Origin of the sequence: Viridibacillus sp. NPDC096237 (genome assembly GCF_050278625.1) — a bacterium.
Lineage (GTDB): Bacteria > Bacillota > Bacilli > Bacillales_A > Planococcaceae > Viridibacillus.
In genome coordinates, this window is record NZ_JBNNTI010000010.1 from 1 (window position 1) to 57,472 (window position 57,472).

Annotated in this window: 58 protein-coding genes, 7 pseudogenes and 2 riboswitches (1 of these 67 cut by a window edge); of the genes and pseudogenes, 46 read left to right on the forward strand and 19 right to left on the reverse strand. The window is 33.8% G+C overall.

What is annotated here, in order from left to right:
- The first annotated feature begins 293 nt into the window (after positions 1 to 293).
- The 4 genes and pseudogenes from ACQKMD_RS07940 to ACQKMD_RS07955 all read left to right on the forward strand — a co-directional run.
- Positions 294 to 912 (forward strand): annotated as a pseudogene (locus ACQKMD_RS07940) (DUF2441 domain-containing protein).
- Positions 913 to 1,380: 468 nt separating this feature from the next.
- Entirely contained in the window at positions 1,381 to 2,289 is a 909-nt protein-coding gene (locus tag ACQKMD_RS07945) for a PhzF family isomerase (RefSeq protein ID WP_427750957.1), read from the forward strand.
- Positions 2,290 to 2,519: 230 nt separating this feature from the next.
- Positions 2,520 to 3,110 (forward strand): annotated as a pseudogene (locus ACQKMD_RS07950) (MerR family transcriptional regulator); the annotation flags it as partial.
- Positions 3,108 to 3,460 (forward strand): annotated as a pseudogene (locus tag ACQKMD_RS07955) (CPBP family glutamic-type intramembrane protease); the annotation flags it as partial. The pseudogenes ACQKMD_RS07950 and ACQKMD_RS07955, both read left to right, overlap by 3 nt.
- A gap of 783 nt (positions 3,461 to 4,243) precedes the next feature.
- Here ACQKMD_RS07955 and ACQKMD_RS07960 read toward each other — a convergent pair.
- From ACQKMD_RS07960 to ACQKMD_RS07970, 3 genes are all read right to left on the reverse strand, one after another.
- Positions 4,244 to 5,116, reverse strand: coding sequence for an ATP-binding cassette domain-containing protein (locus ACQKMD_RS07960; protein WP_427750958.1), 873 nt, complete (start codon positions 5,114 to 5,116; stop codon positions 4,244 to 4,246).
- A gap of 14 nt (positions 5,117 to 5,130) precedes the next feature.
- Positions 5,131 to 6,270 (reverse strand): hypothetical protein, encoded by a 1,140-nt coding sequence (locus ACQKMD_RS07965; protein ID WP_427750960.1) that lies wholly within the window; start codon positions 6,268 to 6,270, stop codon positions 5,131 to 5,133.
- Between the two features lie 553 nt (positions 6,271 to 6,823).
- Entirely contained in the window at positions 6,824 to 7,201 is a 378-nt protein-coding gene (locus ACQKMD_RS07970; protein WP_427750962.1) for a hypothetical protein, read from the reverse strand.
- Positions 7,202 to 7,430: 229 nt separating this feature from the next.
- Between ACQKMD_RS07970 and ACQKMD_RS07975 the strand changes: the two genes are divergently transcribed.
- The 4 genes from ACQKMD_RS07975 (at position 7,431) to ACQKMD_RS07990 (ending at position 10,861) form a co-directional block, all read left to right on the forward strand.
- Positions 7,431 to 8,696 carry a helix-turn-helix domain-containing protein gene (locus ACQKMD_RS07975; protein ID WP_427750963.1) on the forward strand — a complete coding sequence of 422 codons (1,266 nt, stop codon included), beginning with the start codon at positions 7,431 to 7,433 and terminating at the stop codon, positions 8,694 to 8,696.
- Between the two features lie 14 nt (positions 8,697 to 8,710).
- Positions 8,711 to 8,890 carry a hypothetical protein gene (locus ACQKMD_RS07980; protein ID WP_427750965.1) on the forward strand — a complete coding sequence of 60 codons (180 nt, stop codon included), beginning with the start codon at positions 8,711 to 8,713 and terminating at the stop codon, positions 8,888 to 8,890.
- Positions 8,891 to 9,659: 769 nt separating this feature from the next.
- Positions 9,660 to 10,208 carry a GNAT family N-acetyltransferase gene (locus ACQKMD_RS07985; protein WP_427750967.1) on the forward strand — a complete coding sequence of 183 codons (549 nt, stop codon included), beginning with the start codon at positions 9,660 to 9,662 and terminating at the stop codon, positions 10,206 to 10,208.
- A 254-nt stretch (positions 10,209 to 10,462) separates the two neighbouring features.
- Positions 10,463 to 10,861, forward strand: coding sequence for a RidA family protein (locus ACQKMD_RS07990; protein WP_427750969.1), 399 nt, complete (start codon positions 10,463 to 10,465; stop codon positions 10,859 to 10,861).
- A gap of 354 nt (positions 10,862 to 11,215) precedes the next feature.
- Here the strand turns inward: ACQKMD_RS07990 and ACQKMD_RS07995 are convergent, their stop codons facing one another.
- Entirely contained in the window at positions 11,216 to 12,382 is a 1,167-nt protein-coding gene (locus ACQKMD_RS07995) for an MFS transporter (protein WP_427750971.1), read from the reverse strand.
- A 194-nt stretch (positions 12,383 to 12,576) separates the two neighbouring features.
- A riboswitch (purine riboswitch) is annotated at positions 12,577 to 12,676 on the reverse strand.
- 80 nt (positions 12,677 to 12,756) lie between these two features.
- Here ACQKMD_RS07995 and ACQKMD_RS08000 point away from each other — a divergent pair.
- Positions 12,757 to 12,852, forward strand: a pseudogene (locus ACQKMD_RS08000) (ArsR family transcriptional regulator); the annotation flags it as partial.
- 131 nt (positions 12,853 to 12,983) lie between these two features.
- Here ACQKMD_RS08000 and ACQKMD_RS08005 read toward each other — a convergent pair.
- Positions 12,984 to 13,148: pseudogene (locus tag ACQKMD_RS08005) on the reverse strand (ArsR family transcriptional regulator); the annotation flags it as partial.
- 24 nt (positions 13,149 to 13,172) lie between these two features.
- Between ACQKMD_RS08005 and ACQKMD_RS08010 the strand changes: the two are divergent.
- A pseudogene (locus tag ACQKMD_RS08010) lies at positions 13,173 to 13,517 on the forward strand (IS3 family transposase); the annotation flags it as partial.
- Positions 13,518 to 13,651: 134 nt separating this feature from the next.
- Here ACQKMD_RS08010 and ACQKMD_RS08015 read toward each other — a convergent pair.
- Together ACQKMD_RS08015 and guaD are read right to left on the reverse strand one after the other, a co-directional pair.
- On the reverse strand, positions 13,652 to 15,004 hold the full coding sequence (locus ACQKMD_RS08015; RefSeq protein WP_427750973.1) for a uracil-xanthine permease family protein: 1,353 nt from the start codon (positions 15,002 to 15,004) through the stop codon (positions 13,652 to 13,654).
- An 86-nt stretch (positions 15,005 to 15,090) separates the two neighbouring features.
- The gene (gene guaD, locus ACQKMD_RS08020; RefSeq protein ID WP_427750975.1) at positions 15,091 to 16,461 is read right to left on the reverse strand and encodes a guanine deaminase; all 1,371 of its coding nucleotides are present in this window, start codon (positions 16,459 to 16,461) and stop codon (positions 15,091 to 15,093) included.
- 492 nt (positions 16,462 to 16,953) lie between these two features.
- On the opposite strand from guaD, the gene ACQKMD_RS08025 reads away from it, so the two are divergent.
- The 6 genes from ACQKMD_RS08025 to ACQKMD_RS08050 all read left to right on the forward strand — a co-directional run bounded on the left by ACQKMD_RS08025 (position 16,954) and on the right by ACQKMD_RS08050 (position 22,941).
- Entirely contained in the window at positions 16,954 to 17,427 is a 474-nt protein-coding gene (locus ACQKMD_RS08025; RefSeq protein WP_427750977.1) for a DinB family protein, read from the forward strand.
- A 489-nt stretch (positions 17,428 to 17,916) separates the two neighbouring features.
- Positions 17,917 to 19,539, forward strand: a complete 1,623-nt coding sequence (locus ACQKMD_RS08030) for an ABC transporter substrate-binding protein (protein WP_427750978.1) — start codon at positions 17,917 to 17,919, stop codon at positions 19,537 to 19,539.
- Positions 19,540 to 19,583: 44 nt separating this feature from the next.
- The gene (locus ACQKMD_RS08035; RefSeq protein ID WP_427751130.1) at positions 19,584 to 20,543 is read left to right on the forward strand and encodes an ABC transporter permease; all 960 of its coding nucleotides are present in this window, start codon (positions 19,584 to 19,586) and stop codon (positions 20,541 to 20,543) included.
- Positions 20,540 to 21,394 carry an ABC transporter permease gene (locus tag ACQKMD_RS08040; RefSeq protein ID WP_427750980.1) on the forward strand — a complete coding sequence of 285 codons (855 nt, stop codon included), beginning with the start codon at positions 20,540 to 20,542 and terminating at the stop codon, positions 21,392 to 21,394. Before ACQKMD_RS08035 ends, ACQKMD_RS08040 begins: the two co-directional genes overlap by 4 nt.
- A 31-nt stretch (positions 21,395 to 21,425) precedes the next feature.
- Positions 21,426 to 22,349 (forward strand): ABC transporter ATP-binding protein, encoded by a 924-nt coding sequence (locus tag ACQKMD_RS08045; RefSeq protein WP_427750982.1) that lies wholly within the window; start codon positions 21,426 to 21,428, stop codon positions 22,347 to 22,349.
- The gene (locus tag ACQKMD_RS08050) at positions 22,339 to 22,941 is read left to right on the forward strand and encodes an ABC transporter ATP-binding protein (RefSeq protein ID WP_427750983.1); all 603 of its coding nucleotides are present in this window, start codon (positions 22,339 to 22,341) and stop codon (positions 22,939 to 22,941) included. Before ACQKMD_RS08045 ends, ACQKMD_RS08050 begins: the two co-directional genes overlap by 11 nt.
- A 149-nt stretch (positions 22,942 to 23,090) precedes the next feature.
- On the opposite strand, the gene ACQKMD_RS08055 is transcribed toward ACQKMD_RS08050, so the two are convergent.
- The 7 genes from ACQKMD_RS08055 to ACQKMD_RS08085 are packed head-to-tail and all read right to left on the reverse strand — an operon-like array spanning position 23,091 to position 28,061.
- A complete protein-coding gene (locus tag ACQKMD_RS08055) occupies positions 23,091 to 23,915 on the reverse strand; it encodes an urease accessory protein UreD (RefSeq protein WP_427750984.1) in 825 nt (274 codons plus the stop codon).
- A 1-nt stretch (position 23,916) separates the two neighbouring features.
- Positions 23,917 to 24,528: an urease accessory protein UreG gene (gene ureG / locus ACQKMD_RS08060; RefSeq protein WP_427750986.1), complete on the reverse strand. Its 612-nt coding sequence runs from the start codon at positions 24,526 to 24,528 to the stop codon at positions 23,917 to 23,919.
- Between the two features lie 35 nt (positions 24,529 to 24,563).
- The gene (locus ACQKMD_RS08065; protein WP_427750988.1) at positions 24,564 to 25,250 is read right to left on the reverse strand and encodes an urease accessory protein UreF; all 687 of its coding nucleotides are present in this window, start codon (positions 25,248 to 25,250) and stop codon (positions 24,564 to 24,566) included.
- On the reverse strand, positions 25,243 to 25,698 hold the full coding sequence (gene ureE / locus ACQKMD_RS08070) for an urease accessory protein UreE (protein WP_427750989.1): 456 nt from the start codon (positions 25,696 to 25,698) through the stop codon (positions 25,243 to 25,245). The genes ACQKMD_RS08065 and ureE overlap by 8 nt, the downstream gene beginning before the upstream one ends.
- Before the next feature lie 11 nt (positions 25,699 to 25,709).
- Positions 25,710 to 27,422 (reverse strand): urease subunit alpha, encoded by a 1,713-nt coding sequence (ureC, locus tag ACQKMD_RS08075; protein ID WP_427750991.1) that lies wholly within the window; start codon positions 27,420 to 27,422, stop codon positions 25,710 to 25,712.
- Entirely contained in the window at positions 27,419 to 27,742 is a 324-nt protein-coding gene (ureB, locus tag ACQKMD_RS08080) for an urease subunit beta (RefSeq protein WP_427750993.1), read from the reverse strand. The genes ureC and ureB overlap by 4 nt, the downstream gene beginning before the upstream one ends.
- A 16-nt stretch (positions 27,743 to 27,758) precedes the next feature.
- Positions 27,759 to 28,061 (reverse strand): urease subunit gamma, encoded by a 303-nt coding sequence (locus ACQKMD_RS08085; protein ID WP_427750995.1) that lies wholly within the window; start codon positions 28,059 to 28,061, stop codon positions 27,759 to 27,761.
- A gap of 650 nt (positions 28,062 to 28,711) precedes the next feature.
- Between ACQKMD_RS08085 and ACQKMD_RS08090 the strand changes: the two genes are divergently transcribed.
- From ACQKMD_RS08090 to ACQKMD_RS08125, 8 genes are all read left to right on the forward strand, one after another.
- Entirely contained in the window at positions 28,712 to 29,074 is a 363-nt protein-coding gene (locus ACQKMD_RS08090) for a YnfA family protein (protein WP_427750996.1), read from the forward strand.
- 324 nt (positions 29,075 to 29,398) lie between these two features.
- Positions 29,399 to 29,956, forward strand: coding sequence for an isochorismatase family protein (locus tag ACQKMD_RS08095; RefSeq protein WP_427750998.1), 558 nt, complete (start codon positions 29,399 to 29,401; stop codon positions 29,954 to 29,956).
- Between the two features lie 238 nt (positions 29,957 to 30,194).
- Complete coding sequence (locus tag ACQKMD_RS08100) at positions 30,195 to 30,767, forward strand: sigma-70 family RNA polymerase sigma factor (RefSeq protein ID WP_427751000.1); 573 nt, start codon at positions 30,195 to 30,197, stop codon at positions 30,765 to 30,767.
- Complete coding sequence (locus ACQKMD_RS08105) at positions 30,764 to 31,795, forward strand: DUF4179 domain-containing protein (protein ID WP_427751002.1); 1,032 nt, start codon at positions 30,764 to 30,766, stop codon at positions 31,793 to 31,795. Before ACQKMD_RS08100 ends, ACQKMD_RS08105 begins: the two co-directional genes overlap by 4 nt.
- A gap of 187 nt (positions 31,796 to 31,982) precedes the next feature.
- Complete coding sequence (locus ACQKMD_RS08110) at positions 31,983 to 32,687, forward strand: MBL fold metallo-hydrolase (protein ID WP_427751004.1); 705 nt, start codon at positions 31,983 to 31,985, stop codon at positions 32,685 to 32,687.
- A gap of 26 nt (positions 32,688 to 32,713) precedes the next feature.
- A complete protein-coding gene (locus ACQKMD_RS08115; protein WP_427751005.1) occupies positions 32,714 to 33,310 on the forward strand; it encodes a WHG domain-containing protein in 597 nt (198 codons plus the stop codon).
- Between the two features lie 292 nt (positions 33,311 to 33,602).
- Positions 33,603 to 34,691 (forward strand): DUF418 domain-containing protein, encoded by a 1,089-nt coding sequence (locus tag ACQKMD_RS08120; RefSeq protein WP_427751007.1) that lies wholly within the window; start codon positions 33,603 to 33,605, stop codon positions 34,689 to 34,691.
- A gap of 32 nt (positions 34,692 to 34,723) precedes the next feature.
- Positions 34,724 to 34,864: a hypothetical protein gene (locus ACQKMD_RS08125; protein WP_427751008.1), complete on the forward strand. Its 141-nt coding sequence runs from the start codon at positions 34,724 to 34,726 to the stop codon at positions 34,862 to 34,864.
- 79 nt (positions 34,865 to 34,943) lie between these two features.
- On the opposite strand, the gene ACQKMD_RS08130 is transcribed toward ACQKMD_RS08125, so the two are convergent.
- Positions 34,944 to 36,683 (reverse strand): methyl-accepting chemotaxis protein, encoded by a 1,740-nt coding sequence (locus ACQKMD_RS08130; protein ID WP_427751010.1) that lies wholly within the window; start codon positions 36,681 to 36,683, stop codon positions 34,944 to 34,946.
- A 317-nt stretch (positions 36,684 to 37,000) separates the two neighbouring features.
- On the opposite strand from ACQKMD_RS08130, the gene ACQKMD_RS08135 reads away from it, so the two are divergent.
- The 9 genes from ACQKMD_RS08135 to ACQKMD_RS08175 all read left to right on the forward strand — a co-directional run bounded on the left by ACQKMD_RS08135 (position 37,001) and on the right by ACQKMD_RS08175 (position 44,563).
- On the forward strand, positions 37,001 to 37,504 hold the full coding sequence (locus ACQKMD_RS08135; protein WP_427751012.1) for a YhcN/YlaJ family sporulation lipoprotein: 504 nt from the start codon (positions 37,001 to 37,003) through the stop codon (positions 37,502 to 37,504).
- 321 nt (positions 37,505 to 37,825) lie between these two features.
- The gene (locus tag ACQKMD_RS08140; RefSeq protein WP_427751014.1) at positions 37,826 to 38,803 is read left to right on the forward strand and encodes a ring-cleaving dioxygenase; all 978 of its coding nucleotides are present in this window, start codon (positions 37,826 to 37,828) and stop codon (positions 38,801 to 38,803) included.
- A gap of 96 nt (positions 38,804 to 38,899) precedes the next feature.
- Complete coding sequence (locus ACQKMD_RS08145; RefSeq protein ID WP_427751016.1) at positions 38,900 to 39,439, forward strand: NADPH-dependent FMN reductase; 540 nt, start codon at positions 38,900 to 38,902, stop codon at positions 39,437 to 39,439.
- Between the two features lie 493 nt (positions 39,440 to 39,932).
- Complete coding sequence (locus ACQKMD_RS08150; RefSeq protein WP_427751017.1) at positions 39,933 to 41,096, forward strand: iron-containing alcohol dehydrogenase; 1,164 nt, start codon at positions 39,933 to 39,935, stop codon at positions 41,094 to 41,096.
- Positions 41,097 to 41,600: 504 nt separating this feature from the next.
- Entirely contained in the window at positions 41,601 to 42,026 is a 426-nt protein-coding gene (locus ACQKMD_RS08155; protein ID WP_427751019.1) for a DMT family transporter, read from the forward strand.
- Positions 42,027 to 42,075: 49 nt separating this feature from the next.
- Positions 42,076 to 42,774 carry a Crp/Fnr family transcriptional regulator gene (locus ACQKMD_RS08160; protein WP_427751021.1) on the forward strand — a complete coding sequence of 233 codons (699 nt, stop codon included), beginning with the start codon at positions 42,076 to 42,078 and terminating at the stop codon, positions 42,772 to 42,774.
- 26 nt (positions 42,775 to 42,800) lie between these two features.
- A complete protein-coding gene (locus ACQKMD_RS08165; RefSeq protein ID WP_427751131.1) occupies positions 42,801 to 43,262 on the forward strand; it encodes a DMT family transporter in 462 nt (153 codons plus the stop codon).
- On the forward strand, positions 43,259 to 43,951 hold the full coding sequence (locus ACQKMD_RS08170; RefSeq protein ID WP_427751023.1) for a YjjG family noncanonical pyrimidine nucleotidase: 693 nt from the start codon (positions 43,259 to 43,261) through the stop codon (positions 43,949 to 43,951). Before ACQKMD_RS08165 ends, ACQKMD_RS08170 begins: the two co-directional genes overlap by 4 nt.
- 276 nt (positions 43,952 to 44,227) lie before the next feature.
- The gene (locus tag ACQKMD_RS08175; RefSeq protein ID WP_076034731.1) at positions 44,228 to 44,563 is read left to right on the forward strand and encodes a zinc ribbon domain-containing protein YjdM; all 336 of its coding nucleotides are present in this window, start codon (positions 44,228 to 44,230) and stop codon (positions 44,561 to 44,563) included.
- Between the two features lie 360 nt (positions 44,564 to 44,923).
- Here ACQKMD_RS08175 and ACQKMD_RS08180 read toward each other — a convergent pair whose 3' ends face one another.
- The 4 genes from ACQKMD_RS08180 to ACQKMD_RS08195 all read right to left on the reverse strand — a co-directional run bounded on the left by ACQKMD_RS08180 (position 44,924) and on the right by ACQKMD_RS08195 (position 47,363).
- Positions 44,924 to 45,142 carry a helix-turn-helix domain-containing protein gene (locus ACQKMD_RS08180; protein WP_427751025.1) on the reverse strand — a complete coding sequence of 73 codons (219 nt, stop codon included), beginning with the start codon at positions 45,140 to 45,142 and terminating at the stop codon, positions 44,924 to 44,926.
- A gap of 91 nt (positions 45,143 to 45,233) precedes the next feature.
- Positions 45,234 to 45,827, reverse strand: coding sequence for a sigma factor-like helix-turn-helix DNA-binding protein (locus ACQKMD_RS08185; protein WP_427751027.1), 594 nt, complete (start codon positions 45,825 to 45,827; stop codon positions 45,234 to 45,236).
- Positions 45,828 to 46,275: 448 nt separating this feature from the next.
- Entirely contained in the window at positions 46,276 to 46,434 is a 159-nt protein-coding gene (locus ACQKMD_RS08190) for a YvrJ family protein (protein WP_427751029.1), read from the reverse strand.
- Between the two features lie 11 nt (positions 46,435 to 46,445).
- Positions 46,446 to 47,363: a S8 family peptidase gene (locus ACQKMD_RS08195; protein ID WP_427751031.1), complete on the reverse strand. Its 918-nt coding sequence runs from the start codon at positions 47,361 to 47,363 to the stop codon at positions 46,446 to 46,448.
- Positions 47,364 to 47,843: 480 nt separating this feature from the next.
- Between ACQKMD_RS08195 and ACQKMD_RS08200 the strand changes: the two genes are divergently transcribed.
- The 13 genes and pseudogenes from ACQKMD_RS08200 to ACQKMD_RS08260 all read left to right on the forward strand — a co-directional run.
- The gene (locus tag ACQKMD_RS08200) at positions 47,844 to 48,296 is read left to right on the forward strand and encodes a LytTR family DNA-binding domain-containing protein (RefSeq protein WP_427751033.1); all 453 of its coding nucleotides are present in this window, start codon (positions 47,844 to 47,846) and stop codon (positions 48,294 to 48,296) included.
- Positions 48,293 to 48,751, forward strand: a complete 459-nt coding sequence (locus ACQKMD_RS08205) for a DUF3021 domain-containing protein (protein ID WP_427751035.1) — start codon at positions 48,293 to 48,295, stop codon at positions 48,749 to 48,751. Before ACQKMD_RS08200 ends, ACQKMD_RS08205 begins: the two co-directional genes overlap by 4 nt.
- A gap of 66 nt (positions 48,752 to 48,817) precedes the next feature.
- On the forward strand, positions 48,818 to 49,750 hold the full coding sequence (locus ACQKMD_RS08210) for an ATP-binding cassette domain-containing protein (RefSeq protein WP_427751037.1): 933 nt from the start codon (positions 48,818 to 48,820) through the stop codon (positions 49,748 to 49,750).
- Positions 49,750 to 50,625, forward strand: coding sequence for an ABC transporter permease (locus ACQKMD_RS08215; RefSeq protein WP_427751132.1), 876 nt, complete (start codon positions 49,750 to 49,752; stop codon positions 50,623 to 50,625). Before ACQKMD_RS08210 ends, ACQKMD_RS08215 begins: the two co-directional genes overlap by 1 nt.
- A 174-nt stretch (positions 50,626 to 50,799) precedes the next feature.
- On the forward strand, positions 50,800 to 51,417 hold the full coding sequence (locus tag ACQKMD_RS08220; protein WP_427751039.1) for an NUDIX hydrolase: 618 nt from the start codon (positions 50,800 to 50,802) through the stop codon (positions 51,415 to 51,417).
- Positions 51,418 to 51,533: 116 nt separating this feature from the next.
- Positions 51,534 to 52,028 carry an N-acetyltransferase family protein gene (locus ACQKMD_RS08225; protein WP_427751041.1) on the forward strand — a complete coding sequence of 165 codons (495 nt, stop codon included), beginning with the start codon at positions 51,534 to 51,536 and terminating at the stop codon, positions 52,026 to 52,028.
- A 28-nt stretch (positions 52,029 to 52,056) separates the two neighbouring features.
- Positions 52,057 to 52,533, forward strand: coding sequence for a GNAT family N-acetyltransferase (locus ACQKMD_RS08230; protein ID WP_427751043.1), 477 nt, complete (start codon positions 52,057 to 52,059; stop codon positions 52,531 to 52,533).
- 89 nt (positions 52,534 to 52,622) lie between these two features.
- Positions 52,623 to 52,951: pseudogene (locus ACQKMD_RS08235) on the forward strand (MmcQ/YjbR family DNA-binding protein).
- A gap of 173 nt (positions 52,952 to 53,124) precedes the next feature.
- A riboswitch (cyclic di-AMP (ydaO/yuaA leader) is annotated at positions 53,125 to 53,269 on the forward strand.
- A 109-nt stretch (positions 53,270 to 53,378) separates the two neighbouring features.
- Positions 53,379 to 55,205, forward strand: coding sequence for an APC family permease (locus ACQKMD_RS08240; RefSeq protein ID WP_427751045.1), 1,827 nt, complete (start codon positions 53,379 to 53,381; stop codon positions 55,203 to 55,205).
- Between the two features lie 104 nt (positions 55,206 to 55,309).
- Complete coding sequence (locus ACQKMD_RS08245; protein WP_427751047.1) at positions 55,310 to 55,864, forward strand: P-loop NTPase fold protein; 555 nt, start codon at positions 55,310 to 55,312, stop codon at positions 55,862 to 55,864.
- Positions 55,865 to 55,903: 39 nt separating this feature from the next.
- Positions 55,904 to 56,323, forward strand: a complete 420-nt coding sequence (gene fosM, locus ACQKMD_RS08250; protein WP_427751048.1) for a FosM family fosfomycin resistance protein — start codon at positions 55,904 to 55,906, stop codon at positions 56,321 to 56,323.
- On the forward strand, positions 56,323 to 56,874 hold the full coding sequence (locus ACQKMD_RS08255) for a histidine phosphatase family protein (protein ID WP_427751050.1): 552 nt from the start codon (positions 56,323 to 56,325) through the stop codon (positions 56,872 to 56,874). Before fosM ends, ACQKMD_RS08255 begins: the two co-directional genes overlap by 1 nt.
- 57 nt (positions 56,875 to 56,931) lie before the next feature.
- A protein-coding gene (locus ACQKMD_RS08260; protein WP_427751051.1) for a hypothetical protein crosses the window boundary here: on the forward strand, positions 56,932 to 57,472 show its 5' portion. 302 nt of this gene lie beyond the right edge of the window; 541 of the gene's 843 nt are visible here — the first part of the coding sequence; it begins with the start codon at positions 56,932 to 56,934; the stop codon falls past the right edge of the window.

Genomic DNA, 57,472 nt, shown 5'->3' on the forward strand with positions numbered 1-57,472 from the left:
CTTTTTCAAAGCTTCTCTAACAAAGGTGTTTACTCAGTACAAATATCCCTCCACACGAAAAATCTCATGAAAATCTTAAAACTTTAAAACACTATGAATAATTCAGGATAAAGTTTGTTCTTTTTAATAAAGTTTGGTTAAAATCATCTCACCTCTATAGATTTCTTAGAGGTGAGATGATTTTTTTATTGGATATTGATGTTAATATCATTATGAAGATTGTGAATAAATGTATTTAAACTAACGAATGAGGTTAGTTTAATAACATGGTATTTTGGAAAGGTAGGTAGACTATGGAAAAGAACGAATTGTATGTTTATCATATCGTTACTAGGAAAAAAATGAGTCAAGGACAGATAATTTACTTCAACAAGAACCAAAAGAACACCTTATATCAATTCTTTTTTGAGACAGAACAATTGAATTCTAAAGGCGATGACTTCATTCAAATTTTACAGGGTCATTATACAAATGAAGGCTTGAACTTGAGTAAAGAAAATGCCCAAGTAACTTTAAATAGTGTTGAGCAAACAATCAGAGCTATTAGAGAAGCTATAGTAGAAATGGTTAGACTTCAAGAATATCCTGAATATCCTTCAAGATTGTCTTGCTTATACGCTACGAAAAGCTATGAAGACGCTTTGAAATGGAAAGCGTTATTTGAATCTTATAATCGGAAAGTTTTGCAGATTGTTAAACTTCGAGTTATTGGAAATTCTTGAGGGAGATGCAAACCTTTTACCAAAGGCGGATGGGGTCCCTTTTTCTCGGAAAATTGAACAATCTATAGAATATTGGAAGGGTAATGTGAAAAATGAACTACCTGAGCTTTTGGTTAACGGAATCATTGAAGTGGTAGAAGTTATTGATGATTTTTCATCATTATCGAGTGCTTTAGTTGAAGATTATTGAGCTGTTTGTACGGCTCTTTTTTTATTCAACTAACGAGCAGTTTAGTGTAATAACTTTATTTCGAATCTGTGTTAAAATTTGGTTGTTTATCAATGGAAGGTGTTGGAATTATTGAGTCGAGTTACCTCAAAAACAAAGAAATACTTTGGACTATCTGTTATCCTTTTGCTATATGGGATTTTTTCTTGGATTCCTTATTTGGTCTTTAACATTATTTCTTAACCCAATTGGATTGTTTTTAGGTTATTTATCAAACAACAGATTCATAGTTTTAAGCAATTTAATTATGGTCTTCATTTTTATTCCTATTTTGATATTTGTTTATCTAACAAAAGGGTACATTCCGATGTAATTGTTGCTACATTTTTATATGAACCCCACCAAGCTCCTTATAGAAGCAACGGGGGAACTTTAATAAAATATAGTATAAAGGACCAGAAATTCAATATATAAAAGGTGGAAAATGACATGGCAAGAAAGTACCGATTATATCAAATTGATTCATTTACGAAAGAAAAATTATCAGGTAATCCGGCTGGTGTAATATCAAATGCAGATGGTTTATCTTCGGGTGAGATGCAGAGGATTGCTAGAGAGCTTAACAATTCGGAAACGGCATTTATCTTTAAATCAGACAATAGCAAATCTGATGTACATATTCGTTTTTTTACGCCTACTCATGAGGTTCCTATCTGTGGACATGCGACGATCGCTGCCCACTATGCTCGTGCAGTTGAAAATAGTTTAAATACAGTTAAAGTTTATCATAAAACTGGTGCAGGCATTTTACCAGTCGATGTGATTAATGAAGATAATGATTACAAAATTATTATGACGCAGGGGAGTATAAGTTTTGAAACTGTGATTGAAGGTGTAGCTTTAGAGAACATATTTACAGCTTTCAATATTAGTGAAAATGATTTACTAGAAGATTGTCCAGTACAAATCGTTTCTACCGGGCATTCTAAGGTGATGATTGGAATTAAAAATTCGGAACTTCTCAACCAATTAAACCCTAATATGGATTTACTCACAAAAGTCAGTGGATTGATTAATTGCAATGGTTTCTATGTTTTTACGATGAATGCTCCCGACTCTGATATTTTAATTCATGGAAGAATGTTTGCTCCTGCAATTGGTATTAACGAAGACCCTGTTACAGGTAATGCGAACGGTCCTTTAGGCGCTTACTTGATACATCATAGACTTGTCAAACATGATAATACTTTATTTAGTTTTAAAGCAGTGCAGGGCGAAGCTATAAAACGGGCGGGTATTATTGATGTTCAAGTGAAAATTTATAATCAGGAACCAGAGGAAGTAAGAATTGCAGGAAATGCTGTAATCGTATTTAAGTCCGAGTTATTACTTAATTAGCAATTCACATGTAAAAATTTGAATCGTAAATGGAGGTCTTTATTAATACGAATTTCAGTCATATAAACTGTAAATCATAATAAAGTTATTTCTATGACGGTGAATTTTGTATTATTTTTTATGGGGAAATTTGTGAAATAATACACTCAAACTACCGTTTTCTTTATTGAACTAACACCGCAGAATAGTTAAATAACGAATCATAAAAAGTTTAAAACGTTGGAACAAGCAAAAAGAGGAATCATTTTGATATATATGATATAACAACAGTAAATTTCTATAGAGAAATTGATATTGAAATTAAAAAAATTCAGGAATTAAGAAAAAGTAAGAGTATAGATGGAATAAAATCATTATTAGAAGAGAAAGAACAAGATGTTTTAGAGGAAATAGAATATAAAAAGCTTCTTTTAAAAAAGCTTCAAATAGTAAAAAGAGATTGCGAAAAAATTAAACAATTCTTAGGAGAATTCATAGTAAAAGAAATGAAGCCCTTAGAAATAAAAGGAGAAATAGAACATTTTACTGCTTATGATGAATATGAAACTCTAAAAAAGAACACAGACAGCTTAAAAAAAGCAGTTACTCTAACATCTTTAAGAAGAGTTATAAGTTTCAATGAAGACGGTATTATAGAAGATAAGTTTATAATTGTAAGTAAAGTAGAAGATTTTGATAAAGAAATAGAAGGTGAGATTCTATCTCACTCAAAATGTATTTATACAGTTATTGAAGATGGAAGATGGTCAACTGGTGGGGAAAGTATTGATCATAACGTGGAAGCTAGTTTAAGAAAAGTAGCAATAGAAAAAGGGTATGAACAGAAGCATTCGCCATTAAAATCTTCGATAATCATAGGATTTTGGTGGGGTATGTGGGCATTGATTTAATCAAATATATTCTATTCTTTATGATTTCAATCATAGCCATTAAGGTTGTCATGACAGCATTTTATAACTTAAATCAGAATTTAATCATCCCAATCATCATCCACCAATTTTTTAATTTTTTTATTGGCATAATAAACGGAAACTTAATCGATTTAATCATATATAACGCAATTTTTTATTTAGTAGTAGCGGTTTTTATCATCGTTATAAATCCAAAGAAAGTATTGTATGGAAAGGAAGCGACAAACAATATTAATGGAAAGAAAAGTGTTTTATTTTGATGTAAAAACTAAGAGCCTACTACATACGAAATGTAGTAGGCTCTTTAATGTTGTTTAAATTTCAATCAGTACAATTAGGATTCATTTTATAGGGAATTCTATTAAATTTTCAAGGATCTTTTACATGAGAAAATTAAGAAAAAAATGCTTAACAAAATTAGAATTAGTCTGTTCAATAAATAATATTCCGGTGAGATAGTATAATAAAAATTATTTGAATTTGCACCAATGGAGAAAATTTTGAACATTCTTCCATCTGATATCAAATCCGTTGTAAAGTATGACAAAGTAACAAATAAACCAATATAACTATTTTTAGAGAATACTATCGAAAATAGCATCAATGAACATAAGAATAGTATGTTAGGGATAAACCGTAGACTTAAAGAAATATTCAGAACATCTAAAAATAAAATATTTCGATAGTAGAACAGCCCTGATATAAACGAACCAATTATAAACAGTGATACATAAAAACTCCACCGATAAAACATAATCCAATTAAATTTTTTATTATTTAAGAAAGCAAGTAATTCATATGTTTTGTTTTTATAATCTTCAAAGAATACATAGCAAATCATAAATGAAGCTAATAAAGGAACCGAATAGTCAAATATATTATCCGTACTTTTTAGTGAAAACTCTTCTCGAATGGAAGCCATATAGTTTGAAGGAGCAGAATATATAAACGAGAATGCGAATAAAAAAATTAGAATAGCACCAGTTAACTTTAATTTTCTCCTATTCACATCATAGATATTGAAAAAATGCTTTTCAAACAAATTATCTTTTTTGAAAATATACATATGCATTTTCTAAAGAAATCTCCTTTTCATGATAGCTGCCGATAATTTCATGGTGATTTTTAATAAATCGAACTTTCACCAAGTCTTTATTGAGGCGCCTTTCTTCTAATACGATAACTTGTTTTTTTAGAGTTGCAAGTGTTGCTAAATTCGTTTCAATCGTATAAATATATGGGGAGCTTGCTTGAATGATTTCATCAATCGAACCTTCAAATTGAAGAGATTTGTCTTTCAAGATTAGAATATGATCACTATATAATTCAATATCTTCTATAATATGCGTAGAAATTAGCGTAATGGACTCTTTACTTATTTCAGATAAAAAACTTCTAAACTCCACCCGTTGTTCGGGATCTAGTCCCACAGTAGGTTCGTCAATAATAATTAATGCTGGTTTACCAAGTACGGCTTGTGCAATCCCAAGTCTACGTTTATAGCCTCCAGAGTATCTACCTACTCTTTGATGAATTACAGATTGTAAATGAAACCTTTCAATTGTCTCATCAATTATTTTCTTTTTGTCCGCCTTTGCAAAATTTTTCACATCATATACATACGATAAAAAATCGTAGCCCGTAATATTATAGTAAATATCGAAATGCTGAGGTAAATAACCGACATGTTGAATTGGATATGCTTTTGTGTTTAATAAATCGACATCATTTAATAGCGCCTTTCCCTTACTTCCCTTTTTTAATCCAGTTAATATATTCATTAATGTTGTTTTACCTACACCATTATTTCCTAATAACCCAATAATTCCATTTTCACATTTAAATGAGAGATCTTTTAATATAACCCGTTTTCCATATGAAAAAGTTACGTTCTCTATTTGTAAAATATTCCCCATTTTTCTACAACCACCTATTCCATATAATTCATCAATATTGTATCTTCGACCACTTGCACCCCATCGTATCCAATATTAAATGGCCAAACACCTACAATAACTTTTTGATAGTCTTTGTTTTTGATTGTGGCGATTTCTGTTTTTGTTAAATCATTCGATTTATTTTCAACAGCTTCCTTCAGCCAAGATGTTAAAGATGATTGAAATGCCTCAAAGTTATAACTAATAGGGATTACGTACTTAATACCATCTTTCGAAATAGCTTTATATTCACCAGCAAAAAAGTTGATACTCGTGGCACTCCCCTTAAAAACGGAGGGCTTTCCGTTAGATGCAGACAAATTGGAGTAAAGATTGGTTGTTGCCTTTACATGAACATCAAACTTCATCAATTGTTTGTCAGAAGTAGTAGGATACCAATAAAATACTTCAGCTGGCAAATTAATAGCATTATACGAAACATAATAAGTCTCAACGCCTAAATCATTTTGAACATGAACGTTCCCTTCATAAGTAATCATTACTTCAACTTCTTCATTTTGTCTATGCAGCGAATTAATTATCAATTGATTTTCTTGATGACTATACTCAACGGGTTGTTCATTTACTGTAACATTTTTAATTTTGAAAATATTGTCTATAAGGAAAACAATGTTTTTAGTCTCCCTTAGAAAACGTATGTGAATATCTGCCTTATTTTCTATTTTCTTATTTAATATCAAGTCCATTTTATAAGATTCAATGTTGTAAGTATCTGTTTTTATTGTTTTAATGGGTGCTTCTACACTTTGTATGTTTTCATATGATAAAACTGTTATAACAATCATGGCTAATAATGAGAAACTTGCATATACAACGAAATGAACCCGTTTGGTATATGTTAAAATACTAAAACTAATAAATAAAATGAGTAATATAAGAAAAACTACAAATAACTTATCTAGAAAATAAGGAGTGTTAAATAGAACACCTGAAATATTATTGGAAAATATATATGTATAGTCATCAAATATATTGAAAAATTTGTGTAATGGAGTATTCGTTACTTTTGCCGATTCCCAAAGAAATAAACTGTATATAGCAATTGATACGAATATGGAAAAACCATTTTTCAAAAGGAGACCCATCGTACTACCAATGGTGGCAGCAAGCATATTTGTTGTCATCCATATTAAAAAAAAATGGAAAATACCCCTTAGATTATATTGTAGAGAGAATGCTTCGTTCTTCAACAGAAATAGAATTGTCAATAAAAAAAGTCCGCTGAACATCGTTAAAATGAACGAAGAACGCAGTATCGTTAAATGTCTCTTAAATGGGTCTTTTTCTAAAAAATAGAGTACATCATAATTTTTCGAAACAATCGAAGATGTAGAGCTTAGAAAAAATAAATTTAAACAAATAAAAGAATAGTAGTACATCTGTGTAAAATCAAATATTGACACTTCAATTACACTAATAACCCGAAGAGTAAGTAAAGAGATAAAGAGAATTGAAAGCCAAAACATCAGACTTTTAGTCATAACTTTTAAATAAAATATAGGATATTTAATCATTTCTCATTTTAAGTATTGGCCATACTAGCCAATGACTTATCCTCCTCTTAGTTTGCACAAGAATTTAGCCATATCTAAGTTAAAAATAAACACTAATAAAAGGGTAAGCTTCTATTAGTGTTTATGTAAAAATAATTATTTGTAGTCTATGTTAGTCTGTTAATTTCACATCAGCTGCCGCTTTGGAAGAACTGCCGTTCCAACGAATGTAATAAGATTGAGTTATACCATCGTCAGTGGAACTAACAGCTGTAAAGGATGAACTTGCACTATTTCCGCTTGATAAAGAAATTGAAGTCATAGCTTTATCTGGAAAGAATTTAACAATTTTCATGGCATATGCATTACCACTCCCACTTGAACCAGTTCCTTTAAGATAACGTGTACCAGATCCTAAGGATTTATATCCTGTTTCAGCATTTGTTCCAGTCAACGACGAACTAATGTATGTCGTAGCACTTGTAGAAACAGAAGTTAATAATACAGTCGCTGCAAAACCAAACGTTAAAACTTTTTTCGTTAAATTCATAATATCATCTCCTAGGTATTTTTTGAATTATTTTCTAATTCATGTTAATCATAACAATCTATCAAATGCTTTGTATTGTGAAAATATAAGTCAGTTTAGCCTATTCAGTGATATATAAACTTTCATTTTTTCATTGCCATAAAATAATAAATAAACAAAAATAGATAATATTGATTTTTTTGCTAAATTTTGTATAATGTATATATATAATTTATGTGGTGGTAGTGATATGAAAATTGGTTCAATTATACGGATGAATAGAATAAAAAAAGGCATGACTCAAGAAGAATTAGCTGATCATATAATCTCTGTGTCGTATCTTTCAAAGATAGAAAATAACTTACTTATTGCATCAAATCAGGTGAATCAACTATTACTGAAGAAGTTGGAGATACATGGAATAGAGGGGAGTAATTACAATTGGAAATCCTATTACGATAATTGGATTAAATTACTATTAGAAAGTTTTAATATTAATGAAATCAATCAAGCTTTTCAAAAGTTAGAGGAAAAAAGAAAATGTATTGTAGATCCAGATTTTATTATAAATATTGAGATATATCTTATAAGACATTATTGTAAAGAAGGAAAAATTGAGGCTGCATACAACCAAATAACTTATTTAAATTCCGTTTCCGTGGATTTTAATAGAGAACAACAATATTTTTGGAATAAATTTAGAGGGAATGTTTTTTCACTTAAATCCAATTTAACTAGAGCGTATATCTCATACGTAAAGGCAAAAGAATTAATGCATTACTTGTATCTATCAGATTCTGAAACTGCAGATTTATATTATTCACTTGGAGTTACTTGCAGTGGTTTAAGCAAAACTACTGATGCTATTTTTTTTATAAGTAAATCTCTAGATATTTATCAAAAAAATTATAATATTAAACGCTGTTCGCAATGTCATGTAACATTAGGAATCTCTTACCGTCGCATAAAAAATTTTGAAGAAGCAATAAAACAATATAAATTAGCAATAAAATTAGCATCTAGTATTAATGATTTTTCTCAAGTTAATTTAGCTTATATAAACCTAAGTCATTTGTATTCTGTAACAGGGGATAGTAAGAAATCTATTGAAATATGTGAACAAACCTTATCTTCTTCGATACAAATTAATGAAGAAGATAGAGCTTTATTAATCTTAAGTTTAGTTAAAGAAAATTATAAAAATGAAGAATTTACAAAGGCTATAGCTTGGGTTAATAAAGGTATACATTATTTAAATAAGGATGTTGAAAATTACGAAGGATTGAAATTAGAATTTTCCGTTTATGAAAACCTGCTGTCTGATCGACAGGAACATCTAGAGATTCTTATAAGGCAAAAAGTTATTCCATATTTCAAAGATAGAAAGGATTATACAAAATTATCTAATTATTCTTCGTTATTATCAAGTTATTATGCAAAGAAAAAAATGTATAAACAAGCCTTGGATTTTGAGTTGTTATCTAATAATGCATTAAGAAATTTAATTGAAATATAGGGGGTATAATTGATATGAAAAGAAAAATAGTAATTGCAATATTTCTAACCTTCATACTAGTAATTGGCATATCTTCAAATATAAGTTCAAACTTTATTTCGGAGGAAAAAGAACCTAGTATCTTATATAATATACAAAATAATAAAGTGGATTTGAATATTGAAGTTAAGGAAAGAATTTTAAAGGAAGTATAAGACAGTGGATAAATTACGCAATAACTCTTAAAATTGAGGCGGAAAAGAAATGACAATAACATTTAGTTCAAATCAATGTTTCAGTCAGAGTATCTGCCATTTGACCAACTCTCTTTTTAGTATTCATCACATTTAGTATTACACTCTAAAATTCCTCTAGAACACTTTTTTACTATATATACGAACCGATAGTAACCATGAACTAATATATAAAATAACAACAGATAAAATGATTAATAGATAAAACTGAGGATTTCAAAAAGCCCTACACTCTAAAGTTGGAGCATCGGGCTTTTTGAATATAGTTTACAATATTTATATGTATAATTTGGTAATTGAAAAAGATTAAAATGAGCGTGAAGCAACAAGCATTGTTGGGAATCGTATTAAGTTTAATATTCATAAGCTTTATCAGTAAAATAATTTTTGATTTTGAATCAACTTGGTTAAAACTTCTTGATATATTAATAATTTTGATTTGGGGAATATTATTATTTGGACTATTAAAAAATTCAAATGGAATCGGCTGAAAGTTGAATTAAAAGATTTTAAGAAGCCGATTAAAAATAATTAGTAATTTCTTATTCTACTTACGGGTGCGGTAGCTTGATAAAGGATATCTCTTTTTTTCTGTCGAAGTATAGAAACAGGATAGTTAAATTAGTTAATTGAAGTCTCGTTTTTACCAGCGTTTAATTGAGGAAGTAATATTTGTGCAATTAACTTCCTCGATATTAGTTCTATCTCATCTAATGTAGGGGGATTTTTTATGATATATGATAATCAAAATAAAACAATTACCACTAAAAGGCTAGTACTAAGATTGTTTCGAAAATCTGATGCAGTAGCTGTTACTAAACTTTGTAATAATTATAATCTATATAAAAATACATTGTACCTACCTTATCCATACGCTATAGAGGATGCTTTATCGTGGATTGAACATCATCTTGATAATTATAATGCTAATAAATCATATGAATTTGCTATAACAGATAAGGAAAGCGGAGAATTATATGGAGCTGTAGCGCTATCTAACAACAAAAAGTTTAATAATGGTGAAATAGCCTATTGGATTGGTGAAGAATTTTGGGGAAATGGATATGCTACAGAGGCAGCGCAAGCTATAGTACAATTTGCATTTGATGAAAAGCAATATCATAAAGTATTTGCTCGTTACTTTAATTCAAACCCAGCTTCAGGAAGAGTGATACAAAAATTAGGCATGAAAAGAGAAGGGATATTAATTGACCAAGTGAGGAAAGAAAATCGATATGAAGATCTAGTGCATTATGGGATTATTAACTCAATAGAATAATAATTTAGTAGAAAAATATATTTTAATAAGAGATATTTTGTTAGGTGTTGGTTCGATAATTTACCATTTGATATATATAATTAATTAAAAATTACTATATTGTCATTTTAGTGAAAAAAGGAGTGTTCAATTTATCTTTTGGATATGGATACTCTACTGCTGTTTTTTTCTAAAATCATTTTTTATGGGTGAAGTGTGTCCAAAAATGATATAAGGAAAAACAGTAGAAAATTTAAAATGGTGAGGTAAATGATATGGAAAATGAACAAATAACCAGAAAGAACCCGACAGGAATACCTAATCCAGTTGGCAATTACACGCATATTACTAAAATTCCAAGAAATGCAGAGCTATATGTGACATCTGGCCAGATTGGAATAGATCAGAATGGTGAATTTCCAGAAAATATGAACGAACAAATTAGAAATACTTTTAATAACATTAAAGCAGTATTAGACTCTGAAGAATTAACTGCTAATAATATTATTAAAGTAAATGTATGGGCAATCGAAAAGATTGATTGGGATTACTTATATTCAAAATGGGAAGAATTATTCGGTAATGATTACCCAGCAATGACGATTGGTTATATTTCTGAGTTAGGATTACCAGAAATTAAAATAGAAATAGAAATTTGGGCGGCTAAAGTTTAGTATAACAACGTACCTCATCCAACACCATGCAAAGATCATCACCACTTTTGTATGGTGTTGTTTTGAAATAAAGATGAACTATAGATAAAAAAATTTAGCACTAAGGTTACAAGCACGTTATTTCTTTTATTTAATAAATTTCATTTGGTTTTTTGTTGCATTTCGACCATCAAAAAAGCCTTCATCTATTCATAATACTTGAGTACATTTGGATTATTAATTGTTTCATCAAGGTCCAAACCTATGAAAATCTAAAAAAGGTTGCTGACGAGTAATTGAGCTCATCAACAACCTTCTTTTAATGTTTGGTTAAGTTAATTTCAGGATATTTTTTCTGAATTTCTTTTCATTTATTCACTTAGCTTCGTTGGTTGTTAAAGCAGGTCTAGTTATAGAAAAAATCGCACATAGTAAAGCTATAATTACGATGGCCCCCCCAACCGGTGCTGTGCTTGTGACTGAACCTGTTTGCTGCAGTACAATACCACCGATTGCGGATCCTAATGAAATACCAATTTGCAAAGCAGAATTATTAAAGCTTTGTTGAATATCAGAAGTATTAGGGTCAGTTTGAATAAGATAATTTTGTTGAGGTGGAGCTAGACTCCAGCTTAGCGCCCCCCAAATCATCATGACCACTAGGAAAACGAAAAGTGAAATAGTAGAAAGAGGTAGTAAAAATAATACTACGGCGAAGGATCCAATAACTAGTAAAATGCTTTTAGGAGCCCCGAGCCAATCTCCAAGTGCTCCCCCAAATGCCCCGCCACATACTGCTGAAATACCAAATAATAAATAACATATGCTTATCCAATATTGATCAAGATTTAAAGTGGATTCTAAAAAAGGAGTGAAATAGGCATAAATTGTGTAATGTCCTGCTAAAGTAAACATTGTTGCAAGATGCGCACTAGCTATTTTAAAACTCCCCAGTGCTTTTAATTGTACAGAAAGCGGCTTAATACCTCCTTCTGTAGGAATCGGCTCTAAAAATGTATGGATGAGAAGCATAGATCCGATTGATAGGAAAGCAATCCCGAGAAATATAATACGCCATCCAAAAGCATTGCTAATCAAAATTCCAAGAGGTACTCCTAAAACTAGTGAAGAACTAATGCCCATATAAATAACTCCTATAGCTTTCGATCTATGAGCAGGTTCAACAATCCTCGCTGTAATTGTTAGCGAAAGTACAATAATTAATGCCGTACTCATTGCAGTAATAATCCTCGAAACCATTATTAAAGAAAAGTTAGGACTAAAATATGTCATCAAATTCCCAAGGAAAAAAATAAACAATGCAATAAGATACAAACGTTTCCGTTCAATTTTTGCAGTCAGTGTAAGAAGTACAGGACCTGAAATGGCAAAAACAAGAGCAAATACGCTAATTAGTTGTCCTGCAGTGCCAAGCGTTACATTTAAATCGTCGGCGATAATTGGTAATATTCCACCTACTATTAATTCAACCAGCCCTACTGCAACAGTAGAAGCTGCGAGTATAAATACTTTTAGATTCATTACAGAATTCTCCTTTATTTTCTAAATTGATAAAATGTATACTAGTTATTGACGGAGATAAGTACTAACGAATTATTCCTCAACGTTACTTATCAATCTCAAGTTGAAATTATATTTACTTATGAGTTGCTCATCACAAGTTTAAAATAGATGGATACCTAATATTGGGAAATAAAAAAACTCCTGACTACAAAAAATGAAAAGACATTTTCTGTAATCAGGAGTTTACGGTTCCTGGTAGAGACCCTCAAGCCGTATTATTGAGGTTATACATATAATTTCAATTAATTTCTAAGACAATTTATCTGTTTCTCAGATTATCATACCATTCGATATTACTCAAGTATAATCGCATCATTCGACACGAATAAATAATGTTGGAATCTGAGCGAATTAGGAAATGGACGTACTATCGTCAGAACGAAAAAACAATACAAGAATTTTCCGAGTACATCAAAAAGAAACTATAAAAGGAAGGGAGGTCTTTTCATACTAATTATGTTAAAAATACAAATTTCCAAACCGAATGCATCGGAATTAAACATGCGTTAAACTAACTGGCATCGTTAGTTCAATTAATGTGCTCAGTAATAGATTCTTATAAACCAGCTTTTTGCATAGTTAATAAATAACTAGAAATAACACATTGTGCAAGTCCTACCATAGCTTGAATATCTCCTACGCATACACCAATTTGGAAATTGAGGTTTTGTTCTAAATAAGGTCTTTCATCAAAGAATACCTCTGGATTTTTTAACCACAACATAATTTGACTACGAGTTTCATTAGATTGTTAGAAAAGGCTTTAGAGCGCCTACCTAAAGCGCAACAGCTACTGATGCATTCGGATCAAGGTTGGCATTATCAAATGAAGCAATATCGCCATGCTCTTGAATCAAGAGGGATTATTCAAAGTATGTCTCGTAAAGGGAACTGTTACGATAATTCTGTGATGGAGAATTTCTTTGGCATACTAAAATCAGAGTTCCTCTATTTAAAAGAGTTTGAAAGTGTGGAGCATTTTAAAACGGAATTAGAAAAATATATAACATATTACAATACAAAACGAATTAAGGCAAAATTAAAAGGCATGAGCCCAATACAATATCGAACTCATGCCCAAATCTCTGCCTAATGAAATAACTGTGTCTAACTTTTAGGGGTCACTTCAAAATGAAATATTAAGCAGAGGTTTTATAATATTTTTCTATTGCATTAGAGAAAAGAGTATCTCGGAAATCTACTAACCTTCAATCTAGTTTCTTACGACTATTTAATACTCGGTAATAATTTATTCAATACTATTGCTACTAAAGCTGCTGTTGCAACAGGTGAGCTGAATAAATATTGTACTGTAGTTGGTAAAGAATATAAGAAATCGTCAGGAAGTAATGTTAACGCCAATGTTAAGATCATTGGTACAGCAATCACATACATCTCTTTTTCGCCAATTCTCTCATTTTTCATTACTTGTAAACCGCTAATCGCGATGATGCCACAAACGATGACAAATACTCCACCGATTACTGCTGATGGGATAGCAGAGATTAAAGCCGCTAATTTACCTGAAAACCCGAATAGTACAAACCAAGCACCCGCAGCAACAAAAACACGACGGCTTGCAATACCTGTGATAGAAATAACACCTGCATTTGTTGAGTAACCAGTTACAGGAGTTGAGCCTAATAATGAAGCTATGAAACAGCCAATTCCTTCACCAATAACCCCACGATTAATTTGTTTATCTGTTAATGGTTTGTCGATTACATTACTTACAGCAAACCATGTACCTGTTGTTTCAGCCATTAATACTATATAAATAATAACCATTGTAATAATTGCAGAAATATTAAAAGTGAAACTGAAATCTGCAAAAGGAATTTGTGGCATGCTAAACCATTTTGCTTGTGAAACTGCCGATAAATCTAATACACCCATAAATTTAGCAGCTACACAACCTGCAATTAACGCAATAATTACAGAAGTGATGCGGAAAACGCGACCTTTCTGACGGAAGAAAGAACCTAGCATAACACAGATCATTAATACTACAGCTGAAATAAGAGCTAAGTAGATATTTTGGTTGATCGTAGCACCTGCTCCGTTATAGATATTATTACTTAAACCAACTGGCATTAACGAAAGACCAACGACGAAGATAATTGTACCCCCAACAATCGGTGGAATGAAAGCTTTCACAATCTTATTGAAAACCCCCGTAAAGCCTAAAATAATTACTAAAATAGCTCCGATTAAGCTTGCCCCTAACACAGAGCTCCAGCCTAGTTCACCGCCACCACTAGCGGCATAAATACCCACAATGGCACCAAGTGGCACATAAGATGGACCTTGTGCAATCGGTAGTTTCATACAGAAATAAGTTTGGACAATCGTGGCTATCCCTGCTGCAATAAATGTCGATTGAATCAAAGCTGTTGATTGACCTGACTGTAAACCAATTAACATTGCAATAAGGAAAGGTACTACATAGACGTCCATAGCCATTACATGTTGTAAACCCAGTAGGGCTGATTGCCAGAATGAAACCTTTTCATCGGGTAAAACGGTTAAATGTGGGGTATTGATTTTATCTTTAGCTAGCTTGTTATTTTGTGTTTCCACTAAGATGCACACCTCAAAATTTTAAGTTTGTCTAATGCTTAATTCCACAAATGTTATTTCTATTTAAAAGGTAATTTTATTTTAGTTTACTTTGTTCTTTCATGAACCTTGTTGCCTTGTACCCAGACTTCACTAATGTTTTCTGGCCGAACAAGATACATGATTTTTTGGAAAATATCGTTTAAATCTTCATTCGCATCAAAAATTGGTAGTTTTGCAGATGCTAGTTTTGTATCGATAATTTGAGCATCCCAAGTATAGTTTTCCTCTAAGCGACCGATTGGTAAGCTTAAACTTTCCCCGCCTCCAGCAGTTGCTAAATAGAACGCTTCATTAATCGTGATACGTGAATTTGGTACGCCGCGTTTTTCTGCTGGAAGAGATGTATCAACACCATCTTCTAACATTCTAGATGACATGACAGCTTGTCTAGCGTTATCGAAAAGACTTGGTGAGAAACCACCGGAAACATCCGAGCCTAAACCAATATCAACACCTTTTGAGTGTAGATGAGCAATAGGGATGACGCTGTTAGCGAAATAAGCATTGGAAATTGGACAATGACCTACGGCAGTTCCTGTCTCAGCAAATAACTCTGCATCTGCATCATTTAAGAAATTACTATGTGCCATTACGGATTTATCGCCTAATAGACCGAAATCATGTAAGGCAAAGGCATCATTCTTATTGAATCGCTCTTGCACGTAACCATGTTCCCAATCACTTTCACTACAGTGAGACTGGATATGCGTATTATACTTAGCAGCTAATTCCCCTAAACCTTTTAAAGCACCATCTGTACAGCTTGGTATAAAGCGTGGTGTTACAACAGGGTAAACACCTTGTTTTGTTGATTTCGCTAACTCTTTAACAGCTAAGATAAATTCTTCTGTATCTGCTAATGCCGTTTGAGTGTCAGCATCACGATAAAAATCTGGATTTTGTTCAGGATCATCCATGACAACTTTACCAACTAGACCACGTTGACCTTTTTTAGCACAAATTTCAGCTAGCAATAAGCTCGCTTCTTTATGAACAGTTGCAAAATATAATGATGTAGTTGTTCCGTTTGCAAGTAGGGTGTTGACTAAATCTTCATAGACCTCTTTTGCAAAATCTAAATCAGAAAACTTAGATTCGATTGGGAAGGTATATTTGTTTAACCAATCATATAGTGGAATGTCTAGTGCAGTTCCAGATTGTGCCCATTGCGGAGCATGAACATGTAAATCGATAAATCCAGGTAAGAAATACTGTCCTTCAGCTAAATGATGGAAGTTTTCTTTATTTAGATATGTATCTAGTAATATTTGATAATCGGAATGTTCTGGTGCAATGACTTTTTCAATCATGCCGTCAGCGTTGATGCAGAATAGATAATCTTTTAAAACTTGTACTTCCTTTGATGATTTACTAGAAAAAGCAGTCCCTTTAAAAATATGCGTATATTCAGCCATAAAACTCACCTTAATGTTCGTATTTTATTGATTGTATCGATTATTATAGGGCATTACGAGTGTTAAGTCTACAAAAAACGAATATTTTACTAAGGAGTGTCCGTGGGTTTTAGATGATAAATTACTCTGTTGTAGATAATAAAATATCGTTTTGTAGAAGGATTTGAAAAATTTACATTTACGTTATGGCATTTTAGATTCTAATTCGTCTTATTTATCTAATAAAACTGAATATTCATATTAGAATATAGGGGAAATAAGAAGAACTGTTTCGAAATCGAAATGGATAAAAAAGATTTTATACGATTATTCAAGGCGTTTTTTGATGAGATAGAAAGTAAGTATTTGTGAGCAAATAAAATTTATTTTTCTTAATAGTAAGTAAGAACTGCAAATGAAAATGTAACTCCTAAAACCTTTAAATTGCATATCCTACGCTCATTTCGATATGATAAAAGCCGTAGAACATAATACAGAATAGGAGTGAAGCATATGTATCGTAAAGTAGAAGATTTTCTGGAAGATTGGTCTGCGTCTTCAGCAAGTGCATTAAGCGTATTTAAAGCGTTGACGAATGACAAGCTAAATCAGAGTATTGTGGAAGGACATAGTACTCTTGGATGGTTGGCTTGGCATTTAGTTGGTGCTGGAGCAGCATTTGGTCATTTCGCAGGACTACAAATACCAGGACCTGGCCGTAATCAAGAAGCGCCTACAGATGTAGCTGAAATTGTTGATGCATATGAGCAAGTAATAGAGGCTTATAAAGTAGAAGCAGCAAAACTAACAGATGAAGCATTACTTGAAGAAGTAAATGGTTTCGCAGGGCCGACTGCACGTGGAAAACTATTACGTGCAGTAATTGACCATCAAACACATCATCTCGGTCAAATGACAGTACTATTACGCCAAGCGGGATTAACAGTGCCAGGTGTAATGGGGCCAACAAAAGAAATGCAATCATAATATCAATAATTTGATGTAAAAGCTCACCTTTTTTGGTGGGCTTTTGTTGTACTATCAATTATGCTACATATTTTGCAGATGAAGCCTTAAAAAATGAACCTTTTAGTAAATTTTAAAGTTGCCTTATTAATGGTTTAACTATTAAAATAGGATAGATAAGAATTGGGTCTTAATGCGTAGGGTAATCCATCATATCTATTACTTTCTATATATTTTATGCACCGTTTAATCCCTTCCACCATCTTCTAGCTAAGAAATTATCTAACTTCTATGTAGGCACAATTTGTAATACCTCCTGTAACAACATCTGTTAGAAAAACATTATGGGCACCTTTGTTATTGTAGTGCAATTAATTGAATAGTTTTTTTGTTGGCTATAGGGTGGATTTTAATTTTGGAAACATTTTTAAAACAAGCCAATTTATTCTTTATTCTATAAATAGATAAGGGGTTTTTTGGAGATGAATTTTTTATTATGGGGTGAGTTCAATGAAGAAAAAATTATTTACTGTATTAGTGTTAGTTACCTTCATCTCTTCTTTTATGTTGGTGGGTTGCAATTTATTTAAATCCAATCCGTCTGATGAGGGAAGTAAAGAAGTAAATGAGAAGAAAAAGGACGAGCTTGTGTTGGCGTTTGATTCTGAGCCAGAAGCTGGTTTTGATCCAACAACAGGATGGGGGCGCTATGGTTCTCCATTATTCCAAAGCACGCTGCTTAAAAGAGATGACAAGCTTAACATTGTAAATGACCTTGCAACGAAATATAAAGTTAGCGAAGATGGTAAGGTTTGGACAGTTAAAATGCGTGAAGATGTGAAGTTCTCAGATGGTGAGCCACTAACTGCTGCCGATATTGTTTTTACATTTGAAACAGCTAATAACAATGGATCAGTAGTTGACCTTAATGGTTTGGATAAAGTAGAAGAAGTAGATGATTACACGGTAAAATTCACATTAAAAGAACCACAATCAACGTTTGTAAACGCTTTAGTTGCAACAGGAATCGTACCAAAACACGCTTACGGAAAAGATTATGCTGAAAATCCCATAGGTTCAGGTCCTTTTCAACTCGTCCAATGGGACAAGGGGCAGCAACTTATTATAACAGCTAATCCAGAGTACTATGATAAAAAGTCGAATTTTAAACAGATAACGTTTTTATTTTTAAATGAAGATGCTGCATTTGCTGCTGCACAAGCGGGCACTGTAGATTTAGCGTATATGCCTGCCGCATTTAGTAAGCAGAAAGTGAAAGGCATGAGACTAGAAACAGTACAAACTGTAGATAATCGTGGTATCGTCTTCCCATTTGTTAAATCTGGTGATGTTAATGAAAATGGATTACCTATTGGTAATGATGTAACAGCAGATCCTGCTATTCGCCATGCGATTAATATGGGAGTAGACCGACAAGCACTTGTTGAAGGAGTGTTAGAAGGACACGGTACACCGGCCTATACATCGGTAGATGGACTTCCTTGGTGGAATCCGGAAACGGTTATTAAAGATGCTGATATGGATGGTGCTAAGAAGTTATTGAGTGAAGCTGGTTGGAAGGATACAGATGGAGATGGGATTCTTGAGAAGGACTCTTTAAAAGCAGAGTTTACTCTTTATTACTTATCGAATGATACTATTAGACAATCTCTTGCCATTACTGTTGTCGATATGTTGAAACCGTTAGGCATTAATATCAAGTTAGAAGGCGGAAGTTGGGATATGATTGCTAAGAAAATGTATTCAAATCCTGTACTAATGGGATGGGGAAGTCATGATCCACATGAAATGTACAATATTTATAGTAGTAAATCTGCTGGAATAGAGTATTACAATACAGGTTATTATCAAAATAAAATGGTAGATTCATATTTTGAAAAAGCCCTTAGGTCAAAAAATGAAGAAGAAGCAATTGAACTTTGGAAAAAAGCTCAATGGGATGGTACAACTGGTTTAAGTGCAAAAGGTAATGCCCCATGGGCTTGGTTAGTAAATATCAATCACTTGTACTTGGTGAAAGATGGACTTGATATCGGAGATCAAAGAATCCATGTTCATGGTCATGGTTGGCCAGCTACAGATAACATCGTTGATTGGAAATGGACTAAATAACAGTGCATAAAACTAAAGGTGGAAAGCTTGGGTTATTTATATTGATGAAAGGTATACGAATAACTACATTATTGATAGCTATTTGTTTTATTTCCTTTTTATTAGTAAAAAACTCTCCGATTGATCCAATTCAAGCCTACATTGGCGCAGATATGTTGAAGGTAGGTCCTGAGCAGCGAGAGAAGATAGCTGAGTATTGGGGATTAGACCAGCCAGTTATAGTTCAATTCTTAAATTGGGGATCTGCTGTTCTAAAAGGTGACTTAGGAACTTCAATGATATTTCGTCGACCGGTAATTGATGTTATTAGTGAGCGATTCTTAAATTCACTTGTTCTTATGGTAGCGGCTTGGCTACTCTCAGGTGTAATTGGCTTTATACTGGGAGTTATAGCAGCTATGAAAAAAGGTACTTGGATTGATCGAATCATTAAATGGTACTGTTTTACATTAGCATCGACCCCAACTTTCTGGATGGGACTTCTCGTTTTAATTGTCTTTGCTGTATGGTTAGGTTGGTTCCCAATTGGACTAGGTGTTCCAGCTGGCGTTCTTTCAGAAAATGTTACTATGATGGATCGAATTCAACATCTTATTCTACCGGTGCTGACGCTTAGTATATTGGGTGTTGCTAATGTAGCACTTCATACGCGTCAAAAGCTAATTGATGTTCTAGCTAGTGATTATGTATTATTTGCTAGAGCGAGAGGTGAACAAGGTTTTATCTTATTCTGGAGACACGGATTACGTAATATTGCATTGCCTGCGATTACTTTACAATTTGCAGCTTTTAGTGAATTGTTTGGTGGAGCAGTATTGGCAGAGCAAGTATTTTCTTATCCTGGTTTAGGACAAGCAACGATAGAAGCCGGGCTTAGAGGGGATGTACCTCTGTTATTGGGGTTAGTAATATTTAGTGCTATATTTGTTTTTGTAGGGAATTTATTAGCTGATTTGAGCTATCATATATTAGATCCGAGAATGAGAGAGGTGAGGAAGTTATGATTCCAAGCCTAAAAAATTCGAATAAAAGATTTTCTCTGAATCCAAAGCAACTGACATTATTGAAAATACTAATTTTAATCGTATTTTTAACTATTGTTATACTAGGTGGAGTTTTCCTTGATGAGGGGAAAGTTGTAACGAATCTTAGCGAACGTAATTCTGCTCCATCACTAAATCATCTCTTTGGCACGGATTGGTTAGGTAGAGATATGTTTATACGAACAGTGATGGGGCTTTCTTTAAGTATAGGGGTTGGCTTGATTGGAGCAATAGGCAGTGCTTTGATTGCTCTATTCCTTGGTATGGCAGCTGCAACAATGGGTAAAATGGCAGATCGAATTATTTCATGGATCATTGACCTTTTTCTAAGTGTTCCGCATCTTGTAATCCTTATCCTTATTGCATTTACTTTAGGTGGGGGATTTAAAGGGATTGTAGTTGGATTGACTTTAACGCATTGGCCAAGTCTTGCACGTGTCATCCGGGCAGAGGTTATGCAAGTTCGTTCCGCAGAATTTGTTCAAGTTTCTCAAAAGATGGGAAAACCCAAATGGTGGATTGCTTTGCATCATATTTTGCCACATATTGCTCCACAACTTTTAATTGGTTTTATGTTACTTTTCCCTCATGTTATTTTACATGAGGCAGCAGTAACATTTTTAGGTTTAGGATTGTCACCGCATGAGCCAGCAATCGGAATCATTTTATCTGAATCGATGAAGTATTTATCTTCGGGTATGTGGTGGCTTGCTTTCTTCCCAGGACTTTGTCTATTGATTGTCGTGAGAACTTTTGATCAAATTGGAGAAAACATCCGAGTTCTCATGAATCCTACTAAGACTCATGATTAATCATATATGTGTTAATAAGAGGAGTTAACAAATGTCTATTCTTGAAGTGGAAAATTTATCAGTATCTTTTAAACAATATACAGGTGGATTTAAAGAAATGAATCATAAGGTAATTTCAAGTTTAAATGTAACTCTTGAAGCGGGTAAGATTCTAGCAGTTGTTGGTGCAAGTGGCTCGGGGAAAAGTTTACTTGCACATGCCATTCTTGGAATACTTCCTAGCAATGCTATTGTCAGTGGGACCATCAAGTATAAGGGGGAGGAACTAACACCTACGCGGCAACCTGCATTAAGGGGGAAGGAAATTGCTCTAGTTCCACAATCGGTAAACTATTTAGATCCCCTTATGCGTGTTGGAAGTCAGGTTCGTACTTCTGTTAAAAATGGAGATGCTGTATCTGCTCAACGTAAGGTCTTTGAACGTTACCGGCTTGGAAAAGAAGTTGAAAACATGTATCCGTTTCAACTTTCAGGGGGCATGGCAAGAAGAACTCTTTTATCCACCGCTATGGTAAGTGATGCAAAAGTAATTATTGCGGATGAGCCTACTCCGGGATTTGATCCTATCGTTATTAAAGAAGCATTAGATAACTTTAGAGAGTTTGCCGATAGCGATTGTGCTGTAATGTTAATCACACACGATATTGAATCGGCTCTTCAAATTGCCGATAAAATTGCTGTATTTTATGCAGGGACTACGGTAGAGATTGCGCCTGTAAAGAATTTTGTAGGTAAGGGTGAGGCGATACGCCATCCTTATACTAAGGCTTTGTGGAGGGCATTACCTCAAAATGAATTTATCCCTATTCCAGGTTCGCAGCCTCATCCGAGTTCATTGCCACCAGGATGTTTGTTTGCACCACGTTGTGAAATGGCAACGCCTGAATGTCGACAAGCACTACCTGAAATGAGGGAACTTAGAGATGGAATGGTGAGGTGTATTCATGCGACTTGAAGCAAAAGACATTGGATTTCGATATGGAGATGGGCCATGGTTATTCCAAGGAGTTAATTTGACGATAGAACCAGGAGAAATTGTTGGTATTACAGGTACAAGTGGGCGAGGGAAAACTACTTTTTGCAGAATATTAGCGGGATACGAGTCACCAATTGAAGGGGCTGTATATTTTAATGGTGCTAAGTTACCGAAAAATGAATATCATTGTGTTCAAATGGTCCTTCAACATCCAGAAAAGGCGATTAATCCAAGATGGAAAATGCATAAAATTCTAAATGAAGGATATCAACCCGATAAAGAGTTGTTAGATTTACTAGGTATTGAACAAGAATGGTTAACGCGTTGGCCACATGAATTATCTGGGGGGGAGTTACAACGATTTTGTGTTGCTCGAGCATTAGGGCCGAATACTCGTTTTCTTATCGCAGATGAAATGACAACTATGTTAGATGCAAATACACAAGCTCAAATATGGCATGCTATTATTGAAATTGCTAAAAAGAGAGATATGGGCATAGTTGTTGTTACACATGAATTTAAGTTAATGCAAAGACTTTGTCATCGTGTCATCGATTTCAATAGAAAATAATATTAAATATTAGAAAAGGAGGCGTCTTTAATGGAAACCTCCTTTTTTACTGGCATCTTTTTAAGTTAACAGCATTTATCGCTAATCAATTTCTTGTTCTGCCACTTTTTCATGGATATCGGTTTCGATTGCCTGAACTAGGTTATCTATTAGTATTTTCGTAAAGAATTTGGTGTATGATTAGTCCATTTTTCGCCAATGATTCTATGGCAATTATTAAAAATTCGCTCAATTAGTTGGGTAGAATTCGCTAAGATTCTTATACTGAAGCCTGGTACGGCAAGTCTTGAAATCCCAACTTTAAAATCAGCTTTCTCCATTCGAATTATTTCATATAGTTCATCAAGGAGAGCATTTTCCGTATTTTCACTTATTGCGACCATTGAGCCTAAGTGAGTATAACCTTCCATAAAACCAAGCCCAGACAGGTTTTGATTGTTAGGAGTTAACTTAATATGATCAAACATGCCAAGTTTTCCGTCTAAATAAATTTCAGTAAGTAATTGAACGGTAGCGTAGCTGAATCTTTCACCGCTTGGAGACCATCCAGGGGTAAGAATATCTGTAGATAGGAATGTTGCACCACGCTCCATATGAATTACATTCTTCTGCTTATAACGAGCATTTTCATAAGCAATTAATGGATCGGGCAGGTATTCTAAGTAACTTCCTTTTTTTAGTGAAATAGTTGTTTCCTGATAAGCAAAGCTCTTCGGTGTTTTATATACTTTTGTTGCGGATTGCGTAGTTAGTGTTACCTTCGCATCTTTGTTAGCGGATATCTCCAATTTGTAACGATCACCGTCTAAATAACCACCACCGGGATTTAAAAGGTAATAGCAAACTTGTCCTGAATCATCGTGGTAAATCGGTCGCATAACTTTCAGTGCTCCTTGGAAATACACATTCTTAGCGACCGTTTTCCCTTTCCGTTCTTCCAGGTCTAGTGATAAAACACCAGTCCAATCTGACATATTAATCTAAACCTTTTAAGAAAGCGTGTTTCTTAATCCATTCAATTATTTCAGGGAGACCTTCATCGTTTTTTAAGTTAGTGAAAACAAATGGTTTGGCACCGCGGAATACTTTTGTATCCTCTGCCATTACTTCAAGGCTAGCACCAACATACGGAGCAAGGTCCGTTTTATTAATGATGAACAAATCGGATTTAATCATGCCTTGTCCACCTTTACGAGGGATTTTCTCACCTTGTGCAACATCAATAATATAAATCGAAAAGTCAACTAGCTCAGGGCTAAAAGTAGCAGCTAAATTATCACCACCGCTTTCAACAAAAATAAGCTCAACGTCTGTATGACGCTCAATTAATTCATCAATAGCAGCAAAGTTCATAGAAGCATCTTCTCGAATAGCAGTGTGAGGGCAACCACCTGTTTCAACACCGATAATTCGATCTTCAGGAAGAACACCATTTTGGATTAAAAATTTTGCATCTTCTTTTGTGTAAATATCATTTGTAACAACAGCCATTTTTATTTCATTTTCAAGATGGCGTGTTAATTTTTCTACAAGCATTGTTTTACCTGCACCAACAGGACCACCAACGCCAATTTTAATTGGTTCCATTAAAACACTTCCTTTTCTGATTCTTTTTTAAACTATTAAGACATAAATATCCGAATATTGACACGTTCGTGATTCATTTGAGATAGTTCTATTCCTGGAGAAACAATTCCAAAATCATCTTCTGATAATTGCATAATGCGTTCTACAGCTAGAGTAATCTCAGGTATAAACTTGTGGGAAATCGTTTGTCCTGCTGTTTGACCAAGTGGAATAGCTCGTACGGCATTTTGCACTTGGCTAGAAATTGAAGAATATAAATGATACTGAATAGCTTCTTCTTTTGATACGCTAAGCCCATGTGCTACGATTGCAAAAACAATAGAAGGGTGACCAAATACATTCTTATTTTTAATTTCTTCCTTATATAGAGAAAGAATCGGCATATCGTAAAGGGTAGTTGTCAGTTGAAGCATTCTCTTGCCAATCATTTGAGTACCTTCCCGTGTTTCTCTCGGTAAGTTTTGAACCGTTAATAGACGATCGAGATTCCATACTTTTTGAAGGTTATCCTCCACAAGTGCTTCAAAAGCGAGACGACATGCAAGTCCATCAGAGTAGATGAGTTGCTCATGCAGATATACTTGAAGCCACCCGAAAAACGTTTCCTGGTCATGTACTTTATTTTCCTGTATATAACTCTCCAAACCAAAAGAATGGCTGAAGGCCCCTGTAGGAAAATTAGAGTCACATAACTGGAATAAAGAGAGGATCTTTCTAGTCATGACTATGACCTATGTGACGGAATGCTTGTTTTACTTTGCGATCTTCCCTTTTAAAAGGAATGCCTAATTCTTGAAGTAACTCTTCAACTAAATAATCATATTGAACCAACATATCATTTTCTTCAAACTGAGCTGGTAAGTGACGATTACCAAGTTGATGAGCGATTGTCCCCATCTCTTTGATGTCACGAGGACTAATGACAAGTAAATCATCAGATAAAACATCTATTACAATCATATTTTTTTCATCCATATACAAGACATCACCAGCAACAAGATCACGAGGTGCTTTTAATCGAATACCAAATTCATTGCCGTGATCTGTTTTAACACGTTGGATACGCTTCATTAAATGCGCGCTTTCCAAGTAGACTTTCTCCATATGCCGTTTTTTTATGTCAGCTGGATCCATCTGGTCTAAATTTGTTACGATTTTTTCAATTATCATTATTTTTCACCTCAGAATAAGAAATAGCGCTGTGCCATAGGTACCGTATCAACCGGATCACATGTCAGCAATTCGTCGTTTATTTTTACTTCATATGTTTGTGGATCAACTGTAATATTAGGTGTTTCAGAATTTAATTTCATATCTTTTTTAGTTAGTGTCCGAATTCCGCCAACAGGGAGAATGATTTTATTAAGCCCAAGCTTTTCATGAACACCATCATCAAATGCAGCTTGCGAAATGAAAGTTGCTGAGCTTCTTGCTAACGCTTTTCCAAGTTGTGCATACATTGGACGGTAAATATATGGTTGCGGAGTTGGGATAGATGCATTGGCATCACCCATTAATCCAGTAACCGCAAGTCCGCTTTTAAGAACCATTTCCGGTTTCACTCCAAAGAATTTTGGATTCCATAGAACTAAATCTGCCATTTTTCCAATCTCAATAGAGCCTACATGTTTTGAAATCCCATGTGTGATTGCGGGGTTAATCGTATATTTAGCGATAAAACGCTTAGCTCGGTTGTTGTCAGCATGTTGGCTATCACCTTCTAGAGGACCTCTTTGTTTTTTCATTTTATCTGCTACTTGCCATGTGCGTAAAACAACTTCTCCTACACGGCCCATTGCTTGGGAGTCAGAGCTCACCATGCTAAATACGCCCATATCATGAAGGATATCTTCAGCTGCAATTGTTTCTTTTCTAATTCTAGAATCTGCAAACGCAATGTCTTCCGGAACGGAAGGATTTAAGTGATGACAAACCATAACCATATCAAGATGTTCATCGATAGTATTTACGGTATAAGGGAGAGTAGGGTTCGTTGATGAAGGCAGAATGTTAAGGTAACCTGCCGATTTGATTAAATCAGGTGCATGCCCACCGCCTGCGCCTTCAGTATGGTACATGTGAAGAACTCGGTCTTTTACTGCTGCCATAGTATTTTCCATAAAGCCACTTTCGTTTAAAGTGTCTGCGTGAAGGGCAACTTGGATATCATATTCATCTGCTACTCGTAGCGCGTAGTCAAGAGATGAACCGGTAGCCCCCCAGTCTTCATGCACTTTTAAGCCGATTACACCAGCTCGGACTTGTTCTATTAAAGGGCTAATAGATGCGGCATGTCCTTTGCCTGTAAATCCAATGTTGATAGGAAGTCCTTCTGCTGCTTCTAGCATGCGATGAATATTCCATTCACCTGGAGTAACTGTTGTAGCCTTAGAACCTGCTGCTGGACCTGTACCGCCACCGATTAATGTTGTTGTTCCAGCTGTCAACGCAGTTTGTACTTGTTCAGGATTAATAAAGTGAACATGTGTATCGATTGCTCCAGCTGTAACGATTAAACCTTCTCCAGCAATTATTTCTGTTGCTGTGCCAATGATAATATCTACATTATCCATAACAAGTGGGTTACCACTCTTACCGATGCCAAAAATCTTACCATCACGGATAGCTAAATCGGCTTTGCAAATGCCAGTATAATCAAAAATAATTACGTTTGTTATAACTGTATCTGCAACGCCATCAGCACGGGTTGCAAGTGGGTGTTGGCCCATGCCATCTCGAATGACCTTTCCTCCGCCAAAGACAACTTCTTCTCCGTAAGAAGTGAAGTCCTTTTCGATTTGAATAAACAAATCTGTATCAGCAAGACGGACAGAATCACCAGTAGTTGGTCCATACATTTCAGCATATTGCTTTCGGGACATTTTAAAAGTCATAATGCGTCCTCACTTTCTAATTTACCGTCTACTTTATTATTGAATCCGTATATGCGGCGTTCTCCTGCAAAATCAATTAGTTGAATTTCTTTTTCATCTCCGGGTTCAAAACGAACTGCTGCTCCAGCAGGAACATTTAGACGTTTTCCGTAAGCCTTATCTCTAATAAATTTAAGTGCTTCATTTACTTCATAGAAGTGGAAATGTGATCCGACTTGAACAGGGCGGTCGCCTATGTTAATGACATTAACAGTAACTACCTCGAAGCCTTCATTACAAATAATCTCTTTTTCTTTTAAAATATATTCTCCTGGTTTCATATAGCAACTCCTCCTATTATCGTATTGGACTGTGGATAGTTACCAATTTTGTTCCATCTGGAAAAGTTGCTTCAACTTGAATATCATCGATCATTTCAGGAATTCCATCCATAACATCGTCTTGAGTCAAGATGGTAGAACCGTATTCCATTAGTTCTGCAACAGTCTTCCCATCTCTCGCTCCTTCCATTACCTCGTACGTAATAAGGGCAACAGATTCTGGATGATTCAATTTTAGACCCCTACCCTTTCGGCGTCTTGCAAGGTCAGCTGCCACTACAATCATTAGTTTGTCAATTTCACGCGGCAATAAATGCATAGTCCACTCCTCCTGGTATAAATCTTAAATAAAAATAGTATTTTACTTGGTAGAAAGGCGGAGATTAACTAAAAAATAAAATAAATATTTATCTATTTATTTTCTCTGAAATCCCATTAATTAACCTTTCTAAAGAATTTTAACATATAAATAATTTAAGATGAAGTTTTACGTAATGCGAAATATATTTAAAATAAAGTTAAAGTATTAATATAAAATTTCGATTGCCTTCCAACAAAATGTGAGTTTATATTTATGTGATTTTACTTTAGTTTGCAGATAGATTTTCTTTTAATCTGTTCTAACGAGTTACATTCTAAGGAAGTTGTGTACTTAATTTCAAAGTAGGAAAGCTAATAATGCATAGCTCGGTAATAAGTATCAAGATGCTATAATTATGGTTGAGGTGAGATAGATGAGTAAATATACTACGTGTAAGGGCAAGACGTTTTGTTCATTTGAATAATTGTATGAAAGCTCATAGTTTTTACAATCTCACATTTGACCCTAGTTATTTGTGGAATGGGGTTCAAACGAACATGGATATAATCGATTATTTTGATTGGGTTGAAATTTTAAAAAAAGCCTTAAAGGCCAGTTTATATTTACTGGTCTTTATACTATTAAACGGGCAGTTATAGTCCGCGTTTATGAATTGTATTTTATTATTTATTGAATATGGAGTGATTAAAATAACTATAGTATTGTTTTTATTAGCTGGGTTAGGTGAGATAGGTGGAGGATACCTTATCTGGCTATGGCTTAGAGAAGGAAGACCATTTTATTTTGGGGTTTTCGGAGGTATAGCCCTAGCTTTATATGGCGTTGTAGCAACATTTCAATCGTTCCCTTCGTTCGGACGAGTTTATGCAGCATATGGGGGTGTTTTTATCATCCTATCAGTGTTATGGGGATGGGGAGTTGATAAGAAAGCTCCCGACTTATATGATTGGATAGGTGCAATTATTTGTTTAGTTGGAGTTTCTGTCATGCTATGGGCTCCCCGTAATTAAATAGCATTGACTGAGTAACCTCTATTTAATAGAAAGAGTAAATCAATTATTGGCTCTTTAAAAATCCTAAGGCAATCAAATAATTTAATAGCTATTTAGCATGTTTTTTCAAACCATTGAAAAACATGCTTTTTTATTTATCCACTTTTTGAGTAAAGCCAAAGAAACAGTGATGTTGAAAAAGAGGATTGTATTGCTATGTTAGCGAAATAAAATAAAGGAACCTTATTTAAAATATGTATTGTTTCTAAGCTAACGTTATAAATAATAGAGCTAAAACGTAGCTTAGATTGTTAATGAAATTTATGCGAAGGGGTTTTTCTATTGAAACAAGCTTTACTAGTGATTGATGCTCAACAAGAGTTAATTGAGGGTGATGAAAAAGAGCAAAGCGTTCTAAATAAAGAGAAACTGTTGAATAATATCAATTCGGTAATAAATAAGGCAGTGGAATCGGATGCATTAGTCATTTTTATGAGAGATAAAGATGTTGCGCAAGGTGAAGGTAAAGGATTTCAAGTTCATGAGCAAATTAAAGTGCCGCTAACTGCTAAAGTATTTGATAAGGAGGCTACTAATTCGTTCTATAAAACACCGTTGATGGACTTTTTAAAAGATCATGAAGTCGAGCATTTAGTAGTTATGGGATGTAAAACAGAGCATTGTGTTGATACCGCTGTTAGAACTGCAACGGTAAATTATTTTGACGTAACCCTAGTTGAAGATGGTCATTCAACAACGGACGCTACAAATTTATCTGCTGATAAGATAATTAATCATCATAATGAAATCCTACATGGTCATTACAATGTAGATAATTTTTCCGTTGTTAGAAATAGTAGTGAAGATTTGTTTAAACCAACGCATAACAATTATAGATAAATAAACTGGGGTTCACTTTTCTTCTTACTACCCATTTTAAATAAAGCATTCATTTTGATTAATTTCAAAATGGATGCTTTTATCGTTTAGAACAAAGGAAGTTTTAAAATGGATATAGTTGGTGATTTCATAGTTGAGATTGATGCTTATTTTATTTTTAAAAATATGAGAATGTTAGTAGGTCACGTTCGTTGTATATAGTGAGAAAGCTTTTTCAATTTAAAAAGGAGATCATGCCATGAGAATTTCAGAGAAGAATTTTGTTAAGCGTTTAAAGAAACAAGATGAAGATGCACTTGAATATGTTATCGATACGTATATGCCTTTTATAAAAGCAATTGTTTATAAAATTTTACAACCACTTGGGAAAGTAGACTTAGTGGAAGAGTGTATGAGCGATGTTTTTTTATCGGTATGGCAAAATTCAACGCAATTTAAGGGTGATGCAATCGAATTCAAAAAATGGATTGGCATGATTGCAAAATATAAAGCGATTGACCAATACCGAGCGATAGAGAAACAGCAAGCAAAAGAGCAAGTTCTTGATGGTACAGATAATTTTGCTTCAGGGAATCTAACACAAGATCAGATTTTGCAGCGTGAAGAGAGACATGAGTTGCTGTTTGAACTAAGTAAATTAGAACCTGTAGATAGAGATATATTCACAATGAAGTATTTCCTAGAGATGGCGAATGGCGAAATAGCAGATGCTCTTTTTATATCGAAAGCGGCAGTAGATAACCGCTTATACCGCGGGAAGAGAAAGCTAGCATATTCCATAACAAAGAGTTTGGAGGAGCGATGGACATGACAAATCAGTATAAAAAGTGGGCTAATTTTAATATTGAAGATATTGAGCCAATGGACGTAACGGATATTGAAAAGGCACGTATGAAACAGCGTATTATTAATAGAAAAATCACAAAAATAAAACGCCCAGTTTGGCGTATTGTTGCTGTAGCATTAATGATATTCATTGGAAGTGCGACAACAGTTAGTTTTGCGATGCCGAGCGTAGCATCACAAATCCCAATTATAAAAGGTATCATCAATTATTTTACTTCTGACAATGATAAGTTTTATGAAAAATATTCAGAATATGCAACGGATATTGAAGAAGTACAAATGAGTAATGGCATTACGATGATGATTGAAAACGCTGTTTATGATGGTAAAACAATTACAATTACCTACGCACTAGAAACAGAACGTGATTTAGGTGTAAATCCACGAATTGGACAGTTCTTTAAAGTTAAAGGTAGTATTGCAGCTGCGGGGGGAGATTCGCTCCAACAAATAAGTCCAACAAAATATGTAGGTCTAGCACGTGTAACTCCAACATTCAAAAAAGACCTAGAAAAAGTTCAAGTGCAATGGTCTCCTAAAAGTTATAGAAATGATATAACAGATGAAACGATTAAAGGAGATTGGAAGTTTAATTTTGAATTAGAAAAAATTCAAGATGAAATTCAGTTAGTTGACCAATCTATGACAGAAGCAGGTATGAAATTAATTATTAATGAGATTCGTAAAACGGATGTATCAACGATTATTAAAATGAAACAAATAACTGAATCTAAATTATTAAAAATATGGCATTTGGCAAGTCCTACTCTTGAGATTCATGATGATGTCGGTAACGTATATTATGTTGAAGATAATGGTGGTTCGTATTCTGATAATGGTGTAACTGCCACTGCTGAATGGAGTCAATCAATAGGAGTCATTGATGAAAAAGCTACAAAGCTTTACATTGAGCCGACAATAGTTTTGAGTTTAGGGGATGCAAAGGGTAGCAAAAAATATAAAATGAAAACAATTGAGATTCCTCTTGATTAAGTCTTTATAAAAATCAAGAATTCTTACTAATATAAAAATCCATTTCGATTAACTTCGAATTGGATTTATTTTTATTTATAGCTTAAAAAAATTTATCTCCAAATTATAAAACATAATATTGCAATAACTAATCTAATTAGTTATTATATTAATAATATTAGTTTTTAGAAAAGGAGCTTGATAAAGGATGAGAATTACGAAAATTGGTACAGTATTTCAATTGTCTTTTATGCCACGTGTATTTCCGGTTAATTGTTATTTAGTAGAGGAGGAAAATGAACTTACATTGATTGATGCAGCCCTACCTTTCAGCACAAAGGGGATAATAGATGCAGCCGAGCGTATTGGCAAACCGATTACAAGAATTGTACTTACCCATGCGCACAATGATCATATAGGTGCTTTAGATACGTTGAAAGAATTATTACCAAATGCTCAAGTAAGCATTTCTTCTAGGGATTCCTTATTATTGGCTGGGGACTCCACCTTGCTACCAAATGAAAAAAATAAACCAATTCGTGGTGGAGTTCCAAAAAATATTAAAACTAAACCAGATTTATTATTAGAAGACGGTGATCGCATTGGTTCACTAGAAGTAATCGCGACGCCAGGTCATACACCTGGATCCATAACACTTTTTGACACACGCAATCGTAGTCTGATTGCAGGTGATGCCTTTATTACAAGAGGAAAGATAGTAGTATCTGGGTTAATGAATGCCTTATTCCCGTTTCCAGCTTTAGCTACGTGGGATAAACGTATAGCTCTTGAGAGTGCAAAGAAATTGATGAGTTATCAACCAAGTCTGCTTGCGGTAGGGCATGGCAAAATGCTGGAGCAACCAGGGGCTAAAATAGAGCAGGCAATAGCGGAAGCAGAGAAAAAGTTCTAACAATCTAAATAGGAAGTGACAATGAAATGACTCGTCGTATGAAATTAGATGTATCAATTATTTTAGAGAAAGCAACAGAGTTAGCTGATGAGAATGGTTTAGATCAACTTTCGCTAGGCTCATTAGCCGAGAAATTAGGAGTACGACCTCCTTCCTTATACAATCATTTTGAAGGTCTAAATGGATTGAAGCAGAAGTTAGCAATTCATGGAGTTAAAAAACTTTATGAATATATGCTTCAGGCTGCAGTCGGAAGATCGGGTGATGAAGCAGTGCGTGCAGTGAGTGAGGCGTATATTCAATTTGTCAGAACTCACCCGGGGCTTTATGACGCTAGCAATCGTTTTCCGGATGCTGACGATAAAGAATTACAACAAGCCCATGATTTAGTCGTACAGTTAGTTGTTCAAGTACTACAAGCATACAATTTGCAGGAGGAAACAGCGATTCATATGGTCCGAGGATTAAGAAGTATACTACATGGATTTACTTCTATTGAGCAAATGGGTGGCTTTGGAATGCCACTAGATATTGATAAAAGTTTTTTAATTCTCATTAATACTTTTATTGAAGGTATTCATACAGTTGTAATCAATGAAGGCGCGTATGAACAGGAGGAATAATTCAGGTGACATTACTAACAGTGATATAAGCGCTAATTATTTGAATGATTAATAAGGAAAATTTTTTTGATTATAGAAGCTGCTAGACAAAAAGAAATTACTTTCTCTAACATTTATTTTCTAACTCATATTAATGTTAGCCCTAATTGATATCATTTAGGGCTATTTTTTATTTAAGTATTTATGTTGAAAAAGATTTATTGCTCAATTATAATTTACCTAACGATAGGTAAATTATAAAGTGATATCTTTTCAGGGAGTTATTGATATCATCTTTTGGGGGATGGATTACATGAGTAAAACTAAAGGCCGTATTACAGGGCTCGACTTCGCTCGTTCTTTAGCAATGTTTGGTATGTTCATAGTGAATTTTACTGTTATCACTGGTGCAGAGACGAATGGACCTAATTGGTTAGTTCGTTTGACTACGCTTTTTGAAGGGCATGCTTCGGCGCTTTTTGTATTACTTGCGGGTATAGGTATTGCGTTAATGACTCGTAAGGCTAGAGAAGGACACGATCACCAATTGATTGGAGATATGCGAATCGTTATTTGGAAGCGTGCGTTATTTCTATCTATAGCAGGTTTGGGATTGTATATGGTAGGGTGGACCGGTGATATTCTCCATTATTACGGGGTCTATTTATTTTTCATAGGTTTCTTAATTAGTTTTCCTAAAAAAGTGCTCTTAATCATTACGATTGTAGTTGTTATGATTGCTCAATGTATACAGTTAACATTTGATGTTTTTGTAGGATGGGATCCTGGTGCATTGTATATGGATTATGTGGGTTTTTGGACTATTAAAGGATTTTTACGCAATCTTTTCTTTAATGGCTACCATCCAATTTTCCCGTGGTTCGCTTTTATATTAATTGGATTTGCCATAGGCAGTCTTGATTTTAAAAGTAATCAGATACGCCGAAAACTATTATTGGTAGGCGTGATAATTCTTTTCTTTACAGAAGCTCTGTCAAAGATATTGATTTCTCAAACTTCCTCTGTGTTAACAATGGAAGTAGCGGAATTTTTGTTTAATACAGGGCCTATACTGCCGGGTATTCTTTATATTACCTCTGCGGGTGGTTCAGCTTTAATCATTTTAATCGCCGCCTTATACATTACTGAACGATTTACAAAGAGTAAGCTTGTTGCATCAATCATTGCCTCTGGGCAAATGACATTAACACACTACATTGCACATATTCTTATTGGTGTAAGCTTTCTAGAATGGATTGGTCGAGCTGAGCATCAATCACTAACCTTCATATACAGCTTTTGCATTGTGTTCTATATAGTATGTATTTTATTTAGTACACTATGGCAACGGAAATTTTCAAGAGGACCAGTAGAATGCTTGATGAGGTATTTAACCAAATAGTGTTTAGTGACAATAAAGTAAAGAGGCGAGAAGTGGGATATACTGTACTAGAGGATGAGGGACATGGATTCACGAAAAAGGCGAATGAAATTTACGTGTACGAGAAAATACTGGAATTTTTTAATACACATATCATTAATGAAAAAGTAGTGGTAGCTAATACTGAAATTTAAAGAAAGGCTACTTTTCGTTTTAAATACTGAACGAAAAGTAGCCTGTATTATTTTTTGATATTTAGTTATTAAGATTATTTTACATTTTAAATTTGCTAATTAAATCTTGCAATTCAACAGCAAGCTTAGACAACGATTTTGTAGAAGTGGAGACTTCCTGCATCGCTGCTAATTGTTCTTCCGTTGTTGCAGCTACTCTTTGAGAATGTTGTGAAGCTTCTTTTGTTGCATGTGTATTGTTAGAAACAGTAGCTGCAACTTCTTGAGCACTAGCAGACATTTCCTCTACAGTAGCAGCCATATCAGTTACTTTTTCTTTCATACTCAGCAATTCACTGGCAATTTCCTTAAAGCTTGCGTCTGTTTTGCTGACAATATTTAGTCCATCTATTACTTCTAATTTGACGTTATTCATCGATTCTGTAGAACGAGACATATTCAGTTGAATATCTTTTATTAAATTTGAGATTTGTTGAGAAGAGCTTTGAGATTGCTCAGCAAGTTTACGAACTTCTTCTGCAACAACGGCGAATCCTTTTCCGTGTTCACCTGCACGAGCAGCTTCAATAGCGGCATTTAATGCTAATAAATTGGTTTGATCAGCAATATCGTTAATTACTTTAGAGATTTCGCCGATTTCGGTCGAACTTGAATCAAGTAATTGAAGAACTTCACCACTTTCATTAACTTTTTGGTGGATTGAGTTAATTTGTTTTACTGTTTGTTCGACGTAGACATTCCCTTGTTGTGTTTGGGTAGTAATCATTGCTCCAACTTCAGATATATCTGCAGAGTTTTCTGCTAAATTTTGAATTGCTATAGTCACTTCTTCCAGAGATTGTGAACTTTCTAATAGACTGTTTGTACTTTCTTCCGAGCCACTAGCAATTAGCTGTATTGAATTTGTTATTTCCTCTGTCGCTTTACTAGTTTCATCTGCAACAGCTGTTAGTTGTTCAGCTGAGGAAGCCACATGCTCTGATGATTGGTTAATTTGAATGAGAAGCGCCTTCATGTTTGATTTCATAGTGTTAAAATCATTTGTCAGTACACCAATTTCATCATTTGTAATAACTTCCACATCTTCCCCTGAAAAATCACCAGAAGCTGTTCGATTTAATTCGCGACTAATTTGTGTAACTGGTTTCGTTAATCTGCTGGAGAATATATACGCGATAATGATCCCAATAATAATTGCTATGCCTCCAATAATAATTGTAGTGATAGCAACTTTAGAGGCACCGCTGTTAAATTCTTTTTCAAATGATTTTGAGGTAATCGTCCATCCCCAATAAGGTTCTTTCTGAGCGTAGGCTATATTTCCTTCAATTTTATTTGTATTGGCATTCATCCATTTGTAAGTAATATAACCGCCTTTTTCTCCGGCTTTTAAAAGCTCTTTCCCGATTAATATGCCGTCTTCCGTTTCTGTATTCATGAGTTCTGCACCTTCGTTCCGAGGGTCCATCACGTTTATTGCATTTTCATCAATGGCATATACAAAACCGTTATCTCTAATTGTATATTCCTTTTTTATAGGTCGTTTATTGTCGGCATCTTTTTCCCCAAATAATTCAACTCTTAATTTCTCTTGAGCTTCTTCTAAAGTAAGGTTCCCGTCTTTAACTTCTTGATCTAATACAGAAATCATAGCGATGACCATATTTGTGTTTTGTTGTAGTTCTTCTATTCCAGATGAAGTCAATTCCTTTTTGGAAGTAGAGTATGTACTGAATCCTATAATTGTTGTAGGAATGATTAATAGAAGGGTACATAGAATAATCAATTTTCGTTTGAGTGATATCTTAATTTTGTTCATTTTACATCTCCATTACTATAATTTTTCGTTATATTGTTAAATATGAAATCAATGGGACTTTTACCTTTTATTAAATAATATCGACATTTTTCTACAATTATTAATGAAGTTAAGTTAGTGCTTTTAAAATAAAATTAATACTAATAAACTGCAACAGAATCCATTAAAGCATTTATTTTCATCACATTAAATAGGCCTATAATTTTCTTGGATTTTTGTTTCCACATTAATTTTTCTATATGTTTGCTCAAGCAAAGAATAAACAATACAAAATAGTACAACCTAACCTCACTGACATATTTAAGGGAGGATTTATATTGAGTAAAATTATACAAATTTCTTTGGCTGTGCTTCTTGCAATTTCCTTAGTTGGATGTGGAACGAATAGGGACTCCAATGATCCAGCCAAAAATGAAGTACAAAATAATGCTACAAAACCAAGCACTGATAAGAATGTAACGACTGAAGAGAAAACGACTAAAGGGAATGATGATAAACTTAAATTAGCAAATGACGTGGCAGAAAAAATAACAGAAATGAAAGAAGTAGACACGGCTACCGCTATTGTATTTGATAAAAATGCATATGTGGCTGTTATGCTAAAAGAGGGAACTAAAGGAAACAAAGAGATAGAGAAAAAAATTGCAGATTTAGCAAAAGAGATTGATACTAATTTGAAAAATGTGTACGTTTCATTGAATCCAGATGTTGTAAAACAAATGAATGATTATAGAGATAAAATCAATGCTAACGAGCCAATTGAAGGGATTTTCAAAGAATTTTCCGATATGGTAAAAAGAGTATTCCCTACTGCTCATTAAATATAAACATAACGGATAACTGATATGTAGAGCCTGTTTTGATTAATTTTTTCAAAACAGGTTTTTGCTCTTTATAATATTGAAGAAGTGAAAATTTGTAGCCCTTAATAATAGTAATTGTTTATTGTGTTCTGTACATGTCAATAATATATAAATCAAACTGTTGACATGATAAAAAAACTCTGTTAAATTTATCTTAAATTCAAGATAAATGAATTCGAGATAATAAAATCCGGTAATATATAAATTTTTTTAATTATATATCTCGAATTCGAGATATATAATGTAGTTAAGCTTAATATAATTATGGAGGAATACAATATGAACCATTTAAAAGGAATTCACCACGTAACAGCTATCACAAGTAGTGCAGAAAAAAACTACGAATTTTTCACATATGTTTTAGGTATGCGTTTAGTGAAAAAAACTGTTAACCAAGACGATATTCAAACGTATCATTTATTTTTTGCTGATGACAAAGGGAGTGCAGGAACGGATATGACATTCTTCGATTTCCCAGGCATCCCAAAAGGTGTACATGGTACAAATGAAATTTCAAAAACATCATTCCGTGTACCAAGTGATGCAGCATTAGATTATTGGGTAAAACGTTTTGATCGACTAGAAGTAGCGCATACTGGCATTAGCAAACAATTTGGTAAAAAGGCACTTTCATTTGTAGATTTTGACGATCAACGCTATCAATTAATTTCTGACGAAAACAATATAGGCGTTGCTAGTGGAACACCATGGCAAGATGGACCCATTCCTCTAGAACATGCAATTACAGGATTAGGACCAATCTTTATTCGCATCGCTAATTTTGATTACTTTAAGGAAATGTTGGAAAAGGCATTAGCATTTAAAGAAATTACTCAAGAAGGATCATTCCACTTGTTTGAAGTTGGCGAGGGAGGTAATGGTGCACAAGTTGTTGTAGAGCATAATGCTACCCTTCCTCAAGCGCAACAAGGATTTGGATCAGTTCATCATACTGCTTTCCGTGTAGAAGATCGTTCTGTTTTAGAAGAATGGATTCATCGTATGGAAGGCTTCGGATTCAATACATCAGGTTACGTTAATCGTCATTTCTTCGAGTCATTATACGTGAGAGTTGCACAAGGAATTTTATTTGAGTTCGCAACAGATGGTCCTGGTTTTATGGGAGATGAACGATATGAAACTCTTGGAGAAAAGTTATCTTTACCTCCGTTCTTAGAGCCAAAACGTGAGCAAATCGAAAAATTAGTTCGTCCAATCGATACAGTAAGAAGTACAAAAGAATTCATTAAAGAATAATATTTAAAGTAATCTAAGAGGTGGAAAATGAGCATTTTTAATAAATTTTATGGAAAATCAACGAAACATACAAAAGACAATTTAGGAGGAAATGAAATGTTGAAAATAGGTATTGTTTTAGGAAGTACACGTGAAGGTCGAGTAAGTCCACAAGTAGGAGAATGGGTGAAAGACCTTGCTAATCAACGTGGAGACGCAGAATATGAAATCATCGATATTGCAGATTTTAAATTACCGTTTTTAGGAGATCCAAATGGTGATCCTCAAGGAATTAGTGGTTGGTCGGAGAAAATTAATGGCTGCGATGGATTTGTATTCATCGTTCAAGAATACAATCATAGTATTACAGGGGCATTAAAAAATGCATTGGATTTACTACGTGCAGAGTGGAACAACAAAGCAGCGGGTATCGTAAGTTATGGTTCAGTAGGTGGAGCGCGTGCAGCTGAACATCTACGTGGAATTCTTGGAGAATTATTGGTTGCAGATGTACGTGTACATCCTGCATTATCATTGTTTACTGATTTCGAAAACGGCACAGTTTTCAAGCCGGCTAACGTTCAAGCAGCATCCGTCAACGATATGCTTGACCAACTTATTGCTTGGAGCGGAGCGTTAAAACCTTTACGTAAATAAATAATATATGAACGATAACAGTAAGAGGAGGGAATAAAAAGTTCTCTCCTTTTTTAAAACTTAAGTAAATCAAATGCTAAATTCGATTAATTAATATTTTATCGCTTACGTAGTGAAGTGATAACAAAATAAGAAAACATTTGAGAAATAATACAATGTGATCATTAATTTGGCTTCGTTTAAATTGTCGAATGACTTTTTAAAACGTTTTGATTTAATAACGCACCAATTTAAATTTATAAGATCCTCTGTAAAACCATTATGTGTTTTATAGGGGATTTATTTTTTAGATGAGTATCCCGTGGTAATTTGAAGTCTTTAAAATATGTGCATTTTAGCAGCAGATTTATTGAAAATTGGAGTTTTGCAATGTTTTAAAATGGCTTTTATATAAATACAGAGTTTAAATATAGTTCTATTTGTGATGTAGTCAAATGATTGTTAGTTTCTGAAAATAAAATATATAATAAAGGAAGAATAAGGAGGTTTTTATATGCAAAATTTTACTTTTTGGAATCCTACGAAACTCATTTTTGGACAAGGACAGTTAGAGCAGATAAAAACCGAGGTGCCGAAATACGGTAAAAAGGTATTAGTTGTTTATGGTGCCGGAAGTATTAAACGAAATGGTCTATATGACAATGTGATGAATATGTTAAATGAAATAGGCGCAGAGGTTTTTGAGCTATCTGGAGTAGAACCTAACCCGCGACTTACAACAGCTAGAAAAGGGATTGATATTTGTAAAACTGAAAATATCGATTTTATTTTAGCAGTTGGTGGCGGTAGTGTAATCGATTGTACGAAGCTTATTGCAGCAGGTGCAAAATATGACGGAGATGCATGGGATTTAGTCGTTAAAAAAGCATTTGCAACAGAAGCTCTTCCATTCGGAACGGTATTAACACTTGCTGCAACAGGCTCTGAAATGAACGCTGGTTCTGTTATTACGAATTGGGAAACTCAAGAAAAGTATGGTTGGGGAAGTGCTGTAACATTCCCGCAATTTTCAATTTTAGATCCAGTTAATACTTTCTCAGTTCCTGAAAATCAAACGATTTATGGAATGGTAGATATGATGTCGCATGTATTAGAACATTATTTCCATCTTGAAGAAAACACTCTTTTCCAAGATCGTATGTGCGAATCATTATTGTTAACTGTAATGGAGACTGCACCAAAGTTGTTAACGGACCTTGAAAATTATGAGTATCGTTCTACGATTTTATATAACGGCACTATGGCGTTAAATGGAATCTTAAATATGGGCTATCGTGGAGACTGGGCTTCTCATAATCTTGAGCATGCTGTTTCTGCAGTTTATGATATTCCTCATGGCGGTGGACTTGCGATTCTATTCCCTCATTGGATGGAACACAATCTAAAAGTGAAACCAGCACGATTTAAACAATTGGCTGTGCGAGTATTTGGTGTTAATCCTGAAGGGAAAACTGATGAAGAAGCAGGATTAGAAGGTATTCAAAAACTACGCGAATTCTGGAACAGCATCGGTGCTCCAGCACGTCTAGCTGATTATGATATTGATGATAGCGAACTAGAGATTATGGCAGATAAAGCGATGATTTATGGTGAATTCGGTAATTTCACAAAACTGAACAAAGAAGATGTAATGGATATTTATCGCGCATCATTGTAATCTTGGAAACTTATATTATATATATTTGAGTCATAGGGAGGGCTATCTCTCAATGGCTCTTTTTTATTTCCCCGCATAATAGACAAATGTCTCTTAACCTTACTATACAATTCCTAACAATAATGAACATGTAAATGGTTCATTTGAGAATAGTGTACCAATCACCATGGCAATTAATGGTGCTAATAATGTAAAAGAAGCTACTTTGCTTGATCGCCTAAACGCATTATATAAAAATAAGTTGCCGTAGCTCCTGGGTTGATCTTAATCAGTATTTATTTAATTAATCGTCCAGAAGCAAGTTTTTCCTTTGTTCGGCGTGTAGAGCATAAGCATCTATAAAGCAAGTTGTTAATTAATATAGCAAAAATAGCCTTAAATTGCGGATGCTCAATCTTTTTTGGGTTTTTATATGTAATTAAATACAGTAGGGACATATGTCCTTTTCAAGATAACCGTATGTGTTTTTTAATAGAGAGAACAGCTTGAATGGGGGAGAGGAATATGTGGGGAATTATTTTTGCGTTTTTAGGTGGAGCCTTTATTACGCTACAAGGGGTAGCTAATGCACGGATTAGTCAAGATATTGGTACTTGGCAAACTGCGACAATAACGCAATTAACGGGATTTGTAATGGCTTTACTAATCTTCCTTTTTGTCAGAGATGGTAGCTTGCAAATGTTCAAAAAAGTAAAACCATACTATTTGGTTGGTGGTGCATTTGCCGCCATAATTATTTTTAGTAATATTTCGGCGATTCATCAGATTGGTGTTACGCTAACTATATCAGCAGTTCTCATTGCCCAGCTCGGTTTAACTTTTGTTATTGATATTAAAGGTTGGTTCGGTGTGGCAAAACAACAGATGAAGTTACCACAGTTTATCGGTATTGGAATGATGGTAGCTGGAGTAATTATTTTAGGTTTATAAAAAACATTTAGAATGACTAAGACGAAAGTATAGGAGGTGGAGATGGTTCATGAAGAAAATAGAGGATCGTGAGCAACTCAATCACTATTTAAAAGCTTATCAATTAGAATTCATTTTCAATGAATCTTTAATAGAGCATTTATCACTTTATAGCTTTGACCAAGGCGAAGATATTTGTTCGCAGGGAGATTCGTCGCATTATCTTTATATACTTGTGAAGGGGAAAATCAAAGTTTTTACTACCTCCTTGGAAGGTAGAAAATTAATACTCTCTTTTAAGAATCCACTTTATCTAATTGGAGATATTGAATACGTTCAAGATATAGATATCATAAATACAGTTGAAGCCGTTTCGCCTGTTATTATGATTGGTATTCAATATCAATGGCTAAAAAAGTATGGGAGCGATTATACGCCATTATTGCAATTCTTACTCGAAACCATTTCAAGAAAATTTCATATAAAATCAAACTTTTTTAGTTTTAATTTGCTATATCCAGTAGAAGTACGATTAGCTAGTTATTTGTTGTCCATGTCCTTTGATGAATCCGATGCACAATATGGTGGAGGACTAAGTACAAATAGTTTAAGAGATGTAGCGGATTTAATTGGAACGAGTTATAGACATCTCAATAGAGTTATTCAGCATTTATGCACCGAAGGATTAATTGAACGTACAAAAGACTCAATCAATGTAACAAACCGTGAGGCATTGAGCACGCTTGCCAATCACAATATTTATGAATGAAATAAACGTAGAGAGGAGTAGCGATGATGATTGTAGGGTTAATATTAGCGCTTGTAGCAGGTTCATTAGTTGGTTTGCAAAATATTTTTAATAGCAAAGTAAATGAACATACAGGTTCTTGGGCTTCAACAACATTGGTGTTAGGAATGGGGTTTTTAGCATCACTGATGGTGGGGTTAATTGTTGAGGGTGGAAACTTATTTAATTTACAAAATATGCAATCATGGTATTGGTTCAGCGGGTTAATTGGTGTTGGTGTCGTTACCTGTATTTTGAATGGCATTAAATTGCTTGGTCCGACATATGCCATTTCAATTGTACTGACATCACAACTTTGTTTCGCATTATTATGGGACTCACTAGGCTGGTTTGGACTAGAGCAAGTGCCTTTTACATTACAGCAGTTATTAGGAGTATTAGTCATAGCTGGTGGCATAATTGTCTATAAATTTGGTGGTAGAACAGTAGAGGCAGGGGAACAACTTTGAAAAAATATCAGACTTTATTATTTGATGTAGATGATACGTTATTAGATTTTGGTGCAGCAGAGAAAGAGGCGTTGTACTTACTTTTTAAAGATCAAAAAATAACCTTAACAGACGAAATCGAAGAGCGTTATAAGAAAATTAATCAAGGTCTTTGGAGTGCTTTTGAAAAAGGCGAAATCAATCACGATGAGGTAGTAAACACACGCTTTGCTCTTCTATTCAAAGAATATGGTAAAGAAGTGGATGGTCCCTTATTAGAAAGAAATTATCGAACCCACTTAGAAGAAGGACATCAGCTTATCGAAGGTGCCTTGGAATTAATCACAAGCCTACAAGATAGATATAACTTATATATTGTAACTAACGGTGTTTCCAAAACGCAGGACAAACGTCTACGGGCTTCAGGATTACACACACTATTTAAGGATATTTTCGTGTCAGAAGATACAGGTTTCCAAAAACCGATGAAAGAATACTTTGATTACGTCTTTGCACGAATTCCAAACATATTGACAGAGGATACTTTAATTATCGGAGATTCTTTAAGTTCAGATATTAAAGGTGGACAGTTAGCAGGTATTGATACGTGTTGGTTTAACCCGCATATGAAGCCAAACAATACTGAAATTATGCCAACCTATCAAATTCAAAAACTTGAAGAGTTATATCAAACACTAAACAGAAAATAATAATTTTAGATTAATTACTGTAGATAGAGCGCTTCTTTATTTTTATAAAGATTGAAGAGAAAGAAGATTTTAGAGGAAAAAAGAAATGTCATCGGCTTTGGCAAAAAAGGGAACTGAAGGAATGCTTGTAAATATGAAAAGACTATGACAGTATATAAGCATGCAAGCAACAACCTATATAACTTTAGTATGTCCAGCTCGGAATGGCTTTTTTTACTGAGCACTATAAATCCTTTCAGGGGTGAATGGACCACAACGAACGGAGGAAATAACACTATGTTAGATTTACCAAATTGTCCAAAATGTAATTCAGAATACACTTATGAGGATGGAAGTCTTTTTGTATGCCCGGAGTGTGCACACGAGTGGACTTTAGAATCTGAAGAGAGTGAAGATACAAAGGTCATCAAGGATGCTAATGGAAACGTGCTAAACGATGGTGATTCAGTTACTGTTATTAAAGACCTTAAAGTAAAAGGTAGCTCTTCAGTGCTGAAAATCGGGACAAAAGTAAAGAGCATCCGCTTAGTCGAAGGGGATCATAATATTGATTGCAAAATCGACGGTTTTGGAGCAATGAAATTAAAATCTGAATTCGTTAAAAAGATTTAATATCAGATTGCTTATAGGAGAATTCATTTTGAGTAGTACTTTATCAAAATGAGTTCTTTTTTTTCATTAAGTTTTAAATGAATATAAAAAGACAACAAATGCAGGCTTAGCTATTGTAAGTGCCTACTACATAGGGGCACTAACATAACTCGTCCTTTATTCGTTGCCTTTTAAGGAGATTATCCATCTTTAACTCAATCGTCTGAAGGCTTATCAGCAATATAGACACGTTCCCTCTTGTTTATAAATTTTGGGCTTAACAAAATGATCTTGCGGATTCTTTACTTAGAACCAAATCATTAGCATTTCGTAAAGAGGGACGCTTATGATTATGAAACTATAGAATCAGCTCATATCAAATTAATCTACACTATTTTCGATAAACTCAAAAAAATCAGGTGTTTGTATTTCTTGAAGATAATTTAATTTCTCTAAAATCTTCATACTGATCTCTTGTTCCAAATCTTCTCGCTCTTGCATACGAGTGTTAATCAAACTTTTCTTAATAGCAGGTCTAAAGATTTCTAGTAATCGTTCTAGGTCTTTGTTTTCTACTTCATGCAAGATTTGATTTTCCATCATGTTCCCCCATTTCTTTCTAAAATCTAAAAATAAGGCTTAAAAACAAAACATGATAATTTGCGTAAAGAATGAAAGGTAGTGCCTTATTTTATTTCTCCTGTTTGCATGCATTTCTTAATTTCTTTAAAGCAGCTTGATGGTTATATGAAATAGTTTGTTCAGATTCATTTAATATTTTTGCGATTTGTTTGTTATTAATGTTATGAATGTAGATTAATTCTAAAATACGTAATTGCTTATTTGATAGCAACTTCATTTTAGAATTAAGATGAGCATTAGCAATATAGTCACTAATGTTTTTTTGTTTTTGTTGAAAATTGATAAAAGTAGTATCTTCGTCGGTCGACATAAGAAGGTCCATTAATAGGTGTTTTTCTTGAGCGATGGATTCTTCAGTTACACCGGGAATAGGAAGATTCTTTTTATAATAGTTACGTAACTTTTTATCAAATTCAATTGCAGAAAAGTGGATGGTTTTTGAAATATAAGAAATTAAGATAATGTTTTTATAATATCTGCGAAAGGAAGCATTTAGTTGTTCGATACTTTCTTTGTCCATGTCATTGATTGCCTTATTAAAAATATGTTGGTTTTCGCCACTTTTTAAGAATTCTTTCATAATAGGTTGTTTCATCATAGCATCATATTTCTTGAAAAATTCTTCTTCTCTAACTGTCATCATCTACACTCCTCCTTTCATGTGAAAGAGAAATATAATACAAATTGATCGACAAATATTATTATGAATTTTAGAATTTTTAAGGTGTATATAAGTGGTTTTAAAATTAGTTTTATTATTACTATACTATGGTTTAAGTTAATAATTATGTTAAATTTAACCATAACATAAAAATTTGAAATGAAAATGTATCTTTTTTATCATTTTTAATGAAAAACACATATCATTATTAAAAATGAATAAAGAATAATTTTGATAATGGGACTCACCGATTTTTTCAGAAAACACTGAATAGAGATTATCTTCTGATAAATTACATTGGAAGGGCCATAATACATCTAATTCATCTGAATTTTGAACTATCTAGTAATCGTCGAGGCTATTTTTATATATTATGACCCTTTCAATAATCCTGGGTTGATGAGTTAAGACAAGAAATACTATTTTTAATTCACCCTTTTTTTTTCTGAACAATTACTTCTCGGAGATAGTCTAATCCAGTTGTTAATCGTTCTAGTTTTTTCTCAAAGCGTATTAATAGATAAATTGTCATTACAATTGGAAATCCAAGATTCGAGATTAAATAAACCCAATCTGCTTCGGTTCCCATATTAACCCCTCCTATTTTAATTGGATAAAGCCATTGCCCACTTGACTGATAGGGAAATCCATTTTTCTTGAATGACTACTAAAATATCTCTCAATTTGTGCTGGAAGTAGCATTTGATCATATTTGTGTATGAGATTTAAGATTAAAGCAACTGCTCCCGAAGCATGTGGAGCAGCCATTGAAGTACCAGTTAATTTCACGTATTTGCCATCTAAGTGAGTTGATAAAACATCTTCACCAGGCGCCATAAATTTTAAATTTAAATTAGTATGAGAAAAAACTGAAGGAACTAAATCGTTATTAACAGAGCCTATTGAAAGTGTTTCGTCGTAAAAAGCAGGGTAGGATATTTCGTATGTTTCAGAATCACCATCACCACCATTTCCAGCTGCTGCAACGATAATGAGCCCGGCATCATATACATTTTTTACTGTTTTATATAATTCATTTGTATGTGTAGGACCTCCTAGCGACATATTAATTACGCTTACTTTTTCACCATTAGGACCTGTCCATTTCATTGCATAATTCAATGCTTCAATTAATTGATCATAAGAACCTGAACCTTTTCTATCTAAAACTTTTAAAATTAATAAGTTGCATTTAGGAGCTACACCTATCACACCTACCCCATTATTTCTAGCTCCTATAATTCCAGCAACGTGTGTACCGTGCCCATTATAATCTTCGAAAGTATTTGGATCCCCATTATCATCATTTGTGAAATTATATCCCCCAATAATGGCGTCTTTTAAATCTGGATGATGTGTGGTAATACCCGTATCCATAATGGCTACAACAACGCCACTACCTTCGGAAGCCTCTGACCAAACTTCTCTAGCTTTGATGAGATCTACTCCGGGAGGAACAACTTCTAATTCATTATAAAATGATAAGATTTTGTATTTACCTAATTCGATTTTCGGCATAATATCCATCCTTTTCATATTAGTTTTTTTGTACAAAATAAACTCACATGATATTCGGCAAAACATACGGAACAAAGCAATGTCTTAACTGGTATTTCCTAGGCAATGATTAATTTGCTCTTTTGAATTCCTCCTTTATATTTCGTTATATTCTTTAAAGAGAAATTTAGAATAAATTATCAAAATAGTTAATCAATTTAGGTCTAATATCATTATGGTGACATTAAAATTGAAAATTTAAACAGACTGTCCAGGGAATTAGGAGGAGAAAGGCATAAGAAAATACAGTGAAGAGTTCTTCAAAGTTGTTGAATATCGCTTATAGACAGTTAAGCGAGTATGTATGTCCTGCATGAGTTAGATTTTCTTAAGGCTTATTTTAGGTAACTTATCGCTATTTTTGTACCAGATATAGTGGAAAATGAAAATTACAGAGTTGTTCGTGTTATATTTTGTCTATGAAGTGGGGGTGGGGATTTTATGCAAATTAAATTGATTATCGATGAGAAGTATGTTGAGACAGAAATACATATTCATGCGAATGCTTACAACGGAGAATTGGAGCAACTTATGAAGAATTTGAAGACAACGAGTACGGATGTTATAGATGGCTATATACAACAGGACATTTACATGTTGAAGATTGCGGATATTTATTTTGTATATTCTGAAGGTGCCAAGATTTACTTTCAAACAGATGAGCATGAATACGAGTCGAAGAGGAAGTTATATGAGCTTGAGGAGCTATTAGAAACAGATTTTGTCCGTGTAAATAAATCGACACTCGTTAATGTATCGAAAATCGTTTCCATGAAAATGGAAAGAACCGGTATGATGCAACTAGTAATGGATAATGATACGACAACTCATGCGAGTCGAATGTATTTAAAGGGATTAAAAAAAAGATTAGGAATCGGGAGGAATGTAAGATGAAGCAATTTTTTCAACTCGCAATTTTAGGAGCACTTATTGGCTTAAGTACCTCATATATGATTATTACAATCGATTTATTAGTCAATCCAACTTACACTCTCGACGGCAATGAGCTGTTTTTAGAATTTAGACTAGCTATAATTCTTGGAATCGGTTGTGGCATTACATCACTCATTTTTTATATGGAAAGATGGTCAATAGTGGTTAAGTTAATCATTCACTATTTTATTATTCTAGCGCTGGTACTTATTTGTGGGGCATTTGGAGAATGGTATGAAAATCCTGTTGAGAAACCGGGAGAATTTTTCTTGTTTTTTGCTGTACAATTAACAATTTATCTTGCAATATTTGTACTTATTTATTGGACGAGTTATCAAGAAGTAAAAAACATTAATGAAAAATTAAAAAGAAGATCAAAAGAAAATCATCAGCCAACAATAAAACTTAGAGAATAATAGCTGATTAACGCTCATGATGAACTATCGATTTAGTTTAAAGCATTTTAAAAAGAGGTGAAATGAATGTCAGAAGAACAAGGTATCATTCAAGTAATGAATTTGAGGAAGAGTTATTGCGGAATTAAAGCTGTAAGGGAAATATCCTTTTCCGTAAAAAAAGGCGAGTTATTTGCCTTTCTTGGGACTAATGGAGCGGGTAAGTCAACAACAATTGATATTCTTTGTACACTGCTCAAAAAAGATACAGGAGATATCATAATTGATGGTTATAAACTTGGTGAGGGAGTAGGAAATGATCATATTCGAAAGAGAATCGGTGTGGTCTTCCAAGAGAGTGTATTAGACGAAAGGTTAACCGTTTACGAAAATATTTTTAATCGGGGACAATATTATAATCTAAGCAAAACTCAAATTCAGGATAACTATAATTTTGTTTCAGAATATTTAAAGTTAGAGGATATTAATAACAAAAAATATGGTGCTTTATCTGGTGGGCAAAGAAGGAGAGCAGACATCGCGCGGGCTATTATACATAAACCTACTATTTTATTTTTAGATGAACCAACAACAGGGCTGGATCCCCAAACAAGACTGTTTGTTTGGGATGCGATTAAGAGATTACAAGAAGAAACGAATATGACTATTTTTTTAACGACTCATTATATGGAAGAAGCGGCTGTTGCTAACCAAGTTGTGGTCATTAAAGAAGGACGGTTGGTTGCAGAAGGGACACCTAATCAATTAAAAGAAAAATATGCTTTTGATAGCGTACATTTAGAGTTTAAGCATACATTTGACCCTGAGCCATGGTTAAAAGAAAAACAACTATCTTACGTATTGAAAAACTCAATTTATACCGTACGCGTCGCGTCTACTTTAGAAGCATATGACATCTTAAAAAAACTAGAAGGTCAAATACAGTCTTTTGAGGTTGTAAAAGGAAGTATGGATGATGTCTTTATTAATATTATTGAAGAAAAAGGGAGCGTCGTATGATGAAATCTCTATTCCATTTGGTTAGCAGGAATAATAAAATATACCGCCGTGATCGAACGTTAGTACTTCTATCACTATTATCAGTGTTTATCGTAATTTTATTGTATGCTGTGTTTTTACAACAAACCCAAGTTGATGCCATTCAAGAAATGATTGGCAAATCAAAGGCAGTTAAAAATATGGTGAACGAGTGGATGGTTGCGGGGTTATTATCGATAACTGCTGTTACCACAACACTAGGTGCGTTTGGAATTATGGTTCAAGATAAGGAAAGCAAAAAAACGCATGATTTCTTAACGACTCCATTATCGAGAGCTACGATACAGTTAAGTTATGTTATTAATGCATTTGTCATTGGTCTCTTTTTCTCCTTGCTTGCTTTTGTTGGTTGTGAATTATTTCTTGTTTTATCAGGTAGCGAAATCTTGAGTGGTATGGTGATTTTAAAAGTTATAGGCATTATTATTCTTTCGGTTGCATTATCGAGCTCAATAAACTTGTTCTTAGTTCTTTTCATTAAAACACAAAGTGCTGCCTCAACACTAAATACAATTGTTGGGACTGCTATCGGTTTTTTATGTGGAGTCTATGTTCCTATTGGTAGCGTTCCAAATTTTGTTCAAAATATTATTATGTATTTTCCCACCAGCCACACTGCAGTCCTCTTGAGAGATGCATTCATGACAGATTCAATTCAAACTGTATTCAAAAATGCAACGCCGGAACAAATACTGGAATATAAAAAACAGTTTGGCATAGTGTATGAAATGAATGACAAGCTTGTTAGTACAACAAATCATTTATGGATCATTATTATTACGACAATCGTATTTACCGTAGTATCTATCATGATATTCAAAAAGCAAAACAAATAGCTATAATTTAATTGCATATTTACTTATTTTATCTATTTTTCTAATAAAAATCTAAAATAGAGAATCCACTTTGATTAATTATTTTCAAAATGGATTCTTTTTTTACATAATATACAAGTTGATGGATGTTTTATATAATTACATTACATAAGTTAGGGCGGGTGGTGATGATCAATGGAACCTAAATGGCTTGAATGGGCAAAACAACTTCAATCCATTGCACAGGCGGGATTAACTTTTTCAAAAGATGTCTACGACTTGGAAAGATTTGAACTAATACGAACCATCAGCGTAGAAATGTTGTCACATCAAACAGGAATGGATAAGGAAAAAATAAAGGATCTATTTGCAAATGAACCCGGCTATGCCACTCCGAAAGTAGATGTTAGGGCAGTCGTTTTTCAAGATAATAAACTATTAATGGTTAGAGAAAATACTGATGGTGACTGGGCGTTACCAGGTGGTTGGGCTGACATTGGATTAACGCCAAGTGAAGTCGCAGTGAAAGAAGTAAAAGAAGAATCCGGGTTTGATGTAAAAGTAGTTAAGTTGCTGGGTGTACTAGATAAGAAATGCTATCCACACCCTCCTTCTCTTTATCATGTTTATAAAATATTTATTCAATGTGAAATAACTGGAGGGCAACCAATGGAAGGCATTGAAACAAATGCCGTAGCGTTTTTCTCTGAAAATGAATTACCAACCTTATCAACAGCTCGGAATACAAAATCGCAAATTGAATGGGTGTTTAAAAGTCTAAATAATCTACAAGAACCCGTTTATTTAGATTAATTTATTTAAGTAATAGTGATTTATAAATTTGATTTTTAATTTAGCACCTTAAGAATTAGAACGTTTTCTGTTTGCAACTCTATATTATGGGCATTTTTTCAGGAGGGGGTTTTAGTTTGATCATTCGTGAAGTACAGGTTGAAGATGCAGAGAGATTTTTAATTTTATTAAAAGAGATTGATGATTCAAATCGTATGCTATTTAATCCTGGAGAGCGTAAAACAACTGTTGAACAGCAACAAAAAGTATTAGAACGATTTGTAAATGATGAACGCTCAGTCTTTTTAGTTGCTGAAAAAGCTGGGGAATTCCTTGGCTATTTAGGCTTAGTTTCAGATGATTTTGAGCGGAGAAAACACATCGGACGGATTGTCATCGGCGTAGCAGAAAAATCACGCGGTCAAGGTATTGGAACAAAACTATTTGAATCTATATTCAAATGGGTAGAAGGAAAATCATTTAAGCGAATTGAATTAACAGTGATTAAAGATAACGAGTCGGCTTACCATCTATATCAGAAGATGGGATTTGAGCTCGAAGGCGAAAAGGTTGCAGCGCTATTGATTGATGGTGAGTTTGTGAATGAGATGTATATGTATAAATTATTATGACTTATTAGCGTAAGGGAGTAGAATGTCAATGCAGCAATTATCTGTTGGGAATATGAATATGGAATTTGCAAAAGAAATATTAGGTTGGAGATATGCTGCCCCATATGATTTTTATAACAACGAATTAGATACAGAAGCATTAAATGAAATACTAGATAACCCATATTACTCCGTAGTCAATAATAGTGGAGAATTGGTAGGCTTTTTTTGTATTGGACAATCCGCACAAGTACCAAGTGGTTCACAGTTTGGTACCTATTCAGAAGAAATGATTGATATCGGCATAGGGATGAAACCAGGATTAACAGGTAAAGGGTATGGTTCTACCTTCTTTTCATTTGTACTTAATCATATTCAAGGTGAAAACTGCATACCTATCCGCCTAACTGTTGCTAAATTTAATCATAGGGCTATTCATCTGTATGAAAAATTTGGTTTTGTTAGGTTTATGGAGTTTTGTAATAATTCAATTGAATTTATTGTAATGATTAAGAAAGATCTTTAACGGTTTTTCAACTAATAGTGGTGAGGGTCGAAAAAGAAATTAGTAATGATCAACTTTATTTCAGCTCTATACAGGAATGAGTATTTCAGATTTGTGAGGGGTTACCGGGTATAGCTCATGATTACCAAGTAGATTGGCAAGCTGATCGTTACATGTAGGTGGGAAGATGTTTGCGATGTTAGGAGGAGATTCTGAAAGAAAGCCTATTATAATTTTAAAATGTGAACCTAATCGTGCTGTTGAGTTACGTGAGACTTATGAGGGCATTATCCCAGGGTATTATATGAATAAAACACATTGGAATTCATTATATTTGGAATCAGATTTACCTCTTGAGTTATTTGAGAATCTAATTTTACATTCATATAATTTAGTTTTTGAAAAATTAACTAAGAAGGCCCAAAAAGAAATTCATTAGAGAAAGGATAATTTCCTTATAAGTATTTAATAAACACACCAAAATGGCGAGTAAACTAGAATAGTATGTCTACAGTTTGAAGTGACTTCTCATTGAGAAAAGTCACTTTTTATTTGTAAAAAAATTTTTATTTACTTTTCTAAAACTTGGGAGTAATATTACATCAGTTTCAAATTTCTAAATCGCTGAAGTGAAATACACGGGGGAACCATTTTGTGGATTGCAATGTAATCCTAGGGGTGAATTCTTTGAAGAAGGAAGGGCTACTCAAGGCCCGAATCCGACAGCTAACCTCGTAAGCGTTATATGAGAAGGAAGGTGGAGCTTGTTAGACAGAAATCCTAATGTCTACAGGTCTATTTGTTGATGACCTGTGGGCTTTTTTTATTCACTAAAAGTAGAAAATCCTCTAGATTGGGTGAGAAATATGAAAGCGTCATTGAAAAGATTGTTGATTGGTAAACCTTTAAAATCAACTGAATTGGGTGAACAAAGGTTAAATAAAACGAAAGCATTGGCGATTCTTTCTTCGGATGCTTTATCATCTGTTGCGTATGGTCCTGAGCAGATATTGATCGTTTTAGTGACAGTTGGAGCAACTGCTTTATGGTATTCAATACCCATTGCATTTGGTGTTATCATTCTTTTAACAGCACTTATTCTATCATACCGTCAAATTATTTATGCTTATCCTCAAGGGGGAGGAGCTTATGTTGTATCGAGAGAAAATCTCGGAGTTAATCCAGGTCTTGTTGCTGGAGGTTCATTACTAGTTGATTATATATTGACGGTAGCTGTTAGCGTATCTGCTGGAACGGATGCTATAACATCAGCGCTTCCAAGCCTTCATGATTATAATGTAGAGATTGCCATTGTATTCGTTATTTTATTAACGATTTTAAATTTAAGAGGCGTGACGGAATCAGCATCTGTTTTAGCATATCCCGTGTACTTATTTGTGTTAGCTTTATTTATCTTAATTGGTGTAGGAATCTTTAATGTAGTGACAGGTAATGTATCACCGAGCTTGCATACATCAATTGGTACGCCTGTCGCAGGACTTAGCTTGTTTATATTTTTAAAGGCTTTTGCTTCAGGTAGTTCTGCTTTAACAGGTGTCGAAGCAATTTCAAATGCCATTCCAAATTTTAAAGAACCTGCACCAGTAAATGCAGCGAAAACTTTAATGGCTATGGGTGGATTATTGGCTGTTTTATTTTCAGGGATTGTTTTCCTGTCTTATTATTACGGCATTGTACCAAGCGCGACATCAACTGTTGTTTCCCAAATCGCTGAAGCGAGCTTTGGGCGCAATATAATTTATTATTTCATTCAAGGGACAACAGCATTAATATTGGTGCTAGCTGCTAATACAGGATATTCTGCATTCCCATTACTAGCTGTGAATCTATCAAAAGATAAATTTATTCCGAGAATGTTTCAAGTTAGAGGAGATCGTTTAGGGTATTCTAATGGAATAATTTTATTGAGTTTGGCAGCAATTCTATTAATCATCGTTTTTAATGGCACTACAGAGAATTTAATTCCGCTCTATGCTGTTGGGGTGTTTATTCCTTTCACCTTGTCTCAAACAGGAATGATTGTAAAGTGGATAAGAGAAAAACCTCAAGGCTGGGTACCAAAATTAATCATCAATTCAGTTGGTGCGATAATTTCATTTGTTGTAACGATTGTGTTTTTTGTGACAAAGCTTTCAGAAGTCTGGCCAGTCTTTGTATTCTTACCAATCATTATCTTTGCTTTCCATCGTATTAAAAAACATTATGATTCAGTTGGGCCACAGCTCAGATTAGTAGCAGATGAACAAATTCCACCGATTGAGGGGAATGTTATTATTGTTCCTGTCGCAGGTCTTACGAAGGTTGTAAGAAATTCATTAAATTATGCTAAATCATTATCAGCTGATCAAATCATTGCGGTTTATATTGCATTTGAAAGAGAGGATACGAAAAAGTTTGAGGAGCAGTGGAAGAAGTGGCAGCCTGATGTGAAGTTGGTGACATTGTACTCGCCTTATCGCAGTATTGTGCAACCACTAACAAAATTCATAGACAAAGCTGAAAGACTTGCTAGCAAGTCGAACTATCAAGTTTCTGTTGTGATTCCACAATTTTTGCCTAAGAAAGGTTGGCATAATATTCTTCACAACCAATCGAGTCTATTAATACACACGTCTTTACTATATCGAAGAAATGTAGTTCTAATCACAGTTCCATTCCATTTGCAAAAATAAAGGAGGATGTTATAAAGTTTTACCGAATATATAATACACTTAGTATATATGTAATAAAGCCCTGTATTTAATTACAGGGCTTTAATTTTTCTTACAAATATACTTTGATTAAAGACACGAATAAAGGAGATTCTATGATCATTTTAATTAATGGCGCATTTGGTGTTGGAAAAACAAGTGTTTCTGAAAAATTGCATACGAATTTAGAAGAGAGTATTATTTTTGACCCGGAAGAAGTAGGGTTTATGCTTAGAAATATTTTGCCTAACAATATTAAGAAAATAGAGGCACCTAGTGGAGATTTTCAAGATTTTATATTGTGGAGAAAGTTAGTTGTGGAAACAGCGAAAGGTCTTCATAATCAATATGGGAAGACATTGATTGTTCCTATGACTATTAGAAACTTTGAATATTTTACTGAGATTATGGAAGGCTTACATATAGTAGATAAGGAAGTGTATCATTTTTGTTTAACAGCCACCAAAGCGACGATTCATAACCGACTGTTAGAGCGGGGGGAAGTTGAAGGGAATTGGTGTTTTCAGCAAACAGATAAATGTTTAGCAGCATACGAAAACAATGACTTCTCACATTATATTAATACTGAAGATAAGAATTTAACTGACATAATTAAAGAAATTGTTGAGAAGTTAAATTAGCCTTTATATATGAATATGAATTAATAAGGGGCAGATTTTGTGGGAATTCAAGGTATAAACCATCTATTATTTTCTGTTTCGAATTTAGAAAAGTCCATTGAATTTTATCAAAACGTATTTGATGCAAAGTTATTAATAAAGGGTCGTTCCACAGCATATTTTGATGTCTGTGGTATATGGCTAGCATTAAATGCAGAAGAAGATATTCCGCGCAATGAAATACATAAATCATATACTCATATTGCCTTTTCAATAAAGGAATCAGATTTTGATACCATGTATGAAAAACTGGATAATTTAAATGTAAATATATTATCAGGGCGACAAAGGAATCAACGAGATAAGAAATCTATCTATTTTACCGATTTAGATGGCCATAAGTTCGAATTTCATACAGGTACTTTACAAGACAGAATGAATTATTATAGGCAAGATAAAGAGCATATGGAGTTTTATTAATGACAACTAATGTTTACTTTATAAGACATGCGCATTCAGTATATACACCAGATGAATTATCACGACCATTATCCGAAAAAGGGCTGAGGGAAGCTAAGAGCATTTTAGAAAAGCTTAAATTAGAAAAAATTGATACATTCATATCTAGCCCCTATAGAAGAGCAGTCCAAACAATTGAGCCTCTAGCAAAATATCATAGTGTTGAAATTATGCTAGATGAGGCTTTTCAAGAGCGTAAATTGGCTCAAGGGGAAGTAAAAGATTTTACTGCAGTAATAGCAAAAGTTTGGCAAAAACCAGATTTTGCATTTGATGGAGGAGAATCGAATCAAGATGCTCAGGCCAGAGGTATAAAAGGTTTAATGAATGTTTTACATACCTATCAAGATAATAATATTATGATTGGTACACATGGGAATTTGATGGTACTAATTATGAATTATTTTGATCCAAAATATGATTTTGAATTTTGGAAGGAGCTCCAAATGCCGGATATCTATAAGTTGTCTTTTGAAGGTAAGAAGTTAATGGAGATAGAACATATTCATTAGAGCGTTCTTCAATTAATTTGTATTTCATAATTCATATTTTGAGAGGGAGATTAGTAGATGAGGATAATTGATACGACTGAATATTTTTTAGAAAATTATAAGCCCACGAGTAGATTTTTAAAAAGCTACTACGATAAGTATCCTGAAATATTTCAAGAGTATTTTTTGTATCACTGCAAAAATACAGAAGAACGCCATTTGCTATCGATAAGTAAATATGAACATCATTTCGAGCACATTAGATTAGTTAGAAAAAGAATTGTTTCTATTATTGAGAGAATAGAATTAAGCTATAAAGAAAAATATGACGTAGAGTATCCGATAGATGTAAACCTACTAATTGGTGGTTATGGTTCGAATGCTTATACATATAGAGAAATTATTCCTAACATTAGTTTCGCGCTAGAGAAATTATCTCCAGAAATTAATCATTTGGAATATATCGTGGCACACGAGTTTGGCCATGCAACTCATAATATTATCTCAGATAGGAATAAAATCGATTGGAACAAAATAGATTGGATCAGTCCTCTCACCTGGCTAAACCAAGAAGGCGCTGCTACGCATTTATCTCGCCAAGCCGTTACAAACCTATTTC

What these genes read in the sequence shown, in the direction of transcription:
- ACQKMD_RS08190 (WP_427751029.1), bottom strand. Translation starts at nt 46,434, where the DNA reads ATGGGAACCGAAGCAGATTGGGTTTATTTAATCTCGAATCTTGGATTT.
- ACQKMD_RS08165 (WP_427751131.1), top strand. Translation starts at nt 42,801, where the DNA reads ATGATTGTAGGGTTAATATTAGCGCTTGTAGCAGGTTCATTAGTTGGT.
- ACQKMD_RS08255 (WP_427751050.1), top strand. Translation starts at nt 56,323, where the DNA reads ATGACAACTAATGTTTACTTTATAAGACATGCGCATTCAGTATATACA.
- ACQKMD_RS08200 (WP_427751033.1), top strand. Translation starts at nt 47,844, where the DNA reads ATGCAAATTAAATTGATTATCGATGAGAAGTATGTTGAGACAGAAATA.
- ACQKMD_RS08185 (WP_427751027.1), bottom strand. Translation starts at nt 45,827, where the DNA reads ATGATGACAGTTAGAGAAGAAGAATTTTTCAAGAAATATGATGCTATG.
- ACQKMD_RS07985 (WP_427750967.1), top strand. Translation starts at nt 9,660, where the DNA reads ATGATATATGATAATCAAAATAAAACAATTACCACTAAAAGGCTAGTA.
- ACQKMD_RS08220 (WP_427751039.1), top strand. Translation starts at nt 50,800, where the DNA reads ATGGAACCTAAATGGCTTGAATGGGCAAAACAACTTCAATCCATTGCA.
- ACQKMD_RS08120 (WP_427751007.1), top strand. Translation starts at nt 33,603, where the DNA reads ATGAGTAAAACTAAAGGCCGTATTACAGGGCTCGACTTCGCTCGTTCT.
- ACQKMD_RS08045 (WP_427750982.1), top strand. Translation starts at nt 21,426, where the DNA reads ATGTCTATTCTTGAAGTGGAAAATTTATCAGTATCTTTTAAACAATAT.
- ACQKMD_RS08240 (WP_427751045.1), top strand. Translation starts at nt 53,379, where the DNA reads ATGAAAGCGTCATTGAAAAGATTGTTGATTGGTAAACCTTTAAAATCA.
- ACQKMD_RS07945 (WP_427750957.1), top strand. Translation starts at nt 1,381, where the DNA reads ATGGCAAGAAAGTACCGATTATATCAAATTGATTCATTTACGAAAGAA.
- ureB (WP_427750993.1), bottom strand. Translation starts at nt 27,742, where the DNA reads ATGAAACCAGGAGAATATATTTTAAAAGAAAAAGAGATTATTTGTAAT.
- ACQKMD_RS08065 (WP_427750988.1), bottom strand. Translation starts at nt 25,250, where the DNA reads ATGACTAGAAAGATCCTCTCTTTATTCCAGTTATGTGACTCTAATTTT.
- ACQKMD_RS08215 (WP_427751132.1), top strand. Translation starts at nt 49,750, where the DNA reads ATGAAATCTCTATTCCATTTGGTTAGCAGGAATAATAAAATATACCGC.
- ACQKMD_RS08025 (WP_427750977.1), top strand. Translation starts at nt 16,954, where the DNA reads ATGTATCGTAAAGTAGAAGATTTTCTGGAAGATTGGTCTGCGTCTTCA.
- ureE (WP_427750989.1), bottom strand. Translation starts at nt 25,698, where the DNA reads ATGATAATTGAAAAAATCGTAACAAATTTAGACCAGATGGATCCAGCT.
- ACQKMD_RS08130 (WP_427751010.1), bottom strand. Translation starts at nt 36,683, where the DNA reads ATGAACAAAATTAAGATATCACTCAAACGAAAATTGATTATTCTATGT.
- ACQKMD_RS07970 (WP_427750962.1), bottom strand. Translation starts at nt 7,201, where the DNA reads ATGAATTTAACGAAAAAAGTTTTAACGTTTGGTTTTGCAGCGACTGTA.
- ACQKMD_RS07965 (WP_427750960.1), bottom strand. Translation starts at nt 6,270, where the DNA reads ATGCTTGCTGCCACCATTGGTAGTACGATGGGTCTCCTTTTGAAAAAT.
- guaD (WP_427750975.1), bottom strand. Translation starts at nt 16,461, where the DNA reads ATGGCTGAATATACGCATATTTTTAAAGGGACTGCTTTTTCTAGTAAA.
- ACQKMD_RS08195 (WP_427751031.1), bottom strand. Translation starts at nt 47,363, where the DNA reads ATGCCGAAAATCGAATTAGGTAAATACAAAATCTTATCATTTTATAAT.
- ACQKMD_RS08145 (WP_427751016.1), top strand. Translation starts at nt 38,900, where the DNA reads ATGTTGAAAATAGGTATTGTTTTAGGAAGTACACGTGAAGGTCGAGTA.
- ACQKMD_RS08115 (WP_427751005.1), top strand. Translation starts at nt 32,714, where the DNA reads ATGACTCGTCGTATGAAATTAGATGTATCAATTATTTTAGAGAAAGCA.
- ACQKMD_RS08105 (WP_427751002.1), top strand. Translation starts at nt 30,764, where the DNA reads ATGACAAATCAGTATAAAAAGTGGGCTAATTTTAATATTGAAGATATT.
- ACQKMD_RS07995 (WP_427750971.1), bottom strand. Translation starts at nt 12,382, where the DNA reads ATGAATCTAAAAGTATTTATACTCGCAGCTTCTACTGTTGCAGTAGGG.
- ACQKMD_RS08160 (WP_427751021.1), top strand. Translation starts at nt 42,076, where the DNA reads ATGAAGAAAATAGAGGATCGTGAGCAACTCAATCACTATTTAAAAGCT.
- ACQKMD_RS08175 (WP_076034731.1), top strand. Translation starts at nt 44,228, where the DNA reads ATGTTAGATTTACCAAATTGTCCAAAATGTAATTCAGAATACACTTAT.
- ACQKMD_RS08100 (WP_427751000.1), top strand. Translation starts at nt 30,195, where the DNA reads ATGAGAATTTCAGAGAAGAATTTTGTTAAGCGTTTAAAGAAACAAGAT.
- ACQKMD_RS07980 (WP_427750965.1), top strand. Translation starts at nt 8,711, where the DNA reads ATGAAAAGAAAAATAGTAATTGCAATATTTCTAACCTTCATACTAGTA.
- ureG (WP_427750986.1), bottom strand. Translation starts at nt 24,528, where the DNA reads ATGGAACCAATTAAAATTGGCGTTGGTGGTCCTGTTGGTGCAGGTAAA.
- ACQKMD_RS08030 (WP_427750978.1), top strand. Translation starts at nt 17,917, where the DNA reads ATGAAGAAAAAATTATTTACTGTATTAGTGTTAGTTACCTTCATCTCT.
- ACQKMD_RS08210 (WP_427751037.1), top strand. Translation starts at nt 48,818, where the DNA reads ATGTCAGAAGAACAAGGTATCATTCAAGTAATGAATTTGAGGAAGAGT.
- ACQKMD_RS08150 (WP_427751017.1), top strand. Translation starts at nt 39,933, where the DNA reads ATGCAAAATTTTACTTTTTGGAATCCTACGAAACTCATTTTTGGACAA.
- ACQKMD_RS08090 (WP_427750996.1), top strand. Translation starts at nt 28,712, where the DNA reads ATGAATTGTATTTTATTATTTATTGAATATGGAGTGATTAAAATAACT.
- ACQKMD_RS08205 (WP_427751035.1), top strand. Translation starts at nt 48,293, where the DNA reads ATGAAGCAATTTTTTCAACTCGCAATTTTAGGAGCACTTATTGGCTTA.
- ACQKMD_RS08230 (WP_427751043.1), top strand. Translation starts at nt 52,057, where the DNA reads ATGCAGCAATTATCTGTTGGGAATATGAATATGGAATTTGCAAAAGAA.
- ACQKMD_RS08040 (WP_427750980.1), top strand. Translation starts at nt 20,540, where the DNA reads ATGATTCCAAGCCTAAAAAATTCGAATAAAAGATTTTCTCTGAATCCA.
- ACQKMD_RS08050 (WP_427750983.1), top strand. Translation starts at nt 22,339, where the DNA reads ATGCGACTTGAAGCAAAAGACATTGGATTTCGATATGGAGATGGGCCA.
- ureC (WP_427750991.1), bottom strand. Translation starts at nt 27,422, where the DNA reads ATGACTTTTAAAATGTCCCGAAAGCAATATGCTGAAATGTATGGACCA.
- ACQKMD_RS08155 (WP_427751019.1), top strand. Translation starts at nt 41,601, where the DNA reads ATGTGGGGAATTATTTTTGCGTTTTTAGGTGGAGCCTTTATTACGCTA.
- ACQKMD_RS08140 (WP_427751014.1), top strand. Translation starts at nt 37,826, where the DNA reads ATGAACCATTTAAAAGGAATTCACCACGTAACAGCTATCACAAGTAGT.
- ACQKMD_RS08110 (WP_427751004.1), top strand. Translation starts at nt 31,983, where the DNA reads ATGAGAATTACGAAAATTGGTACAGTATTTCAATTGTCTTTTATGCCA.
- ACQKMD_RS07990 (WP_427750969.1), top strand. Translation starts at nt 10,463, where the DNA reads ATGGAAAATGAACAAATAACCAGAAAGAACCCGACAGGAATACCTAAT.
- ACQKMD_RS08055 (WP_427750984.1), bottom strand. Translation starts at nt 23,915, where the DNA reads ATGTCAGATTGGACTGGTGTTTTATCACTAGACCTGGAAGAACGGAAA.
- ACQKMD_RS08035 (WP_427751130.1), top strand. Translation starts at nt 19,584, where the DNA reads ATGAAAGGTATACGAATAACTACATTATTGATAGCTATTTGTTTTATT.
- ACQKMD_RS08180 (WP_427751025.1), bottom strand. Translation starts at nt 45,142, where the DNA reads ATGGAAAATCAAATCTTGCATGAAGTAGAAAACAAAGACCTAGAACGA.
- ACQKMD_RS07960 (WP_427750958.1), bottom strand. Translation starts at nt 5,116, where the DNA reads ATGGGGAATATTTTACAAATAGAGAACGTAACTTTTTCATATGGAAAA.
- ACQKMD_RS08085 (WP_427750995.1), bottom strand. Translation starts at nt 28,061, where the DNA reads ATGCATTTATTGCCGCGTGAAATTGACAAACTAATGATTGTAGTGGCA.
- ACQKMD_RS07975 (WP_427750963.1), top strand. Translation starts at nt 7,431, where the DNA reads ATGAAAATTGGTTCAATTATACGGATGAATAGAATAAAAAAAGGCATG.